58 protein-coding genes and 2 riboswitches (2 of these 60 cut by a window edge) are annotated in these 57,671 nt (G+C 43.1%); of the genes, 23 read left to right on the top strand and 35 right to left on the bottom strand.

Going from position 1 to position 57,671, the window contains the following annotated elements; all coding sequences use genetic code 11:
• Together gltB and BTO28_RS04025 are read left to right on the top strand one after the other, a co-directional pair.
• Positions 1-3,643 carry the 3' portion of a glutamate synthase large subunit gene (gltB, locus tag BTO28_RS04030; protein ID WP_076764252.1) on the top strand. The gene continues 947 nt to the left of window position 1, outside the view, so only the last 3,643 of its 4,590 coding nucleotides appear in the window; the start codon falls outside the window, past its left edge; its stop codon occupies positions 3,641-3,643.
• Between the two features lie 16 nt (positions 3,644-3,659).
• Positions 3,660-5,138 (top strand): glutamate synthase subunit beta, encoded by a 1,479-nt coding sequence (locus BTO28_RS04025; protein ID WP_076764250.1) that lies wholly within the window; start codon positions 3,660-3,662, stop codon positions 5,136-5,138.
• 79 nt (positions 5,139-5,217) lie between these two features.
• Here BTO28_RS04025 and BTO28_RS04020 read toward each other — a convergent pair whose 3' ends face one another.
• Positions 5,218-6,078, bottom strand: coding sequence for a LysR family transcriptional regulator (locus BTO28_RS04020; protein WP_076764249.1), 861 nt, complete (start codon positions 6,076-6,078; stop codon positions 5,218-5,220).
• 109 nt (positions 6,079-6,187) lie between these two features.
• Here BTO28_RS04020 and BTO28_RS04015 point away from each other — a divergent pair, with 109 nt between their 5' ends.
• Positions 6,188-7,192, top strand: a complete 1,005-nt coding sequence (locus tag BTO28_RS04015) for a YeiH family protein (protein ID WP_076764247.1) — start codon at positions 6,188-6,190, stop codon at positions 7,190-7,192.
• A gap of 136 nt (positions 7,193-7,328) precedes the next feature.
• On the opposite strand, the gene argF is transcribed toward BTO28_RS04015, so the two are convergent.
• On the bottom strand, positions 7,329-8,282 hold the full coding sequence (gene argF, locus BTO28_RS04010) for an ornithine carbamoyltransferase (protein ID WP_076764246.1): 954 nt from the start codon (positions 8,280-8,282) through the stop codon (positions 7,329-7,331).
• Between the two features lie 155 nt (positions 8,283-8,437).
• Between argF and BTO28_RS04005 the strand changes: the two genes are divergently transcribed.
• The 10 genes from BTO28_RS04005 to BTO28_RS03960 all read left to right on the top strand — a co-directional run bounded on the left by BTO28_RS04005 (position 8,438) and on the right by BTO28_RS03960 (position 20,125).
• Positions 8,438-8,941: an acyl-CoA thioesterase gene (locus tag BTO28_RS04005; protein WP_076764244.1), complete on the top strand. Its 504-nt coding sequence runs from the start codon at positions 8,438-8,440 to the stop codon at positions 8,939-8,941.
• 194 nt (positions 8,942-9,135) lie between these two features.
• Positions 9,136-10,143, top strand: coding sequence for a rod-share determining protein MreBH (gene mreBH, locus BTO28_RS04000; RefSeq protein ID WP_076764305.1), 1,008 nt, complete (start codon positions 9,136-9,138; stop codon positions 10,141-10,143).
• 157 nt (positions 10,144-10,300) lie between these two features.
• Entirely contained in the window at positions 10,301-10,576 is a 276-nt protein-coding gene (locus tag BTO28_RS03995) for an autorepressor SdpR family transcription factor (RefSeq protein WP_076764243.1), read from the top strand.
• Positions 10,573-11,205 (top strand): SdpI family protein, encoded by a 633-nt coding sequence (locus tag BTO28_RS03990; RefSeq protein WP_076764241.1) that lies wholly within the window; start codon positions 10,573-10,575, stop codon positions 11,203-11,205. Before BTO28_RS03995 ends, BTO28_RS03990 begins: the two co-directional genes overlap by 4 nt.
• 109 nt (positions 11,206-11,314) lie before the next feature.
• A complete protein-coding gene (locus BTO28_RS03985) occupies positions 11,315-11,686 on the top strand; it encodes a GntR family transcriptional regulator (protein WP_076764239.1) in 372 nt (123 codons plus the stop codon).
• Positions 11,683-12,543: an ATP-binding cassette domain-containing protein gene (locus BTO28_RS03980; RefSeq protein ID WP_076764237.1), complete on the top strand. Its 861-nt coding sequence runs from the start codon at positions 11,683-11,685 to the stop codon at positions 12,541-12,543. Before BTO28_RS03985 ends, BTO28_RS03980 begins: the two co-directional genes overlap by 4 nt.
• Complete coding sequence (locus BTO28_RS03975) at positions 12,543-13,238, top strand: hypothetical protein (RefSeq protein WP_144289448.1); 696 nt, start codon at positions 12,543-12,545, stop codon at positions 13,236-13,238. Before BTO28_RS03980 ends, BTO28_RS03975 begins: the two co-directional genes overlap by 1 nt.
• A gap of 73 nt (positions 13,239-13,311) precedes the next feature.
• Positions 13,312-13,417: riboswitch (SAM riboswitch) on the top strand.
• 85 nt (positions 13,418-13,502) lie between these two features.
• Positions 13,503-15,362, top strand: a complete 1,860-nt coding sequence (locus tag BTO28_RS03970) for a bifunctional homocysteine S-methyltransferase/methylenetetrahydrofolate reductase (RefSeq protein WP_076764233.1) — start codon at positions 13,503-13,505, stop codon at positions 15,360-15,362.
• A complete protein-coding gene (gene metH, locus BTO28_RS03965; protein ID WP_076764232.1) occupies positions 15,343-18,786 on the top strand; it encodes a methionine synthase in 3,444 nt (1,147 codons plus the stop codon). The genes BTO28_RS03970 and metH overlap by 20 nt, the downstream gene beginning before the upstream one ends.
• Before the next feature lie 88 nt (positions 18,787-18,874).
• Positions 18,875-20,125, top strand: a complete 1,251-nt coding sequence (locus tag BTO28_RS03960) for an erythromycin esterase family protein (protein WP_076764230.1) — start codon at positions 18,875-18,877, stop codon at positions 20,123-20,125.
• Positions 20,126-20,161: 36 nt separating this feature from the next.
• Here the strand turns inward: BTO28_RS03960 and BTO28_RS17240 are convergent, their stop codons facing one another.
• The 6 genes from BTO28_RS17240 to queF form a co-directional block, all read right to left on the bottom strand.
• On the bottom strand, positions 20,162-20,335 hold the full coding sequence (locus tag BTO28_RS17240; protein ID WP_198936739.1) for a hypothetical protein: 174 nt from the start codon (positions 20,333-20,335) through the stop codon (positions 20,162-20,164).
• Between the two features lie 60 nt (positions 20,336-20,395).
• Positions 20,396-20,881: a carbonic anhydrase gene (locus BTO28_RS03955; protein ID WP_233129818.1), complete on the bottom strand. Its 486-nt coding sequence runs from the start codon at positions 20,879-20,881 to the stop codon at positions 20,396-20,398.
• A gap of 11 nt (positions 20,882-20,892) precedes the next feature.
• Entirely contained in the window at positions 20,893-21,900 is a 1,008-nt protein-coding gene (locus BTO28_RS03950; protein WP_076764227.1) for a sodium-dependent bicarbonate transport family permease, read from the bottom strand.
• A 116-nt stretch (positions 21,901-22,016) separates the two neighbouring features.
• Positions 22,017-22,412, bottom strand: a complete 396-nt coding sequence (locus BTO28_RS03945; protein ID WP_076764225.1) for a DUF2294 domain-containing protein — start codon at positions 22,410-22,412, stop codon at positions 22,017-22,019.
• Between the two features lie 229 nt (positions 22,413-22,641).
• Entirely contained in the window at positions 22,642-23,343 is a 702-nt protein-coding gene (locus BTO28_RS03940) for a nuclease-related domain-containing protein (protein ID WP_233129824.1), read from the bottom strand.
• 356 nt (positions 23,344-23,699) lie between these two features.
• Positions 23,700-24,197: a preQ(1) synthase gene (gene queF / locus BTO28_RS03935; RefSeq protein ID WP_076764222.1), complete on the bottom strand. Its 498-nt coding sequence runs from the start codon at positions 24,195-24,197 to the stop codon at positions 23,700-23,702.
• 76 nt (positions 24,198-24,273) lie between these two features.
• On the opposite strand from queF, the gene BTO28_RS03930 reads away from it, so the two are divergent.
• Both BTO28_RS03930 and BTO28_RS03925 read left to right on the top strand, forming a co-directional pair.
• Complete coding sequence (locus tag BTO28_RS03930) at positions 24,274-24,594, top strand: thioredoxin family protein (protein WP_076764220.1); 321 nt, start codon at positions 24,274-24,276, stop codon at positions 24,592-24,594.
• 142 nt (positions 24,595-24,736) lie between these two features.
• Positions 24,737-25,312, top strand: a complete 576-nt coding sequence (locus BTO28_RS03925; protein ID WP_076764218.1) for a beta-class carbonic anhydrase — start codon at positions 24,737-24,739, stop codon at positions 25,310-25,312.
• Between the two features lie 73 nt (positions 25,313-25,385).
• On the opposite strand, the gene acsA is transcribed toward BTO28_RS03925, so the two are convergent.
• Together acsA and BTO28_RS03915 are read right to left on the bottom strand one after the other, a co-directional pair.
• Entirely contained in the window at positions 25,386-27,104 is a 1,719-nt protein-coding gene (gene acsA / locus BTO28_RS03920; RefSeq protein ID WP_233129817.1) for an acetate--CoA ligase, read from the bottom strand.
• Positions 27,105-27,235: 131 nt separating this feature from the next.
• Positions 27,236-29,272 (bottom strand): catalase, encoded by a 2,037-nt coding sequence (locus BTO28_RS03915; protein ID WP_076764216.1) that lies wholly within the window; start codon positions 29,270-29,272, stop codon positions 27,236-27,238.
• 263 nt (positions 29,273-29,535) lie between these two features.
• Between BTO28_RS03915 and BTO28_RS03910 the strand changes: the two genes are divergently transcribed.
• On the top strand, positions 29,536-30,795 hold the full coding sequence (locus BTO28_RS03910; protein ID WP_076764214.1) for an N-acetylmuramoyl-L-alanine amidase: 1,260 nt from the start codon (positions 29,536-29,538) through the stop codon (positions 30,793-30,795).
• Positions 30,796-30,880: 85 nt separating this feature from the next.
• Here the strand turns inward: BTO28_RS03910 and BTO28_RS03905 are convergent, their stop codons facing one another.
• The 9 genes from BTO28_RS03905 to BTO28_RS03865 all read right to left on the bottom strand — a co-directional run bounded on the left by BTO28_RS03905 (position 30,881) and on the right by BTO28_RS03865 (position 38,992).
• Positions 30,881-32,086, bottom strand: a complete 1,206-nt coding sequence (locus BTO28_RS03905; protein WP_076764213.1) for an NRAMP family divalent metal transporter — start codon at positions 32,084-32,086, stop codon at positions 30,881-30,883.
• Entirely contained in the window at positions 32,083-32,853 is a 771-nt protein-coding gene (locus tag BTO28_RS03900) for a LamB/YcsF family protein (protein WP_076764211.1), read from the bottom strand. Before BTO28_RS03900 ends, BTO28_RS03905 begins: the two co-directional genes overlap by 4 nt.
• Complete coding sequence (locus BTO28_RS03895; RefSeq protein ID WP_076764209.1) at positions 32,850-33,632, bottom strand: IclR family transcriptional regulator; 783 nt, start codon at positions 33,630-33,632, stop codon at positions 32,850-32,852. The genes BTO28_RS03900 and BTO28_RS03895 overlap by 4 nt, the downstream gene beginning before the upstream one ends.
• Positions 33,633-33,736: 104 nt before the next feature.
• On the bottom strand, positions 33,737-34,516 hold the full coding sequence (locus tag BTO28_RS03890) for a putative hydro-lyase (RefSeq protein ID WP_076764207.1): 780 nt from the start codon (positions 34,514-34,516) through the stop codon (positions 33,737-33,739).
• Positions 34,517-34,738: 222 nt separating this feature from the next.
• Positions 34,739-35,188: an acetyl-CoA carboxylase biotin carboxyl carrier protein gene (gene accB, locus BTO28_RS03885; RefSeq protein ID WP_076764205.1), complete on the bottom strand. Its 450-nt coding sequence runs from the start codon at positions 35,186-35,188 to the stop codon at positions 34,739-34,741.
• Positions 35,189-35,210: 22 nt separating this feature from the next.
• A complete protein-coding gene (locus tag BTO28_RS03880) occupies positions 35,211-36,218 on the bottom strand; it encodes a 5-oxoprolinase subunit C family protein (RefSeq protein WP_076764204.1) in 1,008 nt (335 codons plus the stop codon).
• Positions 36,215-36,961: a 5-oxoprolinase subunit PxpB gene (pxpB, locus tag BTO28_RS03875; RefSeq protein ID WP_233129816.1), complete on the bottom strand. Its 747-nt coding sequence runs from the start codon at positions 36,959-36,961 to the stop codon at positions 36,215-36,217. The genes BTO28_RS03880 and pxpB overlap by 4 nt, the downstream gene beginning before the upstream one ends.
• A 184-nt stretch (positions 36,962-37,145) precedes the next feature.
• Positions 37,146-38,357: an MFS transporter gene (locus tag BTO28_RS03870; RefSeq protein ID WP_076764202.1), complete on the bottom strand. Its 1,212-nt coding sequence runs from the start codon at positions 38,355-38,357 to the stop codon at positions 37,146-37,148.
• Positions 38,358-38,734: 377 nt separating this feature from the next.
• On the bottom strand, positions 38,735-38,992 hold the full coding sequence (locus BTO28_RS03865; protein WP_076764200.1) for a YciI family protein: 258 nt from the start codon (positions 38,990-38,992) through the stop codon (positions 38,735-38,737).
• A 206-nt stretch (positions 38,993-39,198) separates the two neighbouring features.
• Here BTO28_RS03865 and cidR point away from each other — a divergent pair, with 206 nt between their 5' ends.
• From cidR to BTO28_RS03845, 4 genes are all read left to right on the top strand, one after another.
• Positions 39,199-40,086, top strand: coding sequence for a cidABC operon transcriptional activator CidR (gene cidR, locus BTO28_RS03860; protein ID WP_076764199.1), 888 nt, complete (start codon positions 39,199-39,201; stop codon positions 40,084-40,086).
• Positions 40,087-40,247: 161 nt separating this feature from the next.
• Positions 40,248-40,778 (top strand): acyl-CoA thioesterase, encoded by a 531-nt coding sequence (locus BTO28_RS03855; protein ID WP_076764197.1) that lies wholly within the window; start codon positions 40,248-40,250, stop codon positions 40,776-40,778.
• Positions 40,779-40,793: 15 nt separating this feature from the next.
• The gene (locus BTO28_RS03850; protein ID WP_076764195.1) at positions 40,794-41,168 is read left to right on the top strand and encodes a hypothetical protein; all 375 of its coding nucleotides are present in this window, start codon (positions 40,794-40,796) and stop codon (positions 41,166-41,168) included.
• 216 nt (positions 41,169-41,384) lie between these two features.
• A complete protein-coding gene (locus BTO28_RS03845; RefSeq protein ID WP_076764193.1) occupies positions 41,385-42,788 on the top strand; it encodes an S-layer homology domain-containing protein in 1,404 nt (467 codons plus the stop codon).
• Positions 42,789-42,957: 169 nt separating this feature from the next.
• Here the strand turns inward: BTO28_RS03845 and BTO28_RS03840 are convergent, their stop codons facing one another.
• Positions 42,958-43,497 carry a DUF1836 domain-containing protein gene (locus BTO28_RS03840; RefSeq protein WP_076764191.1) on the bottom strand — a complete coding sequence of 180 codons (540 nt, stop codon included), beginning with the start codon at positions 43,495-43,497 and terminating at the stop codon, positions 42,958-42,960.
• 141 nt (positions 43,498-43,638) lie between these two features.
• On the opposite strand from BTO28_RS03840, the gene trhA reads away from it, so the two are divergent.
• Positions 43,639-44,286, top strand: coding sequence for a PAQR family membrane homeostasis protein TrhA (gene trhA / locus BTO28_RS03835; protein WP_076764190.1), 648 nt, complete (start codon positions 43,639-43,641; stop codon positions 44,284-44,286).
• A 75-nt stretch (positions 44,287-44,361) separates the two neighbouring features.
• Here trhA and BTO28_RS03830 read toward each other — a convergent pair whose 3' ends face one another.
• From BTO28_RS03830 to BTO28_RS03775, 12 genes are all read right to left on the bottom strand, one after another.
• Positions 44,362-44,808 (bottom strand): DUF6376 family protein, encoded by a 447-nt coding sequence (locus tag BTO28_RS03830; protein WP_076764188.1) that lies wholly within the window; start codon positions 44,806-44,808, stop codon positions 44,362-44,364.
• A 155-nt stretch (positions 44,809-44,963) separates the two neighbouring features.
• On the bottom strand, positions 44,964-45,548 hold the full coding sequence (locus BTO28_RS03825; RefSeq protein WP_076764186.1) for a cob(I)yrinic acid a,c-diamide adenosyltransferase: 585 nt from the start codon (positions 45,546-45,548) through the stop codon (positions 44,964-44,966).
• Between the two features lie 2 nt (positions 45,549-45,550).
• Positions 45,551-45,970, bottom strand: coding sequence for a bifunctional adenosylcobinamide kinase/adenosylcobinamide-phosphate guanylyltransferase (locus BTO28_RS03820; RefSeq protein WP_076764184.1), 420 nt, complete (start codon positions 45,968-45,970; stop codon positions 45,551-45,553).
• Entirely contained in the window at positions 45,922-46,539 is a 618-nt protein-coding gene (locus BTO28_RS03815; RefSeq protein WP_076764302.1) for a histidine phosphatase family protein, read from the bottom strand. Before BTO28_RS03815 ends, BTO28_RS03820 begins: the two co-directional genes overlap by 49 nt.
• Positions 46,497-47,273, bottom strand: a complete 777-nt coding sequence (gene cobS / locus BTO28_RS03810; protein ID WP_076764182.1) for an adenosylcobinamide-GDP ribazoletransferase — start codon at positions 47,271-47,273, stop codon at positions 46,497-46,499. Before cobS ends, BTO28_RS03815 begins: the two co-directional genes overlap by 43 nt.
• On the bottom strand, positions 47,270-48,727 hold the full coding sequence (locus tag BTO28_RS03805) for a cobyric acid synthase (RefSeq protein WP_076764180.1): 1,458 nt from the start codon (positions 48,725-48,727) through the stop codon (positions 47,270-47,272). The genes cobS and BTO28_RS03805 overlap by 4 nt, the downstream gene beginning before the upstream one ends.
• On the bottom strand, positions 48,712-49,269 hold the full coding sequence (locus BTO28_RS03800) for a bifunctional adenosylcobinamide kinase/adenosylcobinamide-phosphate guanylyltransferase (protein ID WP_083711287.1): 558 nt from the start codon (positions 49,267-49,269) through the stop codon (positions 48,712-48,714). The genes BTO28_RS03805 and BTO28_RS03800 overlap by 16 nt, the downstream gene beginning before the upstream one ends.
• Positions 49,251-50,324 carry a threonine-phosphate decarboxylase CobD gene (gene cobD, locus BTO28_RS03795; RefSeq protein WP_076764177.1) on the bottom strand — a complete coding sequence of 358 codons (1,074 nt, stop codon included), beginning with the start codon at positions 50,322-50,324 and terminating at the stop codon, positions 49,251-49,253. Before cobD ends, BTO28_RS03800 begins: the two co-directional genes overlap by 19 nt.
• The gene (gene cbiB, locus BTO28_RS03790) at positions 50,281-51,264 is read right to left on the bottom strand and encodes an adenosylcobinamide-phosphate synthase CbiB (protein WP_076764175.1); all 984 of its coding nucleotides are present in this window, start codon (positions 51,262-51,264) and stop codon (positions 50,281-50,283) included. The genes cobD and cbiB overlap by 44 nt, the downstream gene beginning before the upstream one ends.
• Positions 51,261-52,724, bottom strand: a complete 1,464-nt coding sequence (locus BTO28_RS03785; RefSeq protein ID WP_076764174.1) for an adenosylcobinamide amidohydrolase — start codon at positions 52,722-52,724, stop codon at positions 51,261-51,263. Before BTO28_RS03785 ends, cbiB begins: the two co-directional genes overlap by 4 nt.
• Positions 52,724-53,782, bottom strand: coding sequence for a FecCD family ABC transporter permease (locus BTO28_RS03780; protein WP_076764172.1), 1,059 nt, complete (start codon positions 53,780-53,782; stop codon positions 52,724-52,726). The genes BTO28_RS03785 and BTO28_RS03780 overlap by 1 nt, the downstream gene beginning before the upstream one ends.
• A complete protein-coding gene (locus BTO28_RS03775) occupies positions 53,745-54,704 on the bottom strand; it encodes an ABC transporter substrate-binding protein (RefSeq protein ID WP_076764170.1) in 960 nt (319 codons plus the stop codon). The genes BTO28_RS03780 and BTO28_RS03775 overlap by 38 nt, the downstream gene beginning before the upstream one ends.
• 105 nt (positions 54,705-54,809) lie before the next feature.
• Positions 54,810-54,996: riboswitch (cobalamin riboswitch) on the bottom strand.
• A 134-nt stretch (positions 54,997-55,130) separates the two neighbouring features.
• Between BTO28_RS03775 and BTO28_RS17070 the strand changes: the two genes are divergently transcribed.
• Complete coding sequence (locus BTO28_RS17070) at positions 55,131-55,307, top strand: hypothetical protein (RefSeq protein WP_158068779.1); 177 nt, start codon at positions 55,131-55,133, stop codon at positions 55,305-55,307.
• A 65-nt stretch (positions 55,308-55,372) separates the two neighbouring features.
• Here BTO28_RS17070 and rraA read toward each other — a convergent pair whose 3' ends face one another.
• A complete protein-coding gene (rraA, locus tag BTO28_RS03770) occupies positions 55,373-55,846 on the bottom strand; it encodes a ribonuclease E activity regulator RraA (RefSeq protein ID WP_076764169.1) in 474 nt (157 codons plus the stop codon).
• Positions 55,847-55,959: 113 nt separating this feature from the next.
• Here rraA and BTO28_RS03765 point away from each other — a divergent pair, with 113 nt between their 5' ends.
• Positions 55,960-56,295, top strand: coding sequence for a general stress protein (locus BTO28_RS03765; protein WP_076764167.1), 336 nt, complete (start codon positions 55,960-55,962; stop codon positions 56,293-56,295).
• Here BTO28_RS03765 and pabC read toward each other — a convergent pair.
• Positions 56,264-57,100 (bottom strand): aminodeoxychorismate lyase, encoded by an 837-nt coding sequence (gene pabC / locus BTO28_RS03760; RefSeq protein ID WP_076764166.1) that lies wholly within the window; start codon positions 57,098-57,100, stop codon positions 56,264-56,266. The genes BTO28_RS03765 and pabC overlap by 32 nt on opposite strands.
• On the bottom strand, positions 57,085-57,671 hold the 3' portion of the coding sequence (pabA, locus tag BTO28_RS03755; protein ID WP_076764164.1) for an aminodeoxychorismate/anthranilate synthase component II. 4 nt of this gene lie beyond the right edge of the window; the window shows 587 of its 591 coding nt (coding positions 5-591); its start codon lies beyond the right edge, outside the window; the stop codon is at positions 57,085-57,087. The genes pabC and pabA overlap by 16 nt, the downstream gene beginning before the upstream one ends.

Genomic DNA, 57,671 nt, shown 5'->3' with positions numbered 1-57,671 from the left:
TGCGGCAATGATGCTCATTCCAGAACCTTGGGATCGTGACCCGCATATGGTAGATCCTAAACTCGCTTTCTATGAATATCACAGCTGCTTAATGGAACCATGGGACGGTCCGACATCGATTTCATTTACCGACGGACGAAAGATTGGCACAATCCTGGACCGGAATGGTTTGCGGCCGGCTCGTTATTACATTACTGATGATGACCACATTATCTATTCTTCTGAAGTTGGGACAATCGAAGTTGATGAAAAACGAATCGTGAAAAAAGAAACCGTCAGCGCCGGTGAAATGCTTCTTGTTGATTTAGAAGAGGGACGGATCGTATCGGACGCGGAAATTAAAGAGGAAATTACGACAGCGGAACCATACCGCGACTGGCTAAATGAAAATTTAACCCATATTTCAGATCTGGATGAAACAATCGGATCAACGGAGCATTATGGAGAGGAAGAAATTCTGAATCTTCAGAAAAATTTTGGTTATACGTACGACGAACTAGCAAAACAAATTGCACCGATGGCCATTGAAAAAATTGATCCAATCGGCTCGATGGGCTACGATGCACCGCTTGCTGTTTTATCGGAACGCCCACAGCTTTTATACAACTACTTTAAACAGCTGTTTGCACAGGTAACAAACCCGCCGATTGATGCCATTCGTGAAGAAAATGTCACATCGATGATGACACTTCTCGGCAGTGAGGGAAATATTCTGGCGCCTTCTGCAGAAAACAGCCGGCGCATTCGGCTGGAAACACCTATTCTCGGCGAAAAAGAATGGCGTAAAATTGCGTTTAATAAACAGGACGCATTTAAAACGAAAACACTTTCTCTTTTATTTGACATTAAACAAAAAAACGCTCTTTCTCAGACGATGGCACAACTGTTTAAGGAAGCAGACACCGCCATTGACAACGGTGCTTCCATTATTATTTTGTCCGATCGAGGTGTGACAAACAAAAAAGCAGCTGTTCCAGCTTTGCTTTCCGTGAGCGGACTGCATCATCATTTAATTAGGACAGGACGCCGGACAAATGTAAGCATCATTCTTGATACAGCGGAAGCACGAGATGTTCACCAGTTTTGCTGCCTGATTGGCTACGGAGCAGATGCGATATATCCGTATTTAGCCATCGCTTCGATCCGTGCGATGATTTCTGATGGGACAATTACTGACTTGTCTGTAGAAGAAGCAGAGAAAAATTACTCTTACGCAGCAACAAGCGGGATTATTAAAGTTATGGCAAAAATGGGGATTTCAACTGTTCAAAGCTACCGTGGCGCGCAAATTTTTGAAGCTGTTGGAATCGGCCATGATGTAGTAGAAACATATTTTACAGGCACTACAACAGCACTTGGCGGCATTACACTTGATGTTATTTTAAAAGAAACGCTGCTCCGTCACCATGATGCATTTGGAAAAAGCGAGTTTCATGATACGACGCTCGATTCAAGTGGTGAATTCCAGTGGAGACGGACAGGGGAAAAGCATGCGTTCAACCCAAAAACGATTCATATGCTTCAGCATGCAGCAAGAACGAATAACTACGAGCTTTATAAAGAGTTTTCTGAAATGGCAAATGAAGAAAATATAATGTTCCTTCGCGGCCTGTTAGATCTTGATTACACAGTGCGTCCATCTATTCCTCTCGAAGAAGTGGAACCGCTGGAGGAGATTTTCAAGCGATTTAAATCAGGTGCCATGTCATACGGCTCAATTAGTAAAGAGGCACACGAAGCTTTGGCAATTGCATTAAACCGGCTCGGAGGTAAAAGCAACAGCGGTGAAGGCGGAGAAGATCCTTCCCGTTATCGCCCGGATGAAAATGGAGATATTCGAAGCAGTGCGATTAAACAAGTAGCTTCAGGCCGCTTCGGGGTGACAAGTGAATATTTAAATACTGCAACTGAAATCCAAATTAAAATGGCTCAGGGAGCGAAACCGGGCGAAGGCGGCCATCTGCCAGGTAAAAAAGTATATCCATGGATAGCGGAAACACGCGGATCAACGCCTGGAGTGGGGTTAATTTCCCCTCCTCCTCACCATGATATTTATTCAATTGAAGACTTGGCACAGCTCATTTATGACTTAAAGAATGCAAATCAAGATGCACGGATTAACGTAAAACTAGTCGCAAAATCTGGGGTCGGCACCATTGCTGCAGGTGTCGCAAAAGGTCTTGCCGATGTCATACTCGTCAGCGGTTATGAAGGCGGAACAGGCGCATCACCGAAAACAAGCATTAAACATGCCGGCATCCCATGGGAAATTGGCCTTGCAGAAACACATCAAACACTCCTTATGAACGGTTTGCGTGAAAAGGTAACGCTTGAAACAGATGGGAAATTAATGAACGGCCGCGATGTGGTCCTAGCCGCTCTCCTTGGTGCGGAAGAATTCGGTTTTGCAACCGCGCCACTCGTCATACTCGGGTGCGTCATGATGCGTGTCTGCCATATGGACACTTGTCCGGTCGGCGTCGCAACACAAAATCCAGAGCTTCGCAAAAAGTTTACAGGCGAGCCCGAGCACGTCGTCAACTATTTAACATTTGTTGCACGTGAAATTCGCGAAATTATGGCAGAACTCGGCTTCCGGACAATCGATGAAATGATCGGTCAAAAGCAAGTTTTGAAGCCGCATGCCCGTAAAGAACTTCACTGGAAAGCAAAGTATCTCGATCTGTTCCCTCTTTTATACATGACACCGTTAAAACAGGGGCAAAAACAGTATAAAACGAAGGATCAGGATTATAAATTGGAGCGTACCATTGACCGCCGTCTTCTTTTAGATGCAATACGCCCCGCATTAGAGAATAGACAGGTGGTTTCGGGCGAATTTGACATCATTAATACGGACCGTGCCGCTGGAACCATTACTGGTTCAGCTGTTACGACCGCTTACGGTGCTGAAGGTCTTCCGGAAAACACCGTTCAGTTCACATTTAACGGATCTGCCGGTCAAAGCTTCGGAGCTTTCCTTCCAAAAGGCTTGACGTTTACTGTGAATGGGGATGCAAATGACTATTTCGGCAAAGGGCTGTCTGGCGGACGTCTGGTCGTTCGTCCACATGAAGACGCCAATCTCGTGCCTCATGAACATGCCATATGCGGAAATGTAAACTTATACGGAGCAACGAACGGTGAGGCCTTTATTAACGGGCGTGCTGGTACACGTTTTGCAGTCCGAAACAGCGGTGCAAATATTGTTGTCGAAGGAATTACAGATCATGGATGCGAGTACATGACTGGCGGTCGTGTCGTTATTCTCGGTGAAACAGGGCGGAACTTCGCAGCTGGAATGTCCGGCGGGATTGCCTATTTATACGCCCCTGATCGGGAAAAACAGGAACGACGCATAAACCGTGAAATGGTTTTGACAGAATCACTTGATAGTCTGCAGGAGGAGTCTGAAGTAAGAGCACTTCTAACCAGCCACGTACAATGGACAGGAAGCCCTCTCGCCTCTTCTATTTTAAAAAATTGGGCAACTGAAAAAGTTCACTTTATCCGTGTGATCCCTCACGAATATAAAGAAATGATGAGATCGATTGCTTATTATGAACAACAAGGGTTAAATCTGTCAGAAGCAAAATACGAGGCATTTAAAGTGAAAGAAGTGCCTGTCGTTGAAAACGTGTAAGAAAGGAGAATGAATGATGGGGAAAGCAACCGGCTTTATCGAATACGAACGAAAAACAGCTCCCGGACGAAATCCGGCTGACCGTGTAAAAGACTGGAAAGAATACACGACTGTACTTCCCGAAAAAGAATTAAGCATCCAAGGAGCACGCTGCATGGACTGCGGGACTCCCTTCTGCCATACCGGCCAGATGATAGGAGGAACACCGTCCGGCTGTCCGCTTTACAATCTCATTCCAGAATGGAACGATCTTGTTTACCGCGGCCGCTGGAAAGAAGCGCTTGACCGGCTCGTAAAAACAAACAATTTTCCTGAATTTACAGGCCGCGTCTGCCCGGCTCCGTGTGAAGGCTCTTGTACGGTAGCAATCAGCGACCCGGCGGTAGCAATTAAATCCATCGAAAAATCGATTATTGATAAAGGATTTGAAGAAGGCTGGATCGTACCGAACCCGCCTAAACGGCGCAGCGGAAAACGGGTTGCCGTTGTTGGATCAGGACCTGCCGGACTGGCGGCTGCTGATCAATTAAATAAAGCCGGTCATCTCGTTACTGTTTTTGAACGTGATGATCGCATTGGCGGTCTATTAATGTACGGAATTCCTTCTATGAAACTTGAAAAAGAATCGGTTGAACGACGTGTCAATCTTTTAAAGAACGAAGGAATTGAATTTATTGTCAATACGACAATCGGAAAAGATATTACAAAGGAACAGCTAAAAGAGGAGTACGACGCCGTTATCTTATGTGCAGGTGCGCAGACCCATCGTGATATCATGATTGAAGGACGTGATGCTGACGGCATTCACCTCGCGATGGAATACTTGACAAAAAGCATTAAAGGTCTTCTCGATCAAACAGATGAAAATGTTATTTCGGCAGAAGGCAAAAACGTCATTGTCATCGGCGGCGGTGACACAGGAGCCGACTGTGTCGCAACAGCTATTCGTCAAGGCGCAAAAAGCGTCGTACAGTTTGGTAAACATGAACAGCAGCCTGAAGTACGCCAGGGCAGCAACCCATGGCCACAATTTCCGAATACATTCACCCTTGATTATGCGTATGCTGAAGCAGCAGCAATATACGGTGAAGACCCTCGTGAATACTTAATTTCAACGAAGAGATTTGTCGCAGATGAAAACGGCAAGTTAAAAGAGCTCCATACCGTCCGCATGGAAAAAACATACCATGAAGATGGAGGCTACACACTAACGGAAATTCCAGGAAGTGAAGAAGTGTGGTCTGTTGAACTTGTGTTAGTTGCAATTGGTTTCAGCGGAACTGACATGCCGCTTGCTTCTCACTTTGGCGTCGACACGACGGCACGTAATACCGTAAAAGCAAAGTACGGTAAATACAACACGAACGAAGAAGGCATTTTCGCTGCCGGTGATATGCGCCGCGGACAAAGTCTTGTTGTCTGGGCGATTCATGAAGGACGCGAAGCAGCCCGTGAAACAGACCGCTTTTTAATGGGCGAAACGAAACTGCCTTAATAAAAAACATGGCCCCGCTTCCTTTACGCAGCGGGGTTTTTCCTTTGTTATTTCGAGTATCTTTCAAAAGGCTTATTCATTAGTCTCTTCGCAAAAACTGTATAAACGTTTCTGATGTTTTTGTCATAAACGGGGCATCATGAATAATCGCATAAAAATTCCGCTCATAATACAAGCTGCCGCCTCCGACAATTTTCAGCTTCTCAAGTTCCAATTCATTGCGAATCGTCCACTCTGATAAGAGCGCAACACCAAGCCCTGCTTCCACCGCTTCTTTAATAATTTGAGTGCTGCCAAACTCCAATGTTTTAGCCGGTCTAATATTGTTCTTAGCAGCAAACCAATCAAATGCTTCGCGTGTACCGGACCCCTGCTCACGGACGATCCACGTTTCTTCATTTAAATGGATGGGCTTGTCAAGTTGCTCTTTCTTGCCTTTAATCACATACATACGGTCAGTAGCGATTTTTTCAGCAATTAATTTATCGGATGGAACGGTTCCTTCCACCACTCCTAGATCGATTTCATTATGAATCACTTTTTCAGCAATTTCATGGGTATTTCCAATTGATATATGTGGATCCACTGATGGAAATTTTTCAAGAAAGTCCGCGACTATATGCGGCAAAATATATTCACCGAATGAGTAACTTGCCCCAACAGAAAGCTTCCCTTGCACTTCACCAGTCAAATCCTCTACAGCCTGCTTCATCCTATCATTTAACGTTGAAATTTCGCCGCCATAGTAGGCAACAAGACTTCCAGCTTTCGTCAGACGTATCTTTTTGTTCGTGCGGTCTATGAGTTTTATTCCCAGCTCGTCTTCCAGTGATTTTACATACTGACTAACCGCCGGCTGTGTGATAAACAGCTCTTCAGCGGCCCGTGAAAAGTTCATATGCTTTACAACTGTTAAAAAAACTTTAAGTTTTTGCTCCATTTTCGCCCACCATCATAAGTGATTGCTTATTATTTGAATAATAATCATTAATTATCTTTTTCTCTTCTTATATTTTACCATGAAAGGAAGAGAAAAGGGGCGGATCATCATGAAAGAAGCAGTCTTAACTTTAACGAAACCTCAAAAAAACACCTTATTTAGCGGCATCTTGTTTACCGCAATAATCGCAGGTATTTCATATATAGGGGCAAAGCTACCGGTAATCGGCTATGCGGGACCGCTTGCGCTGTCAATTTTGATTGCAGTATTTTTTCGTAATTCTATTGGCTATCCCGAACAATGGCGTTTCGGAATTTCGTTTACCGGTAAAATCATTTTACGTGTTGCCATTGTCCTTTACGGTATACGGTTAAATTTTGCAGTCATTGCTTCAGAAGGGCTTCCGCTCCTGCTTCAAGCAGCGGGTTCCGTTTTGTTTGCCACGGTCGCAATGGTGCTCGCGGGCCGCTGGCTGAGGATTGAACTTAAGCTTGCCCTATTACTCGGGGCCGGTACTGGCATATGCGGTGCCGCAGCCATTGCAGCAGCAGCTCCGATTATTCGAGCAAAAGAAGAAGATACCGCACTGTCGGTTGGAATGATTGCCTTTCTCGGGACTATATTTGCCCTTTTATATCCGGCTGTGTCTCCAATAATCGATTTAACGTCTGAAGAGTATGGCTACTGGACCGGCTTTACGCTTCATGAAATCGCCCATGCAGCACTAGCCGGTGCCGCAGGAGGAAACGCTGCATTGGATGCGGCATTAATATCAAAATTAAGCCGCGTCCTTCTTTTATTTCCTTTTTGCCTCATTCTGCTACTATTGACCAAAAAGAAAAATAGTACGAAGTCACCCGTACAGTTCCCTTATTTTTTAATTGGATTTTTACTAGTGTCCTTGATTGGTACACTTGGAACTGAAAAAGGAGTTTTGTCAGAGCACGAAACGAATGCCATTGCATCTGCAGGCACGTTCTTAATGGGGATGGCGATGAGTGCACTCGGCATGTCCGTTGACCTTCAAAAAATAAAAAAACGCGCAGCAAAACCGCTTGCTGCACTACTCATTGTTTCCCTATTATTAAGCACGCTCACACTTTTCTTCATATAAAAAAGCATTCAGCGTCCTCCTATGACGTCTGAATGCTTGAATGTTTTTTAAAGGGATCAGCCATTCTTCAATAACGGCTGAAATTAAGTAATGTATAGCGTCCAGCTGTTCTCCAATAACGGCTGAACAAGGTTTCTTATTTTTTCATTAAGCTGTATAAAACCGCTTTTTGTGCATGCATCCGGTTTTCAGCCTGCTGGAACACGACAGATGCTTCTCCATCCATCACGCCGGCAGACACTTCCTCACCACGGTGAGCCGGCAGACAATGCATAAATTTGCAGTCTTTGTTCGCCACAGCAAGCAATGTCTCATTTACTTGATACGATTCAAATGCTTTCAAGCGCAGCGCAGACTCCTCTTCCTGCCCCATACTCGTCCAGACGTCCGTATAGATAAAATCTGCACCTTTAACTGCTTCAAGCGGATCTTCTGTAAACGCCAGGACAGCACCTGTTTCAGCTGCGATTTTTTTTGATTTCGCAATGACATCCGAATCTGCTTCATAGCCTTTTGGTGCACATAATGTGAAATCCATTCCCATCATGACCGAGCCGATCATAAGCGAATGTGCTACATTATTGCCATCGCCAATATAAACCATCTTATTTCCTTTAAAGCCGCTTTTGTGCTCGTAAACGGTTAGCAAATCAGCAAGTGCCTGGCACGGATGATATAAGTCCGTTAAACCGTTAACAACAGGAATTGAGGCTGCATCCGCCAGTGTTTCGATGCGGTCATGACCGTGTGTACGGATCATGATGCCATCGAGGTAGCCTGATAGCACTTTCCCTGTATCTTCAATCGTTTCTCCGCGTCCGATCTGCAAATTTTCTGAGCTTAAAAACATGCCGTGTCCGCCTAATTGAAGAATAGCTGTTTCGAATGAGACGCGTGTTCTTGTTGAACTTTTTTCAAAAATCATGCCAAGGATTTGTCCCTTTAACGTATCCATATATGATTCTTTATTCTTTTTCATATCGTCAGCAAGCAAAACCAGCGCCTGCACTTCTTCTATACTGAAGTCGAGAAGTTTCAGGAAATCTTTCCCTTTCAGGTCAAGCTCCTTCAATTGTTCCTTCGCTATCATGAAAGTCACCCCGACGTGTCGTCACCTTTGTTATATTTATATTTATACACTATAAAGAATGAAAATACAACCACTTTTTTAACATTTATGTTGAAAATCTTTATGACACCGTTTTCATGATGTATACTAATTTGTGGAAGGAATAAGGTGATAAAATGAAAGAAACCAAACGAATGCAAGATACGATTGCCGTAAAGTCAGCCCAAGTGTTTCCGCCAGATACTAATTATTACGGTACTCTTTTTGGCGGAAAATTAATGGCTCATATTGATGATGTCGCTTCTATTTCAGCAACGCGGTTTGCCCGTAATCCGACCGTGACCGCCTCAACTGATTCTGTTGATTTTATACGCCCGATAAAGGTTGGTGACACGGTAACGCTCAAAGCAATGGTCACTTATACAGGACACTCCAGCATGGAAGTGTTTGTCCGTGTGACATCCGAAAATCTTATAACCGGTGATGAAGAAGTCGCAGCGATCGCGTTTCTTACATTTGTGGCGCTCAATAAAAATGGAAGCCCTGTCGAAGTAGCCAGTGTATTACCTGAATCAGAAGAAGAAAAGTGGCTTTTTGACACAGCACCAGCACGTGCAGCGTACCGGAAAACGAGAAAAGACCATAGTAAAGAACTAGCTTTTTTCTTTAAAAAAATGTGACAATAGACCCCGATTGTTCATGACAAAATTTAAATTTCCGTAACAACAGCTGCCCTTTTTGTTGAAAGAGCGGCTTTTTTCTTTGTCATAGCTGTAACATTTGATTGTTCATCTTTTTGTCCCATGTACACCCGTTCTTCTTCTTATTTATACTGAACGAAGGCAAAAAAACGCCGTTTGGAGGAATGGAAATGATGTTTGGACAAGCAGAGATTGGAATCGACCTGGGAACAGCAAATTTGCTCGTTTACAGTAAGGATAAAGGGATTATTTTAAACGAACCTTCTGTTGTTGCCCTTGATTTAAATACAAAAAAAGTATTAGCCGTCGGATCGGATGCGAAAGAAATGATCGGGAAAACACCGGGACAAATCGCAGCCGTACGTCCGATGAAAGACGGGGTGATTGCAGACTTTGATATCACATCAGAAATGTTAAAAGAGCTAATGAAAAAAGCGGGAAAAGCGGCCGGATTCGCCATACGCAAACCAACTGTTGTAGTCTGCACGCCATCGGGCGCAACAGGTGTGGAACGCCGTGCCATTCAAGATGCGATCAAATCAAGCGGAGCAAAAACGGTTCATTTAATCGAAGAACCTGTAGCAGCAGCGATTGGAGCTGACTTGCCTGTTGAAGAACCGATTGCGAATTTAATCGTTGATATTGGCGGCGGAACAACAGAAGTAGCCATTATTTCATATGGCGGTGTCGTATCATGTAATTCAATTCGCCTCGCAGGGGACAAATTAGATGAAGACATTGTGCAGTATATTCGGAAAGAATACAATTTGCTCATTGGCGAAAGAACAGCTGAAAATATAAAAATGGAGATCGGATACGCACCGATAGAACATGCAGAGATGAAAATGGATGTGCGCGGACGTGATCTCGTCACTGGACTGCCGAAAACCGTCGTTGTCAGCTCCTATGAAATTCAGCATGCCCTCCGCGAATCGTTGATGGCGATTTTAGAAACGATCCGTGTCACACTCGAATCATCACCTCCTGAACTGAGCGGAGATATCGTTGACCGCGGTGTTGTGATAAGCGGAGGCGGCTCCCTTTTAAATGGCATTCAAGAATGGCTGGCTGAAGAAATCATTGTACCGGTTCACCTTGCACCAAACCCTCTTGAATCCGTAGCAATCGGCACTGGACGATCGCTTCATGTGCTAAAAAAATTACAAAAAGTCACATCTTAATCAGCCAGGCTGCGAATCTTCTGTTCGTAGCCTTTTTATATTTCCACAAGATATAATGCTCACTAAAAATCACCGCTGCTTTTTCATCTTGAATATTCTTCCTTCCTCATTTATAATTTAGATAATTAGGTAAACATCTAAATAAAGGATGATCAATATGTCTCAAACACTTGTTTTCAAAGCTCTCTCCGATCCGACAAGACTCAGCATTATCGATTTGTTAAAAGAACGTGACCGGACAGCAGGCGATATCGCGGACCAATTCAATATGACAAAACCCAGCATTTCACATCATTTGAATACACTGCAGAGTGCCGGTCTTGTTCTGTCGGAACGAAATGGACAGCACATTATTTACTCATTAAACACGACCGTTTTTCAGGACGTTGTGAAATGGATGATGGACATATCACGAAAGGAGAATGAATCATGAAAGAATATCGTTATTTTTGGATGGTCTTAACCGCTGCTGTTATTGCCAGTCTGGCTGCACTTCCTTATCTGCCAGATCAAATTGCTACTCACTGGGGGCCGGACGGAACAGTCGACGGGTATTCCTCCAAATGGCTTGGTGCCTTTTTCGGTCCAGGCATGCTGCTGTTTATTTGCACCATTCTCATACTGGCACCGAAGATTGACCCCCGCCGGCAAAACTATGACAAATTCAAAGGCAGCTACAAAATTATTATGTATGCCACTGTAACACTGGTCGGTATTGTTCATGCCTTGCTGCTTTTAAACGGACTCGGTTACACCGTAGAAATGGATATCGCTGTTTCACTGCTAATTGGACTCTTATTTATTATTATTGGAAACTTCATGCCCCGCATTCGCCCTAGTTACATGATTGGGCTGCGGACGCCGTGGACGATTGCGGATGAACACATCTGGATGAAAACGCATCGGACCGGAGGCTTCTTATTTATCCTTGCCGGTGTTATTTTCATCCTAACGATGTTTTTCCCGTCAATGATTCGGTTAAGTATTTTTATTATCGTCATTCTTGCAATCGTTCTTATTCCGACTGTTCAATCTTATCTTCTATACAAAAAAGCACATTAACTTTCTCCGCAGAAACTATTCTGCGGTTTTTTTATTGACAAAAACAAGAAATGGCATTACGGTTAATTACATAAGTAACTAACCAATTAACAAGATAGGGGGTTATCCATTGGGCGCAAAATTGGACGACTCAAAACCGATTTTCATTCAAATTGCTGAAGAAGTTGAAAGCGGCATTTTAGATGATACATTTCCTGAAGGCAGCCGCGTTCCATCCACAAATGAATTCGCGGCCCATTATCAGATCAATCCGGCGACAGCAGCTAAAGGTATTAATCTTCTCGTTGATGAAGGCATTTTATATAAGAAAAGAGGGATTGGCATGTTCGTGTCAGAAGGAGCGAAAAAACAGGTAACAGACAAACGAAAAACACAGTTTTACGAATCTTTTATCGTACCGCTTATGAATGAAGCAGCCAAACTGGATATTTCCCCTGTGGAGCTTGAAACGATGATAAAAAAAGGAGGCCGCGAGTCATGAACGTACAATTTGATCACGTGACAAAAACATTCGGGGCGCACATGGCATTAAATCGTTTATCCTTTACGATGAAAGGTCCAAAAATTGTTGGTATGCTCGGTCGAAACGGCGCCGGAAAAACAACGGCCCTAAATATGATCGCCGGCTGCATTTTCCCGAATGATGGTTCTATCGATGTGAACGGGTATCCACCAGCGACAAAACAAAGCAGCGTCTGTCTTATTAATGAAAGCGGGAACTTCAATAAAGAATTCACGGTAAAAGATACAGTAAAGTCCGCTTCCCTCTTCTATCCGAATTGGGATCAAAAACGGGCGGATGAGCTGATCAGCCTTTTCCAATTGAAACGTTCAAAAAAAGTGAAAAGCCTTTCGAAAGGCATGGAATCTGCACTTGGCATTATCGTCGGACTCGCCAGCTATTCACCCGTGACCATTTTTGATGAACCGTACATCGGACTCGATGCCGCCTTTCGCAGCCGCTTTTATGACTTGCTAATTGAAGAATTTGAACGTGAGCCGCGCTTGTTCATTTTATCAACCCACTTAATTGATGAAGCGGCAAAATTGTTTGAAGAAATATTCATTATTCACGACGGTTCCCTAATTCTCCATAAAGATGCCGAAACATTACGCGAAGAGAGCTTTTCTGTTACTGGAGCCAAAAAGGATGTGATGGAATTAAATGGAAAATCACCGCTTCACCGGAAAGAATTCGCTGGACGAACAACAGCCTATGTATTTGGGCCTGAATGGAATCGTCATGAAGCAGAACTGCACCTTCTTGAAACCAGCGCTATTCCGATACAAGAATTAATGGTTCATTTAACCAATTCTCATACAGGGGGGAGAAAATGATGAGCAATATAAAAGCAGTTCTATACTATGAATTTATCGGATTGAAAAAGGCAGTCAGCGGATTCTGGATCATACTAGGCGTTATGATGATTCTATCCATTCTTCTCTCCTTCTCGATGTCCGATGGTGTAGTATATATGAGCGGCACATCCTTAGCATTGGCTCTTTACATGATCGTTACTGGCTTTATCACGGTGAAAGTCAGCCTGCCGTATTGCATTCGGCGCGGTGCCACACGCAATCAATTTTTAGCCGGCATCGGTCTTTCATTTTTCCTCACATCGATGGTAATGGCGGCCATCCACACAATTTTTCTCGAACTCGGGACATTTGCAGGGAATCTGCTCAATGTGAAAAAAATCCATTTTTTCCGGGCATCAGATTTAATCAGTGAAACGCCTTCCATCTTTGCATCAACCGTCATCGACATGTTTCTCTTTTTCTTTTGTCTTGCCGCTGCATTTTTTATTGGTGCAATTTTTTTCCGATTCGCCCGTAAAGCTGGATACACTTTTCTTGCGATTTCACCCCTTTTCTTTTTACCAAATATTCAAGAAAAACTGATAGAGTTAACGAGAAGTTTAGTAAACGGACCTGAATTTGCAAATTTCTTCATCATTTTTATTATCGGTATTGTTTGCTTTGCCGCAACATGGCCGGTCATTCGCAATTTGTCGATTCACCCGTCTTCATAATGAAATTGTTCTTGACGGAACGGCGTTATAACGTTATGATATTTTTAATTATTCATACAATTCAATAACCTAATTCTTATCAAGAGAAGCCGAGGGTACTGGCCCATAGACGCTTCAGCAACCAGCCGGATGGTCAGGTGCTAAATCCAGCAGACGACTCAACGTCTGGAAGATGAGAAGGAATGGACAACACATACATGTTGAAAAAGCCTTCTTGCTTCTGGAAGGCTTTTTTTATTTAAAAATTGAGAGGACGGCTGTTCAATGACATTACTTAACAGGCTGAAAACCGATGTGCTAACCGCTGACGGAGCGATGGGTACACTTTTATATTCATATGGCATTGACTTTTGCTATGAAGAATTAAATACGGAAAAGCCGGAAATTATTGAAAAAATTCATAAAGACTACATTGATGCAGGTGCCGATATTATTCAAACCAATACGTACGGTGCCAATTCGATTAAACTTGCCCGTTATGGAATGGAAAATAGGACGAATGAATTGAATAAGGCTGCTGTTGAAATTGCGAAAAAAGCGGCAGCACCAGGCGGACAATTTGTACTCGGAACAATCGGCGGCATTCGCGGCATCCGTAAAAGCAGCGCAACAATGAATGATATTCTTTCCTCTGTTCGTGAGCAGGCCGAAAGTCTTCTAGCCGGCAACCCGGATGGCCTTTTACTAGAAACCTATTATGACTTTGAAGAGCTGTCCTCTTCTATCCAGCTTTTGCGTGAAATGAGCGATGTGCCGGTTATTGCGCAAGTATCAATGCATGAGCCCGGTGTTCTTCAAAATGGGCTGTCATTAAATGAAGCTTTACACCGGCTTGAAGGAATTGGCGCAGATATTGTCGGTGTGAACTGCCGTCTTGGCCCGTACCATACAATTCAAGCGTTTGAAGACGTCACATTGCCGGAAAAAGCGTTTTTATCCGCTTACCCAAATGCGAGCTTGCTGGATGTGGAAGACGGCCGAATTGTTTATGAATCAGAAGCGGATTACTTTGGACGGGCTGCCGTGCATTTACGCAATGAAGGTGTTCGCTTAATCGGCGGCTGCTGCGGTACAACGCCGAAACATATTGAAGCAGCGAAAAAGCGGCTCGCCGGCCTCCCTCCTTTAACAGAGAAAAATGTAAAAATAAAAAAACCAATTGTTATCCAGGAAGCTTCTCCTATGACAGACGTATCGATCTGTGAAAAAGCAAAAACAGAACGGACTGTGATCGTGGAACTGGATACACCAAAAACGCTTCTGACAGAAAAATTTATTGAAGGCGCGAAAAAATTATACGATGCTGGTGTTGATGCCGTGACAATGGCAGACAATTCGCTCGCTTCGCCACGTGTCAGCAATATGGCGATGGGCGCGACGTTGAAAATGAAGCACGACGTCCGTTCACTCGTCCACATTACATGCCGCGACCGTAACTTAATCGGGCTGCAATCTCATTTAATGGGGCTTGACTCACTTGGTTTACATGACGTGCTTGCGATTACAGGCGACCCGACCAAAGTCGGTGATTTTCCAGGCGCAACAAGTGTTTATGATGTTTCAAGCCTTGAGTTGATTCAGCTCATTAAGCAATTAAATGAAGGCATTTCTTTCTCGGGAAAACCGCTTAAAAAGAAAGCCAATTTTTCAGTTGCGGCAGCGTTTAATCCGAATGTACGGGTATTGGACCGCGCTGTAAAACGAATGGAGAAAAAAATTGAATGCGGCGCGGATTACTTCATTACACAGCCTGTATTTACGAAGGAAAAAATCATTGAAGTACATGAAGCGACAAAACATTTACCGACACCTGTTTTTATCGGTATCATGCCGCTTACAACGATGCGCAATGCCGAATTTTTGCATAATGAGGTGCCTGGCATTAAATTATCAGATGAAACGCTGGAACGTATGCGTGCATGCGGTGATGATAAAGAATCATCTGCAAAAGAAGGCGTCCAAATTGCGAAAGAACTGCTCGATACAGCGGCGGAATTATTTAACGGACTGTACATTATTACACCGTTTTTACGCCACGATATGTCTACTGAATTAATTCACTATATTAATGAACTGGATGCACAGAAAGAAAGTGGGGCCCTTCATGACTACTCATCAAATTGAGAAAGAACTGCAAAAGAGAATACTCCTGATCGACGGTGCAATGGGAACGATGCTGCAGGCAGCAGACTTAACACCCGATGATTTCGGCGGTGAAGATTACGACGGCTGTAATGAAAACTTAAATTTAACACGTCCTGACGTTCTTGAACGCATTCACCGTGAATATTTAGAAGCGGGTGCGGACATTATCGCGACAAACACATTCGGCGGGACACCAGTCGTTCTCGATGAATACGATCTCGGTCATAAAGCGTACGAAATTAACCTGCGGGCTGTGCAGATTGCCCGCAAGGCAGTGGATGAATTTTCTACTCCCGAGTGGCCTCGATTCGTAGCTGGCGCGATCGGGCCAACGACAAAAACACTCTCCGTTACAGGCGGGATTACATTTGACGAGCTCGTCGATAACTTTGAACTGCAAGCGAAGGCACTGATCGAAGGCGGGTCCGACATCATTTTAATGGAAACAAGCCAGGATATGCTTAATGTGAAAGCCGGCACACTCGGTATTCGGCGTGCATTTGACGCGGCGGGAAAAGAACTGCCGGTCATGATTTCCGGAACGATTGAACCAATGGGGACAACACTTGCGGGACAAAATATCGAGGCGTTCTATATTTCCATTGAACACATTAAGCCGCTCTCTGTCGGTTTAAACTGTGCCACAGGCCCAGAATTTATGACGGATCATATACGCTCTCTCTCCGATCTCGCAACAAGTTATGTAAGCTGTTATCCAAACGCAGGACTGCCGGATGAAGAAGGAAATTATCATGAATCACCAGATTCTCTTGCACAAAAGCTGGAAGCATTCGCAGATAAAGGATGGCTGAATATTGTTGGCGGCTGCTGCGGCACGACACCCGAGCATATTCGCGTGATGCGGGAAGCAGTCAAAGACAAAGCACCACGTACATCGCCTGAAAACCCGCACGGTCATGCAGTTTCCGGTATTGAACCGCTCTTATATGACGATTCCATGCGTCCTCTTTTCATCGGAGAGCGGACAAACGTGATCGGTTCCCGTAAATTTAAACGCCTGATCGTGGAAGGAAAATTTGAAGAAGCGGCTGAAATTGCCCGAGCACAAGTAAAAGGCGGCGCGCACGTAATTGATATTTGTCTTGCCAATCCGGACCGTGAAGAGCTTGACGATATGACGGAATTTATGAAAGAAGTCGTCAAAAAAGTAAAAGTCCCTCTCGTCATTGACTCGACCGATGAAAAAGTCATTGAAGAAGCGCTGAAATTTTCACAGGGGAAAGCGATCATCAATTCGATTAACCTGGAAGACGGCGAAGAGCGGTTCGATGCGGTTATGCCGCTTGTCAAACAGTACGGGGCATCGGTCGTTGTTGGGACAATTGACGAAACCGGTATGGCCGTTACACGCGAACGGAAGCTAGAAATCGCCATCCGTTCTCATGATCTTTTAGTCGAAAAATGGGGTCTTGCACCGGAGGACATTATCTTTGATCCACTCGTCTTCCCTGTCGGCACCGGGGACGAGCAATATATCGGTTCTGCTGTTGAAACAATTGAAGGCATTCGTTTAATTAAAGAAAGGCTCCCAAAATGCTTAACCGTTCTCGGAGTGAGTAACGTGTCATTCGGCCTCCCTCCTGTCGGCCGTGAAGTGTTGAATGCCGTGTACTTGTATCATTGTACACAAGCCGGACTTGATTACGCGATCGTAAATACAGAGAAACTGGAACGGTATGCATCGATTCCAGAAGAAGAAATTAAACTCGCGAACGACCTGCTGTTCACAACAACAGACGAAACGCTTGCAGTATTTACCGATTTTTACCGTGACAAGAAAAAAGAGAAAAAAGAAGAAGATATACCGAAAACAGTTCCTGAACGGTTAAGCTATTATGTCGTGGAAGGAACGAAAGAAGGCCTTCTCCCTGATCTCGAGAAAGCCCGAGAGATGTATGACGATCCGCTCGATATCATTAATGGTCCGCTTATGGAAGGAATGGCGGAAGTCGGCCGTTTGTTTAATGACAACCAGCTGATCGTAGCGGAAGTATTGCAAAGTGCGGAAGTCATGAAAGCATCCGTTGCCTACCTTGAACAGTTCATGGAGAAAAAAGAAGACGATACCGGTAAGGGAAAAGTCATCCTGGCGACCGTTAAAGGCGACGTTCATGATATCGGAAAAAACCTTGTCGATATTATTTTAAGCAACAACGGGTTTAAAGTCGTGGATGTCGGCATTAAAGTAACACCGCAAACATTAATCGACGTCATTCGGAAAGAAAAACCGGACATGGTCGGGTTATCCGGCCTTCTTGTAAAATCCGCCCAGCAAATGGTGCTAACAGCGCAGGACTTCAAATCTGCTGATATCAATGTACCCATTCTCGTTGGAGGCGCTGCATTGTCACGGCGCTTTACCGAAACGAAAATTTCACCGGAATATGAAGGACCTGTTTTATATGCAAAAGATGCAATGGACGGGCTCGATATTGCAAACCGCCTGCAAAATGAAGAGCAAAAAGTGAAGCTCTTGCAGGAACTTGAAGCAAAAAAAGAAAAACGAAAAGAAATTGAAGCGTATCGTGATGAACGGAAAGAACAGGCTGTTGCAGTTGCGCCAAAACCGGTAAAAACCGTTCGTTCAGATGTCCCGGTGTTTGTACCGCGCGACACACGCCGACGCGTTTTGCCTGATTACTCCATTTCTCATTTGAAGCCGTATGTAAATATGCAGACGCTGATCGGCCATCATCTCGGATTAAAAGGCAATATAAAAAACTTGCTCGCTGAAAAAGACGATCGTGCTATACAGCTTCATGAAACCGTGACAGGCTTTTTAAACGACGGCGGGTTAAAAACAGCGGCTGTGTATCAATTTTTCCCGGCTCAGTCAGAAGGTGATGATGTCATTATTTATGACCCGGCTGACTCGAAAACGGAAATTGAACGGTTCACCTTCCCGCGCCAGACAAAAGAACCGTTCCTCTGCCTCGCTGATTATTTAAAATCAGCTGACAGCGGTGAAATGGATTATGTCGGATTCTTTGTTGTCACAGCAGGGTTCGGTGTTCGAGATGCTGCATTGAAGCTTCGTGAACAAGGAAAATTCCTCGACAGCCATGCCATACAGTCAACTGCTCTTGAGCTTGCGGAAGGATTTGCGGAACGTATTCACCAGGAAATGCGTGATCAGTGGGGCTTCCCTGATCCAGTTGATTTTACTATGCGTGAACGATTCGCGGCTAAATATCAAGGACAGCGTTTTTCATTTGGCTATCCGGCTTGTCCTAACCTTGAAGACCAGGAAAAATTATTTGGTCTTCTGAAACCGGAAGAAATCGGTGTACGATTAACTGAAGGCTTTATGATGGAGCCGGAAGCATCCGTATCCGCCATTGTTTTCGCTCATCCAGATGCACGTTATTTTAATGTAGAATAATGAGAGAAATCCCGCCATACGGCGGGATTTTTTCTTGTTACATTATGCGGTTTACCGGGAATACTGAGTAAAAACGAGGGGTGACAACATGATTAGAACGAGCCGTTATGTGGAACATATTCAGAACCACGCTGTCCCGTTTACTGACACAGCAGATTTAGAACCGTTAATTAAAGCAGCCAGCAACGCGAAATTTGTCCTGCTTGGGGAAGCTTCTCACGGCACATCCGAGTTTTACACAACCCGTACAGAGATGACAAAAAAGCTGATAGAAGAACATGGCTTTTCGTTTGTCGCTGTTGAAGGCGATTGGCCCTCATGCTTCGAAATCAATCGCTACATTAAAGGACACGCACCCGAGTATAAAAACGCAGCAGAAGCATTGCGCTCCTTTAACCGCTGGCCTGCCTGGATGTGGGCAAATGAAGAAGTTGTCCACCTAATTGACTGGCTGCATGCCTATAATCACAATCAGAATAAGAAAGCCGGCTTTTATGGTTTGGATGTATATAGTTTATGGGAATCAATGGAGGAAGTGATTCGGTACCTGGAAAAAATAAAGTCTCCGGATGTCGAAAAGGCGAAGCGTGCATTTGAATGCTTTGAACCATTCCACCGCCAGGCAGAGATGTATGGTATTTCATCGGCGATTTATGGTGAAAGCTGCATGAAAGACATACTGCACCTTCTACAGACGATCCATCAAAACAAAAAAACGTATAAAGGCGAACCAGAGGCTTCCCTTAATATGCAGGTAAATGCGCTCGTGGCAAGCAATGCGGAATCTTATTATCATGAAATGGTTATCAACGGAAATGAATCATGGAATATTCGGGACCGTCACATGGTCGAAGCCCTTCATCATATTGAAAATGAGCATGGCAAAGAAGTAAAAGGCATCATCTGGGAACATAATACTCATATTGGAGATGCGCGAGCGACAGATATGGCTGACGATGGAATGGTGAATGTCGGGCAGCTCACACGAGAAATTTACGGGAAGGAAAAAATCTTTTCCGTTGGATTTGGCACCCATCATGGAACTGTCATTGCCGCTAAAAAATGGGGAGACCCATTGGAGGAAATGAACGTACCAGTGGCGATGAATGGAAGCTGGGAAGATCTTGTCCACCAGGCAGGCGCTTTTGATAAGTACATGATGTTCACGGATGAAAACAGGGATTTATTCCGGGAAACCATCGGCCACCGTGCCATTGGGGTCGTGTATAACCCTGAAATGGAGCGTTACGGCAATTACGTTCCTTCCCGATTATCCGATCGATATGATGCGTTTATACACATAGATGAAACAAGAGCCTTATCGCCTATTCTCTTTTAAAAAAATCGAGCAGAGGATATTCCTCTGCTCGATTCATTAAACACCCATTTTTCTGCGTGAATTGCTTACTTTTTTCGTCTGCTGGCTCTTCATTTTTTTCGTTGACGTATCAAAACTCCCATTTCCTTTGCCGCCTGCCGCCTGTGCTTTTTTCTCTTCAAGCTTTTTCATCATTGCTTCCTGCAATGTCATTTTCTTTTTTTCAGTCATGCTTATTCCTCCTGTTTATCTGGTATCACAATCATAACTCATCACGAGGAAATCCGCCATTCATTCAACAGCCTCCCATTCACCTGTTTCTGCATTGACGATAAACCCATGAACAGATAACGTTTTTGGAAGCAATGGGTGGCTTTTAATTAACTCGACATTTTCCGTTATAATCTGTTTCACATCTTGCTTTCCTGCCAGCCAGCTCGATAGATTGTTCCCAGCGACATCAATATACTCAATTGTTTCGATCGTTTTATTTGAAATTCCGGCATCCTTGATTTTCGAAACAATCTCATCCCCGTCAACCTTATGTTCTTTACTATCCTTCTCTCCGATAAGATAAATCTCTTTAATATTTTCAGCGTACACCGCCATCATCATATTCCTGACCGTACAATCGTATGGATTTGTTATGATCGTTCCAAAACTTGTTGCAATGAGCAGCTCTTCCTCTTTTTTATTCGTTATTTCCGGAAAGAGTGGAAGTAATTTTTTGTTTAATCCTGTGATAACTAACGCTTTTTTCTCGTTTGTTTTCTGCATCATTATCCCTCCTATTGAATCCATTGAGCCATTTCATAATAAATAGGTATACCGATAATTAAGTTGAATGGGAACGTGACCCCTAAAGCTACACCCAAATAAACAGATGGATTCGCCTCCGGGACAGATGCTTTTAATGCTGCCGGAGCCGCGATATAAGAGGCACTTCCCGCTAACACTCCTAATAATGTGACACCGCCTAGCGACAGTCCTGCCAAGTGCCCTGTCAAAACTCCTAAACCTCCAAATAATATAGGAGTCAATACGCCAAAAAGAAGCAATTTTAAGCCATGTTTTTTTACTTCCGGCAAACGTTGGCCTGCCGTAATCCCCATGCTCAGCAAGAAAAGAATCAACACACTGCTATATAAGTCCATAAACAGCGGTTTCACCATTGGGACAGCTCGTTCCCCAAGAATCAACCCGATTACCAAACTGCCTAACAGCAGCAAAACACTCTTCCCAAACAGGCTCTCTCTTATGACCTCTTTGTCAATGAGGCTTGCTGGTTTGGAAATAATACCTGTATTTCGCATTGAAAGGGCAGATTCATCCTTTTTCTTCTCAATGATCTTTAATAACAATAAAGAAACTAAGATAGCCGGGCTTTCCATAAGCACAACGAGGGCATTCATAAACCCTTCATAAGATACGCCATTCTTTTCAATAAACGAGATGGCAGCTCCATATGTAACAATGCTGACAGAACCAAAGGTGGCAGCCAGCCCAATCGAGTTTTTAAGATCCATTTTCATGAGACGCGTGATCAAAAGCGTCAACACTGGAATGGCAATCCCTAAAAAGAGTGCGCCTATAATGGGTTGAATGACGGATTCAATGGAATAATGTGATAACTCAATCCCGCCTTTTATTCCAATCGCAATTAAAAGATAAATACTTAACGCTTCACTTAACCCGCTTGGGAATTTTAAATCTGATTTAACTAAAGCCGCTATAATCCCTAACACAAAAAATAACACGACGGGTGACAACAAATTTTGTACAATAATGTCTGACATGTTCTTTCCTCCTCAATACTCTTTTCCACAAAAAAACCGGCAATTCCAGAATAAATGGGCTATTGCCCTTTCATTCTTAAAACTGCCGGTTTACCTTCAACGAACCAGATGGTTTTTTAAAGATCTCCCTTAATTTCATCTATTCTCTCTTGCATCGTTTTCTCAATATCATTAAATAATTTAAACACCATCACCCGTTCGCCGGTAAGCGTGCTTATATCCGTGTGAAAGCTTTTCACTTTCCCCCCTGTTATACTGAAGATAATGTCCTTCAGCCCTTCCAGACCTGATTCAATCAAATCCGATCGCAGCCTTTTGATCGATATCGCTCCCTCTTTTGTTTCACAAAGGGCATATTCAGCAGGTGTCAAAATACCGCGTAATGTGACGATAATCATATCACGTAAAATATCCGTCTTAACGGATACGGAACCACGCCCAAGAAAGTCTTTTTCCCATCGCGTTAACGCCTTGCTGATTTCGGACTCAATTGCCCCTTTCGATTTATTCATAAACATCCCTCCTTAACAAAAAAATCGGTATATTCCCCATCTAGTCGCCTAGGCAAGAAATATACCGATTTATCTTTTACTTATCTTCTAATAGTGTAGAGATTGCTTTTTCACACAGTCAATATTGTTATTAACAGTATGCTAAAGCCTCTAGTCAATTTAGAAGGTAATATAAAAATCTCTCGGTTAAATAATATTATTAACACTTTAACTTGTACTAAACATGATGTCAATGTTTTTTCTGATGTTCGTAACAATAAACATTTCCATTAAACCTCTCTTTATTTGATAAACAAAAAGATTCTACCTTTTGGGAAACAGACTTTCCACATGTCACACATTTTGCCGATGTGTTTGTCAAGTTGTTAATTGATTTCTTGCCATTGTTTTCAGCTTTTACTATTTCTATATGATTCTTTCTAATATTAGAATCCTTAATATTTTCTTTTTGAAGTTTATTGTACATATTTAGTATTTCACCTTCAGAAAATACTGCTGTTTTTTTCTGAAGTTTTAACACATTTAGCTTTCTTGTAATAAATTCTGTTAACTCTATATCGTAAACAATTAGATCATTAGACTGTATCTCCCTGAGCTCTGAATTCACTTTAAATTTACATCGTTTTGTAAAAGATATCATCGATACAAAGTTAGAGTTTTCTACGGAGTTCAAAGATGATCGTATTGCTTCTATGTGTCCGTAATTTTGGATAAAGGGATTTAACATTGGGAATTTTCCATTCACAGACCACTGTTTTCTAGTTCTGTCTCCATAGATTATTCCAGAATAATTTTTTGTTTCAATTACAAAAACAGCAAATGGAGAAAAAATAATATGATCTATTTGTGAGTAACCTGACTTTGATTTGTTGTTTACCAACAATAAATCACTAAGATATTTACATGTTTTAGGTAGTTGATCGAGTTGAATATTAATTTTATATTCTCCTAATTCACCTATCCGTGTTGGTGCAACTTTGGCTTTCTCTTTGTTAGCTTTAGGTTTTAACTTAGGAGCTGCATATCTTTTTTTTGTTTCTTGCCAAGAAATTTAAAAATCATCTTCTGTACTCCCCTTTTGCTAGAGCATTATTAAGAACTAGTACCGTTTAATAAATTTTATATATCAAATAAGTCCATCTCTTTTATGAAATAATAGAAAAATTATACCAAATAAATGAGGAATCGATCTATGTTTCTAAAAGCCTCCCTTGAAATTGATTAAAACAAAAAAAGATGCCTTATTAGGACATCTCTTTTCTATGCAGATTTCCTGCGAACTGGCTCTTACCGGTTATCCACCGTCTCCGGATACAAGTCATGGTTCATCATCCGGTACTCCGCCATTTTCTCGTATTTTGTGCCAGGCTTCCCGTAGTTTGTGTACGGATCGATGGAAATCCCGCCACGAGGCGTGAATTTGCCCCATACTTCAATGTAGCGTGGGTCCATCAGTTCCACAAGGTCATTTAGGATAATGTTCATGCAGTCCTCATGAAAATCACCGTGGTTGCGGAAGCTGAATAAGTACAGCTTCAGCGACTTGCTTTCGACCATTTTCACATCGGGAATGTAGCTGATGTAGATGGTCGCAAAATCCGGCTGTCCTGTCATCGGGCAGAGTGATGTGAATTCCGGGCAGTTAAATTTTACAAAATAATCGCGGTTTTGATGTTTGTTGTCAAATGTCTCAAGGACAGATGGATCGTAGTCAAATATATACTTCGTTCCTTGATTGCCAAGCAGTGTAATGTCTTTAAGTTCGTCTTTGTTTCGTCCAGCCATGCCGGAACCTCCTTAAAATCCAATTTCTTTTCATTATAGCAGACAGACTTTACAATGAGAAAAAGGAGTGAGACAAATGGAGGCCATCACCTCATACGCGGAATTTTCTGACGTTATTTCTTCAAACGAAGCGGTATTGCTCTATGTTTCAAGTCCTGGCTGTTCGGTATGCCATGCTCTTTTACCGCAGGTGGAGACACTTTTGGAGGATTTTCCTTCTGTTACTTCCGTTTATGCCAACACAGGAATAGCGCCTGATATTGCCGGGCAGCTAACTGTTTTTTCAGTGCCGGCGATTCTTTTTTTTATTCAAGGAAAAGAAGTATTCCGCGTGGCACGCTTCGTTCCGATAGGCGGTTTGAGAGAACGCATCACAAGTTCTTTAAAAATGATCTGACAACAATGATTACATGCCGGGTTTTACCTGAACAGAAGCCCCAGCAAGACACTCCAATGTTTACCAACACCTTAAAAAGGGTTTGACAACAAATTATAAAATGATCCACAATAATAATAGTTCGAAAGGAGAGAATAATCTCGTGACATTATTAACTGATATTTTATCATTTAACAAAACGTTTGTAGAAAATAAGGAATTCGAAAAATTTGCAACAGGTAAATTTCCGGATAAGCGAGTTGTTATTTTAACATGCATGGATACACGTCTTGTAGAACTTGTAACAGAAGCGATGAACTTTAAAAACGGCGACGTGAAAATTGTCCGTAATGCCGGCGCGATCGTGAACCATCCATTCGGTTCGATTATGAGAAGCCTGCTCGTTGCTGTCTATCAGCTTCAAGCAGATGAAGTCTTGATTGTCGGACACCACGACTGCGGCATGAGCTCGCTTTCCAGCGGTGCGATGTTTGATGCAATGAAAAAACGCGGTGTGCAGGAGGAAGTTATCGATACACTTCGCCACGCAGGCATTGATGTTGATCAATGGCTCGAAGGTTTCAGCAGCGTGGAAGAAAGCGTCACACATAGCGTAAACTTGGTGAAAACACATCCATTAATGGTGCCGGATATTCCTGTACATGGACTTGTTATTGACCCTGCTACAGGGAAACTTGACCTCGTTGTCGATGGATATAAGAAAGCGGCGGCCCTTTAAGACTGATTCTTTAACTCATTTCATACAACAATAAAAAGGAAATCCTGTTAGCTCAACAGGATTTCCTTTTTGTTTACTCTTCCATAGTGGACAAATCACCAGCAGGAAGCCCGAGCTCCCAGGCTTTCAGTACTCGGCGCATAATTTTGCCTGATCTTGTTTTCGGTATCGAATCACGCACCTCAAACATTTTTGGTGCTGCATGAGCGGCGAGCTTCGTTTTTACGTGCTGGCGAATTTCTTCTAAAAGCTCATCACTTTCCACATTGCCCGGGCGCAGTGTAATAAATGCTTTAATCACTTCACCACGCACCGGGTCCGGCACTCCAATAACACCTGCTTCCGCTACTGCTGGATGCTCAACGAGTTTGCTTTCGACTTCAAACGGTCCAACACGTTCACCTGATGTGTTTATGACATCATCAACGCGTCCTTCGAACCAGTAATAACCGTCTTCATCCTTATACGCAGAATCACCTGTAATAAACCATCCGTTTAAAAAGTAGCTCTCATATTTTTCATCATTATTCCAGATTTTCCTCATCATCGCCGGCCATGTTGGTTTGATGGCAAGGTTGCCCATCCGGTTAGGCGGAAGTTCTTCACCCTGGTCCGAAATAATCGCCATTTCGATGCCTGGCAGCGGTTTGCCCATTGAGCCGGGACGGATGGTATTACAGCGAAAGTTCGCACAAACAGAAGATCCAGTTTCTGTCATCCACCAGTTATCATGAATACGCATATTGAGCGCTTCTGCTCCCCAGCGGATTACTTCTGGATTGAGCGGTTCTCCCGCTGACAAGACGTGACGAAGCTTCGATAAGTCGTATTGATTTGGCAGTTCATTTCCGGATGCCATCAATAGACGAAACGCTGTCGGTGCGCTGAACCAGACGGTTACCCCGTATTTTTGAAGCGTCTCGAACCAGTCTTCCGCTTTGAACCGGCCACCTCGCAATACATTCGTAACACCGTTCAGCCATGGCGACCACATACCGCCTGATGTTCCAGTCACCCAGCCTGGATCAGCCGTGCACCAATAAACGTCATCCTCATGCAAATCATATGTCCACTTTCCCGCTAAATATTGGTGAACCATCGCATCATGCACTTGCAATACGCCTTTTGGCTTACCCGTTGAACCAGAAGTATAATGAAGGACCATCCCATCTTCCCGATCTACCCACTCCATCACATAATCTGCTGAGTGACTCATCAGTTCCTCGTATGGAATAAGATGCTCTCCTGTTGCTTCTGCATCTCCAACAAGAATGATCTTCTCCAGTTCCGGCAGCTCGTCAAAAGGAATGCGTGACAATAATTGCGGTGTTGTGACAACTGCTTTCGCGCCGCTGTCTTCCAATCGGTCTTTCACCGCTTCTTCCATAAATGCTTCAAACAAAGGCCCTGCAATCGCACCAATTCTAATGATGCCCAGCATCGCAAAGTAAAGCTCAGGGCTGCGCGGCATAAAAATAAAGACGCGGTCACCCTTTTCAACACCGATTTTCTTTAACCCATTTGCAAACCGGCATGATTTTTCTTTCATTTCTTCATATGTATAGCGTTCATCACGAAGGCCGTCTGTAAAATAAAGCGCCACTTTATCCGCTTTTCCCTCTTCTACATGACGATCAATCGCTTCATGTACCATGTTTACATTGCCTGTGTTATACCACGTAAAATATTCAGAAACTTTCCCCCAATCCGCTTCTGAAACCGCTTTCTCGTAGTCGTGTAAATTAACAGCTTGCGGCAATGCCTCCATCTCAGTTCCAAATACAACAGCCATTTTAAACCCCTCCTTGTTGTATAACAGACAACCTCAGTATATCACAGTTCCTAGAGGAATGGACATAGAATACTAGGAAGAAAAGTAAAAATCCCAAAAATGAGCCGCGGCGAACCGCGGCTCTGCTATAGTTACACTAGCCGATTCCAGTGACGGTGCTCAGCGAGTGCGTTAAGAAATGTATCGGCAAAGTCTTTTGAAGGACTCGCTTCAGACACAACGCCCGAATCCGCATTTAAATCAGCTAGTAAATCTACGCCGTCATGAGAGGCACCCACTGTTTTATAATGGCTATATGCTTCCTGAAGAAAAGCGATGGCTTGCTTCTTCGCTTTAATATCTTCGCTTAATCCGCCCGCTGCATACACGGCGTCAAACAAGACAGAATCGGCAGTTAAAAATGTATGCATTACTTCAATCTCTGTCCCATCATCACCTTTTATCATCCCTTGTTTGCTGCTTATGATTTCAGGGCGAGTACCCGCTTTTTCAAATTCCTTTATAAGACTGCTGACATCTTTGCCATGAAAGCCATTCCCAACAAGAACCGCAATTTTACTTGTTTTTGCCCCTTTTACTTTATTTTTTTCTATACTCACAGCAGGTGACTCTTTTGATACCGTAGATTCTGCAATATCCTTTGGAGGATTCACACCTGCTGCTTCCGCTACTCTTGTTGCAAGCAGCATATCAATGTTGCCGATTACATTCACAGACTGCTGCCTAATATCTTTGCTTTTTACTTTTCCAAGTTCGAAACTAAACGCTTCGATAATATGTTCTTTTTCCACATCCGTCATACTGTTCCAGAACATCTTCGGCTGAGAAAAGTGATCTTTAAAGCTGTCACTGCGGCGCTGTACTTTCCTGCCTTCCACTTTTTCCTGATAGTGTACGTATCCGCCTTCTTCCTCGGTTGCTGGAGCAGGCGTATTATGATCGATTGAGTTTTTATGGTAGCTAACCGGTCCCTGATTGATGGTCATTCTTCCATACCCGTCACGCTGGTTATTATGGAACGGGCAGACAGGCCGGTTAATCGGCAGTTCATGGAAGTTCGGTCCACCAAGACGAATTAATTGCGTATCAGTGTAAGAGAACAAACGCCCCTGCAAGAGCGGGTCATTGGAAAAGTCGATTCCCGGCACAACGTGTCCTGGGTGGAAAGCGGCTTGCTCTGTTTCCGCAAATACGTTATCCACATTGCGGTTTAGCGTCATTTTTCCAATAATTTCCACCGGTACATCCTCTTCCGGCCACAATTTTGTCGCATCTAAAATATCAAAGTCAAATGAAAATTCATCTTCTTCATTTATCATTTGAACGCCAAGCTCGTATTCAGGGTAGTCACCCATTTCGATTGCTTCCCACAGGTCACGGCGATGGAAATCTGGATCTTTTCCGGCAATTTTCTGGGCTTCATCCCATACAAGTGATTTCACACCGAGAACTGGCTTCCAATGAAATTTTACAAATCGTGCTTTTCCCTGTTCATTGATAAAGCGGAATGTATGAACGCCAAATCCTTCCATCATCCGGTAGCTTCGAGGAATTGCGCGGTCCGACATGTTCCACATCACCATATGTGCGGACTCCGTGTTATTCGAAAAGAAATCCCAGAACGTATCATGTGCAGTCGCCGCCTGGGGCATTTCGTTATGCGGTTCCGGTTTAAATGAATGGACAAGATCAGGAAACTTAATCGCATCTTGAATAAAAAAGACCGGGATATTATTTCCGACTAAATCATAGTTACCTTCCTCTGTATAAAACTTTGTCGCAAAGCCGCGCGCGTCGCGTACGGAGTCTCCTGATCCACGCGAGCCTGCTACTGTAGAAAAACGAACAAATACAGGCGTTTTGACAGAAGGGTCTTGTAAAAAGCCTGCCTTTGTATATTCTTTCATAGATTCATATACTTCAAAATAACCATGCGCTGCAAAGCCTCTAGCATGAACAATACGCTCTGGAATTCGCTCGTGGTCAAAATGGGTCATTTTTTCACGAAAATGAAAATCTTCCATTAATGTTGGACCGCGTTCACCTGCTTTAAGCGAATGCTCGTCTTCAGACACACGAACTCCCTGATTAGTCGTCAGTTTTTCTCCTTTATTGTTTACTCGAAACTGCTCTAATTGTTTGTCCTTGCTATTTTCATTAATTGCCATTGTTTTACCCCTCTCTTAATCATAAACAAATAGAATGTAAATGAATCCCTTCATGTTACATACCACCCTCTAATAGGTATCAAACCCCTTATCTGGAATAATTATCAGATAAATTTTATTATATGAAAAAACCATTTCTAGAACAGAACAAATTGTCAATTTATTCAGACCATTTTCTTAATGAAAGAATCATCATTTATGCGGATGTACACAAAAATATCAAGTGGTAAAATATAGCTGAAATTCCTTATAGGCGGTGTTTTATGGACAAAAAGATTTTATTATCTATCATTTTATTTATCTCCATTTTTATGAAAGAGGCGTCTACTAACGCAGAAACAAATGTTATTCGAATTGGTGTGGACAATGCAAATGTACGCAGTGAACCTTCGATGACAGCTAGTGTCATAGGAAGCGCTAACCGAAACGAACAATTCCACGTGTTGAAAGAACAGTATGATTGGTATCAAGTTCAGCTTTCTGGGGGAAAAAAGGGGTGGATTGCGGGCCACATTGTCACCGAGGATGCTCCGTCAATGAGCACTTCTGCGAGTCAAACAGGGATCATTACAGCTGACCGAGTGAACGTTAGAAACGACCCTTCCTTATCGGCTTCTATTATCGGTACAGCGTACAGTGGAGATCAAGTCGGCATTATATCCAGAGAAAATGGATGGGTCAACATACGTTTTCAAAATGAAACAGCGTGGGTTAGCAGTCAATTTGTCCGCACAAAATCGGCATCAAGCAAATCATCAAAAACGAATTATGTATATATTAAGAACGACGGGACCAATATCCGCACAAGCCCATCCACTTCCTCATCTGTTATTGTTCAGGGTTCTCAAGGAGAACGGTATCCGGTTATAGGACAAGAAGGAGATTGGTACAAAATCAGCTTAGCAAGCGGAAACGAAGCCTATGTCGCCAGCTGGGTCGTATCTTCTACAAATCTAGTGAATCCCTCATCTGGGAATTCCGGCGGCCTGAATGGAAAAGTGATCGTTCTTGACCCTGGCCATGGGGGAAAAGACGGCGGGACGACAGGCAAACAAGGAACCGTTGAAAAAGATGTTACGTTACAAACAGCTGAACGGCTGGCCAACAAACTTCAACAAAAAGGGGCGACGGTTATTTTGACGAGATCGAGTGATCAGTATATACCGCTTCCATCTCGTACGAACCAGGCACATCATTATAATGCGGACGCATTCATCAGCATACATTACGATGGGACTTCCGAATCTAGTGCAAGGGGCTTTACAACATATTATTATCATCACTATCAAAAACAGCTCGCAAACAGCATAAATAATGGATTAGACCATTCATTGTCATCCAAAAACCGCGGAACGAGAAATGGTGACTATTTTGTCATTCGTGAAAACAGCCAGCCGGCTATTTTGGTTGAACTTGGGTATTTGACGAATCCCTATGAGGAATCGTCTATTGTAACAGAATCGTACCAAAACATTGTTACGACCGCTATTTCCAATGGGCTTCAAACATATTTCTCAAAATGAAAAACACAGTCTTAAGCAATCTTTGGAAATCCGCTCCAATAAAAAATCTGCTCCCTTATAAAAGGAGCAGATTTCATACTGTTTATTAGAATAAAGTTGGCAATTGGGTAAATAAAGTATAACCGCCCATAGCAGCCATAAGCAACACAACAATCACGCCAACTGCAGTCATCCAAATCGGATGGCGGTACTCGCCGACAATTGATTTTTTATAGGCAGCAATCAGCATCACACTGAGCGCAATTGGCAAGATCAAGCCGTTTAGTGCGCCGGCTAAAATAAGCATTTTAACAGGCTGTCCGATTGTTGTAAAAATACCTGACGACAATATAATAAATCCAACGATAATAGCTTTATGATATTTTTCTATTGCAGGATGCAATGTGCGGATAAACGAAACGGATGTGTAAGCTGCTCCAACAACAGATGTGATAGCCGCTGCCCACATAACAATACCAAACAAACGATATCCAATGTCACCTGCTGCCAGCTGAAACACCGATGCTGGCGGATTGTCTGGATTAATCGGAAGCCCCTGCGCCACTATGCCAAGAGCAGCAAGGAATAGGAATATGCGCATGATCGATGCGATACCGATCGCAGACACTGAACTCTTTGTTACTTGAGGAACAGATTCAATTCCTTTAATACCTGCATCTAACAGACGGTGACCCCCGGCGAATGTGATGTATCCCCCAACAGTCCCGCCGACAAGCGTGACAATCGCCAGCATATCAATTGTATCCGGCACAAACGTCTTGACAACCGCTTCACCAACTGGAGGATTTGCTTGAAAAACCACGTAAAGTGTCAAAGCAATCATGACAAATCCCATTACTTGAGTAAATTTGTCCATTAGCAAGCCCGCTTCTTTTACAAGAAAGATGGCTACAGCAATAACCGCACTAATGACAGCGCCAGTTACCGGATCAATGCCGAAAATTACGTTAAGACCTAGTCCCGCTCCTCCGATGTTACCTACATTAAATGCAATCCCGCCAAGAACAATAAGCAAGGCAATAAAATAGCCTAAACCAGGAAAGACAAGGTTAGCAATATCTTGTGCCCGCTTTTCCGCAACAACCAAAATTCGCCAAATATTCGTCTGTGCACCTATATCAAGTAAAATGGAAACTAAAATAACAAAACCAAAACTAGCAGCAAGCTTTTCTGTAAAGACGGTCGTCTGCGTTAAAAACCCCGGTCCAATCGCTGAAGTTGCCATTAAGAATGCGGCGCCCAGCAATATACTCCAATTGGACTTTTCTTTTTGAAGCTGATTTTCTTTCATACTGTTTCCTCCTTTTCAACTGTTGTAATGTGAATCCCTTCTTCTTGAAGCCTTGTACGAATTAATTGCGCAAATGAAAGTGCATGAGCACCATCCCCATGAATACAAATCGTATCAGCATTTATAGAAATATCAGTGCCGTCAGTTGCTCTTACTTTGTTCTCTTTCACCATACGGACAACTTGCGCTGCTGCTTCCTCATTATTTGTAATTAACGCATTTGGTAAACGGCGTGACGTTAACATTCCATCAGGCGCATACGTCCGGTCTGCAAATACTTCATTTGCTGTTGTCAGCCCCGCGTTTTTCCCTGCTTTAATTAACTCACTGCCTGCAAGACCATATAAAATAAGTCCCGGATTCACATCCGCGACAGCAGAAGCAATCGCACGGGATAAATCCGCACGAGATGAAGCCATATTATAAAGCGCACCATGCGGTTTCACGTGGTGAAGAGCTGCTCCTTCTGCTTTTGCAAAAGCAGCAAGGGCACCAATTTGGTATACGACCATCGCATACACCTCATCTGGCGAAAGTGCCATATCACGTCGTCCAAACCCTGATAAATCCGCAAAACCGGGATGGGCGCCGATCGCCACACCGTTTTTTGCGGCGAGATGAACGGTCCGCTTCATTACATCTGGGTCACCTGCATGAAAACCGCACGCAATATTTGCCGACGTAATATACGGCATCATTTCTTCATCGCGTCCGATCGTGTATGCACCAAAGCTTTCACCCATATCGCAATTTAAATCTATTTTCATGTTCTCACCTCTCTATTTTCTAACAAGTTATCTTCTGGCTGACCAAGTTTTGTAGAAATGTGGAAGGCTGCACCCGTTAATTTTTCTATCATGGCCTGCACATGTACTTCGTCCCGAAAACGGACTTCAGGACCAACCAAACTAATCCCGGCAACTACATCGCCTTTATGGTTAAAAATAGGAGCCGCAATGGCTGACGAATGATTTTCCAGTTCTGAATGACTAACCGACCAGCCTGCTTCTCTTGTTTCTTCTATCAATCGACGCAAATCGTTTTTATCATTCGGTGTTCCTTTTGCGTAAGGTACTATTTTAAAGGAGTCAATTAAGCGTTCCCGCTCTTCATGTTCTGTAAACGACAACAAAATTCGCGGACATGCGCCGCCGTAAAGAGGAGCGCGGCGGCCGATTTGCGTATAGACCCGCACGCGTTCCTGCGTATCAACTTTTTCAATATACACCGCTTCATCGCCATCACGTATAACAAGATTGACCGCTTCTCCTGTCTCTTTCCGAAGCTTCTTCATGTAGGGAAGCGCAATCGTGCGTACATCGAGCCGCTCTGCGACTAAATTACCTAGTGTCAAAAAAATTAAGCCGAGACGGTATGCTCCCTCTTTGTCTTTTTCCAAAAAACCGAGCTCCAACAGCGATTCTGCCATCCGATAAGCTGACGTTTTGGGCAGCTCCGTCTTCTCCATAATTTGAAGTAATGTTAACTTTTCTTCGTTAAAAAAGAGACGGAGGATTTCCATTGATTTTAATACTGTTTTATTCATCTATTGCCCACTCCCTATTCCGACACCCGGAATAATAATTCGAATGATCGTTTTGTTCCATTATATGAAACTGGGATTCACGAGACAATCGATTTATGAATCACTTACAAAACAGAATACTGGCTGTCTTTCATATCGGTAATAAACATACAGCCTGGAGCATGGGTAATCATCAGCTCTGGTTTACTCGACATAGCAATCGATTGTGGTGTCACGCCGCACGCCCAAAATACCGGTGTCTCTCCATCCTTAACGGTTACGGCATCCCCAAAGTCTGGTTTTGACACGTCTTCGATACCGATTTGTTTCGGCTGGCCAATATGGACTGGTGAACCATGAACAGATGGGAAGCGTGATGTGACCTCGACAGCGCGTACGACGTTTTGCGCTTGAAACGGACGCATACTGACAACCATATTTCCATGAAACACGCCCGCCGGTTCGCATGCAATGTTCGTAATATACATCGGCACGTTGCGTTCTTCTTCAATATGTCGAATCTTGAGTCCGTTATCCATTAACGCATGCTCAAAGGTGAAGCTGCATCCGATTAAAAACGAAACGAAATCATCCTGCCAATACGATTGTAAATCCGTCACTTCTTCCACCAGTTCACCGTGACGGTAAATACGGTACTTTGGCACATCGTAACGCAAGTCAGCACCAGGAGCCGTCAATTTTGGAACAGGCGATCCGGCATCCGTCACTTCAAGAAGCGGGCATGGTTTCGGGTTGCGCTGGCAAAACAATAAAAAATCGTATGCCTGTGCTTTTGGTAAAATAACAAGGTTCGCCTGTGTGTAACCTGTCGCAAGTCCTGCTGTCGGCCCCGTCCATTTGTTTTCCCTAATTTCCTGTCGAATTGCTGTTAAAGATTTCCCCATTCTGTTCACACTCCTATTTTTTCGTTAATAACGATCTCATCTGTCTCTAAATTTTCGTATTCACATGATCATTTAGAAAATACTCATTATCCATTAGACTGAGATAAAACGGAACAGTTGTTGTAACCTGTAATGAAAAGTTCTTCGAGTGCACTTTGGTTCTCTTTGTTGATCCAGCATTTTACCGCCAAGCTATAACATTTTTAAACATTTGTCTCTTTCTTACTGGCTCTTCTTTACGACAAATAATGGCTGTCCGTATTCAACAATATCTCCGTCTTTTACTAAAATCTCAACAATTTCTCCGTCTACTTCTGACTGTACTTCATTAAACAGCTTCATCGCTTCCAATACACAGACGACCTCGCCTGCTTTAACACTCGCACCCACGTTAACGAAAGGTTCTTCTTCCGGGCTAGAACTTGCGTAAAATGTTCCTACCATCGGTGAAACAATATGATCAGCATTGTTCTCCTTTTTCTCCGCCGGCTTTTCTATTTTCTGTACAATATCAGGAACGGGAACGATGACTGATTCATTTTGATCAGTTTGCTGAACACCCACTGTTTTTTCAAGCTTAATCTTCATACCTTCATATTCAAATGTGAAGACATTCACCGATGATCGATCAATGATGTTCACCATTTCCTGCAATTCACTCATTTTTAGCATGCTTTGTTTCTCCCTGCAATTTTTATAATGACCATTTTTTTAAAGAAAGACCGGTTTTTATTTCCTCTATATCTTGTTCCCGTTTTAAATAAAGCCGTTCGCTTTCTTCACGCGTAATCTCTTTAAAACGTATTTTTTCACCAGGTTTTAACTGTGCGACAACCGGTAAATCAACCGATGAAATTTGTGCAATTCTTGGATACCCGCCTGTCGTCTGCCGGTCCGCCAGCAATATAATTGGATTTCCATCCTTTGGCACTTGGATGGTCCCTTCCGCTACTGCTTCCGAAAGAAGTTCAAAAGGCTGTTCCAGCTGTAATTCCGGTCCAGACAGCCGGTAACCCATTCGATCGGACTGAGGCGTAATTTGAAATTCCTGTTCAAAAAATTGCTCCCTGCTTGATGAAGAAAATTTATCAAATTCCATTCCTTTTATAACACGAATAACCCGTTCGCTTGTATTCATAACATGGCCGGCTGGAACATACCATTCGACAGATCCAAACGAGCGGTTTTTCAAATTTTGTTTTAAGCGGGCAAACAAAGGGGCAGAGGCTTTTGTTTTTTCTTGAAATGGAAGCACATCTCCAGCCTGTAACGAGCGGCCTTTAAATCCGCCGATTCCACCTCGTAAATATGTACTTTTACTTTCCATAATTTGTGGAATATCGAAACCACCTGCTACAGTCACATAAGCACGGCATCCTGATTGACTTGCAGTGAACTGAAGAATACTCCCTTTTTTAATAAGAACCGGTCTCCATAAAGGAACCGCTTCTCCCTCTATTTTTGGAGATAAATTCCCTCCGGTAATGGCAATTAACGAATCTTCTTCGAACTGCAATGAAGTACCCATCAGTGTAACTTCAATCGCGGCTTCTCCTTCTTGATTGCCGATTAATAAATTAGCAATGCGCAATGCATATGAATCCATTGCACCACTTACAATAACACCATATTTTTGAAACCCATACCTGCCTAAATCTTGAATGCTGGCAAGCAATCCAGGGCGAATGACCTTTATGCTCATTGCGTCGTCTCCTGATATTTTTCATATTCATCCACCGTTATCGGCACAAACTTCACCACATCACCGGAAGCAAGAAGACTTGGTGGATTATGTTCCGGCTGAAAAAGAGCAGCCGGTGTTCGGCCAATCAACTGCCACCCACCCGGGGTTGAAATCGGGTAAACGCCGGTTTGATTTCCCGCAATTCCGACACTCCCAACAGGTATTGAGACACGTGGAGATGATCGGCGAGGCGTTGCAATTTTTTCTGAAAGCCCCCCTAAGTAAGGGAAACCAGGTGCAAATCCTATCATATAAACGAGGTATTCGCCACTAGAATGAATCTTGATTACTTCCTCGATTGACATATGATTTTCATCAGCCACAAACTGTAGATCCGGGCCGTATTCACCCCCATAACAAACCGGGATCTCCACAATACGCGGATTCTCTTCCTGGTCTTCAACAAGCTCTTTCACTATTTCTTCCATCATGAAACTAACAATGTCAAAAGGTGATTTATTTTTCCCTGTATCATAGGATCGTTTTACAATTAACGGATTGTAAAAAACCGTTACACTTGCAAACGCTGGTACACATTCAATAAATCCCTTAAACGAATGATGCTGAAGCTTCAATGTTAACGCTTTCACTTTTCTATGTACAACCGAATTTATGTCCGTCCCAAATTTAACCACAACCGCCGAGTCTCCGAGCGGTTTCATTTCAATCTTATTTTCGGTCAGTCCCATTCTTTGAATCATTCTTTGTCACCACCTTTAGTTCCGATATTCGGAACCGGTATTCTTCATTTTGGAATATAAGAGTTATTATAATTATCAGAAAAACTAAATGCAAGAAAAATTTCTGTGAATAAAAAAAAGGACCGCCACAAAAGTATTCTTTTCGAGGCAGTTCCTTTTTATACATGATTTACATTAACGTATTTTACTGGACACGATGCTCCTTATTCTTCGGAATAACTTTTCCATATCTGTAATAAACAAATGCAGCCGACACTAGACCGATTACTGCCAGAAAGGCGTCAAATATAAAAATGATCGCAATATTTCCAGTTTCTGATAACATGCCAGTTACAAGTGGCATCACGATCGATGCAAGACCCGCAGCTGTTGCCACGATGCCTGTAACCGTCCCCTTCTTCTGCCAGAACAGCTCAGTCATGATTGTGATAGCAAGCTGGAAAACCCCCGCGGTGGAAAACCCAATAAAGAAGGCCATCACAATGGCAACATTCGGTACTTTCACAGTCAAAATCGTTGTGATTGCTATAAATGTGATAATCGGATATATCACAATAACCGTTACCGACCGCACAAGCTTTTTTAGTAAAACAGACAAAGACAACACTGAAACCAGTGCACCGATGCTGTAATAACTGAGCAGCTTAACCGAACTGTCAGCTGCCATTCCCAGTACTTCTTCTCCGTAACTCGGCAGCCATATTTGTGCGACTGTAAAAAGACCAGTTGACGTAAAACCAATGATTACAAGTGCAATTCCTTCCCGAGAAAATTTCGGCTCCGATAAAAATTTCGACTCGCCGGCATTTTCCGCTTCTTGACTGGCGACAATGGCTTTATGATCCGGAAATGAGATGGTCGTTAAAAACAGCATATTTATGAAAAAGATTGCCGCGGGAACGAAGAATGCATAGCCATAAAAGGCATCTTGATTAGCGAAAAACAAAATCATAAATGGCAATAGCGCCGCACCGATTGACATAAATGCTTTCACGAGGACGCTTGCAGATCCGGATGATTTCGGGAAAATTTCAATCAATCCCGGATAGGAACCGGCGTCCATCGCTGAATTGGCCACCCCGGCAAGAAGAGCGAACATAAAAGCAACCTGGTACACAGGAGACAAAGGAATACCAACAAGAAAGATCCCCATTGCAAGTGCTGCAAAAATCACAAGCGGTTTCCGCCCGAATTTATCCGACAAATGACCGGATAGGGCATATGTAAGCAGTTTTCCAATGCCGATTGCGGAAATGATGTAACTGATCCCAGCTTTATCAGTATCCCACTGTTCCGACAATGCCGCCATATTCGACGACAACATAATATTGACCATACCCAGTAAAAAATAGTTAACATATATACCAGAAGCTGATTTTAAGTATGGATTTCGAATAACAATAACCTCCTTTCTTTAAACATTTTCCCATTATAACAAAAAAACGCAGAAGATAGTTTTTTTTGATAACAGCAGTTTTGTAAATAGAATAGACCCATTGTTTTCTTTCCCACCTAAATGTGTATTGCTTGTTTAATCACTTTAAAAATGGCGGAGTGCAAGTGGGGTGCACTGAGAATGGTGGAGAGCGGTCGAGAATCATCCTTATTATAGTAACATTGGTAAAACACACAATTTTGTGTAATATTGAAACGGCAAAGCAGCATACAATGCTGTACATCCGGATAAACCGTGTTGTTAAGATAATACTAGTAGCAGTTTGCAATTCGCTAATGATCATAAAAAATGCCTGACAGGTGTCAGGCACTTCGTTTTTAATTCTTTTTCCACTCTTTTAGTTCGAGCCGGCGTACGTTATTGCTCACAATTGGATCATTTTCGGCAAGCGTTAATGCTTCCTCATATGAATCTGCTACGTATACTACAAGACCACCCGAATCATCACCAAACGGACCTCTTGCAAACACTTTTCCTTCTTCTTCGAGCTTCTCCAAATATTCAACGTGGAGAGGGCGTATTTCTTTATTTTTCTCAAGGTCAATCATATGCAGCAGTGCAGCATAATAAGCCATCATTTCTTCCCCCGTTCATCAATATGCATGGTTTACAGAATACTCTGTTATTGTATCAGAAAGAACTGAATATTTACATAAAGATAACCGTTGTTATCTTTTCGTTTAATAGAATATTATTTTCCAGAATGAATCTCCTTCTTCATTGTCCATAAATCTTTTGAATGTACTATAATAGTCGTAATCAATTGTTAGCAGGTGAACGAATGGATATTAAGCATTTGCAATATTTTATTGAAGTAACGAATTTCAACAGCTTCTCAAAAGCAGCGGATCACTTATTTATTACACAGCCGACCATCAGCAAAATGATAAAAAACCTCGAGAACGAGCTTGGTATTGAATTGTTTGACCGGTCCCATAAAAAGCTTATGCTGACGGATGCAGGACGTGTCTTGCTGGAGCAGGCAAAGCTTGTAGATCAGGCATTTTACAACTTAGAAACAGAACTTGATAATTTGCTGGAATTAAAAACGGGGCACATCCGAATAGGTCTCCCCCCTATTTTTGATGCCCATTTTTTCTTGCAGATTATTGGATTATTTCACGAAAAATATCCCGGTATCACCTTTCAGCTTGTTGAAGATGGATCAAAAAAAATTGAAGAAGCGGTAGAACAGAATGAGCTCGATGTCGGTGTGGTTGTTCTCCCCACTCGATACGAAGTGTTTGACCACTTTTCCTTTATGGAAGAAGATTTAATGCTTATTCTCCCTAAATTCCATCAGCTGGCTGATCGAGAAGAAATTAACTTGGGTGAACTCTCATCAGAATCTTTTATTTTATTTAACAAAGATTTCGCTCTAAATGATCGGATTATTTCTTTGTGCAACGAGGCGGGGTTTCAGCCGCATGTCATTTCTGAAAGTTCGCAATGGTCGTTTATTGAGGAAATGGTTGCGTCAAAACTTGGCATCTCTCTTTTACCTGAAAGCATTTGCCGGCATCTTGATGATCAAGTTCGTGCCGTTAAGGTCATCAATCCATCTGTAAACTGGAACTTGGCGATTATTTGGCGAAAAAATCAATACCTTTCCTATGCAGCCAAAGAATGGCTTCATTTTACAAAAGTGCAGTTTACGAAACGCGACTAATCTCTTTAAGAACATTAGTCACGTTTTATTTGCCTGCTATTCAAATTTGGAAGCATTTACATAGATGAAACCTATACAACAAATGAAAAAGAACTATTTTACTTCCTTATCAATCGGGCGTACACTAACAGCGTATTCCACTTTGGAAGGAAGTAAAAGAAATGAACGCACCTAGAACAGCTATTAAAACTAGAGAAAGCCGCATCGTGCATACGGATCAAGTATTATCATGCGATTTAAATAATTACCAAACATTATTCGGCGGAGTGCTGATGAAAAAAATTGACAGTGTTGCCAGTCTCTCAGCAAGACGCCATGCCCGTGTGAAAGAATGTGTAACAGCTTCAACAGACTCAATTGATTTTCTCGATGCCATTCGGGAAAGTGATTCCCTTTGCCTTGAATCATTCGTGACATACACAGGCCGTACTTCGATGGAAATTTTCTGCAAGGTCATTGCTGAGGATATCATTTCCGGAAACCGCCGCATCGCTGCAACTGCTTTTTTGACATTTGTCGCGCTTGATGAAAACAAACGCCCTGTTGAAGTGCCTGGCGTTATTCCAGAAACAGAGGAAGAACAGTTTTTATATGACTCGGCGAAGGATCGTGCAGAAATGCGGAAATTAAGAAGAACGAAAAGTAAAGAGCTGGCAGAATATCTCACATTGAAAAAACCATGGGATCGATAAAAGGAGGAAAAGAAAATGATTGCCACATTATGCAGTCTTGATGAGTTGAAAAAAGCCAAAAATGCACTTGACCAACTGGAACAATCTTATCCGGCCCTTTTTGAAAAAATGGTACATGTCATAAATTTAACACGGGCACTGCAATTAAAATATCAATTTATGGGAAGCTTAATTATGGATGAAGACCCGTCCGACTGCCTTCCGAATCTCACTCAAGGTTCTGTCCTTCGTTTATATAAAAAAGAAGTAGAGACATTGAAAAATGACCCGGATTCAAATGTGATAAAGAATACATTCGCTGCATTCAAAGACACAGGATATGCAAAACTCAGCCTTCTCGCACTCGGAAGACCTGCGGAATCACTCGTTGGTTCATCTAGTGTAAAATAATAAAAAGAGCTAAATCTTCTACGATTTAGCTCTTTTTATATATATACCGTTTTATAGATATACAGGCTTTCTAGTTTACACAGGCTTCAATTCCATTTTTTTCTTATTCGGGGTTATTTTGTAGTGATTTTGTCGAAATTTCATTTAAATAGTTCTATTTACTCATTTGATTAAACCAAATTCATTTTACAATGAATGCATATGGAGGTGCTTTTTATGAAAAAAATTAAAAACAAAAAATTTGGTGCTACACTTTTGTCGTCAGTTCTTTTGTTTAGTGCAGTCAGCCCAGTTCTCGCGGATGATCGTGACGGGGAGATAGTAGAATTCTCGGATACGAAAAAAATTGGTTCGTTTTCAGAAAATATTGGCCGTATGAAAGTGAAAGGTGTTTTTCAAGGGAATGACGATGGAACATTTAACCCGTATGCTCCCGTTACACGCATTCAGTCGGTCATCACGGCTGTACGTTTGCTCGGTTTGGAAGATCAAGCTGAAGTGAAGAAGAATGTGAAGCTTCCGTTTAAAGATGCTAGTTCATTTAATGCACGTGTACACGGTTATCTTGCGGTCGCACTCGAACAAGGATTAATTGATTCAAGCACTCAAAACTTTTTGCCAAATAAACCAGCTGATCGACTCTGGGTTTCTTCACTTCTAGTTCGCACACTCGGACTCGAAGATGAAGCAGCATTAGCAAAAGGTGAAACACTTGACTTTAAAGACGCCAATAAGATCCCAGCTTCAGTAAAAGGCGATGTATTTGTCGCAAATGAATATGGGGTTTTCTCCGGAAACAACGACGGGTTATTCCTTCCTAATGAACCGATCAAACGCGTCCATATGGCCGCAGTGTTAGACCGGACATATGATCAGCTTCTTGAGGAAAATGGAGCGGCAACTATTAAAGGTGTTGTAACGAATGTTTCCAAAACTGATGGAACCATCACAGTGAAAACATTTACCGGTGAATCGGTAACAGTCAACGTACCAGCTGATGTTCTCGTGCAATTCCACAACCGCTTTATGGCAATGGATCAAGTGTTAGCAGGTGACAACATAGAACTTAACGTTGAAAATAATGTCGTAGTAGATGCAGCTATTTTTCAAAAACCAGCACAAACAGAATCCGAAAATGGAATACAAAAGATTGAAATTGAGTTAGAACTGAAAGATGGCTCTGAAATTGAACTAGAATTCGAAAGTAAACGTGGTAAAGTAAAAGCCGAAGTGAAAACAGACGGTAAAAAAGCAAAGGGCGATGCAGCCATTGCACAAATCGAACAATATTTGACCGAGTGGAATTTAACACCGGATATGACAGAAGAAGAAATCAAAACGATCATTCTGTCTTCTTTTACAGAGGAAGCGCCGGCTGAGATTGAAATTGAACTCAAATTCTCAAATGGAACAAAGCTTGAATTGGAAAAAGAAGATGATGATGACAAAGATGAAGATCGGGATGAGGACGACCGTGATGATGGCGGCAAAAACGATGATCGGGATGATGATGACCGCAATGATGGAAACAAAAACAATCGTGGTAATGACGACCGCACTGGCGATGTTAAAAACGACAACCCCAGTGAAGTCCCAAATCCTGGTACACAACTAAAATAAAATAAAAAAGTAGAGGCTGTCCATCGAGCAAGAATCTTGCTCTCAGGGAAGCCTCTACTTTTTTTAGTATTGGTTAGGACCCATAATAAGTTCAGATTAGGCACTTAAAGCATTCCTTTGAAATCTTTCCCCTCCCTGGCTTCTTCCACTTCGTCTCTTCATTTTTATGTTATTTCGAAGTAAGTTGATCGACAAGTTTCTCAGCTGTTTTACGGTACATGTTGCTCATATGAACGAGAGAAAGAATTAGTAAAACATGTTCCAGCTCTTTTGTATCCGCTTTAATGTCCGTCATTCGGCTCGTAACATCTTCTTTAAAATGAGTGACATTATCTGCTGCGATGCCAAGATATTGGCTATAAAAAGAATCAATGTCGATCTCGTCAATTTTTTCATTAATCCCATCAAGCGTTGTTTTTATGTCGCTGATCGAAAGCGTTCCTTTCAACTGATAAATAAGGCTGATAACTAATAAGTGCTCTTTTGTGTACTTTTTTTGTTTTATCGGAAATAGCATTTTTCCTTTTGCATAGTTGTTAATCATTGTTTTCGTCAGCACTTTTTCATCTTCGTTTCGAGTCGAACGGTTAAATGTATGTTCAAATAATTGAATCACCTGATCCATGTACAGGTCAATATTCGGTATGTCATCCGGTGTGAGCTGGTTTTCAAGATGCAGTTCATTTAATAGATCTGTTAATTTTTCCATATTTACACCTTCAATTATTATATTTGGACTAATTTTATTATAGGTGAATATCGAAATTGTGTAAAACTTGACTATGTAATAAAACAAATATATCATGTTATGTAGTATTAAAAACTACTTATTGTTATGGAGGTATCCACAATGAACGTTTCTATTCGAGAACCGATCAATGCACTTACTCATTTAGCAGGGGCCGTTTTATCCATTGCTGCACTTATTGCAATGGTAATCAAAGCTGCAATCACCCTGCATTCTGTCATTGCGGTCTCAGCCGTCGCGATTTTTGGTGTAAGCTTAATTTTGTTATACACTGCATCGGCGGCTTATCATTCCGTTATAGCGAAAGATTCGGTTATTGCTTTTTTTAGACGGCTTGACCACTCAATGATCTTTGTTTTAATTGCCGGCTCCTATACGCCATTTTGTTTAATAAGCTTACATAACGAGGCTGGATGGAGATTGTTTTTTATCGTATCATTTGCCGCAGTGTGTGGAGTTATCTTTAAGATGGTATGGTTCAACTGTCCAAGATGGCTGTCGACGGCACTTTACATTTTAATGGGATGGATGGCGGTCTTTGTATTCTCCCCGCTTGCTTCGACCATGGAAACAACAGGACTTGTTCTACTTGTAGCAGGCGGCGTTTTGTATACAATCGGTGGCATTATATACGGATTAAAACCAAAATGGCTTCAATTTAAAAAGATGGGGTTTCACGAAATTTTTCACATTTTCATTCTTCTCGGCAGCCTGTCACATTTTTTAAGTGTATTTTTCTTTGTGCTTTAACAAGAAAAAGGCAAACTACACTCCTTTATGTGGACAATGTCTGTTTGCCTTTCCCATTTTTTTAACCCGCGTGTCTTACTGGCCGAGGTCTTCAATGTTCTTTTGAAGTTCTTGTAATTCTTCAATGGTTGTAAGTAATTCGGTGTTTTCAAGTAATTCTTCAGGATTAAGCACACCGTTTTCCAGCTTTCCTAAAATATCATTAATACTGCTTTCAAGCTGTCCGCTGTAGTCAAGCAGTTGACCATGAATGTCCTCTGCGACAGCAGGTACTTCCATGTTCTGTATGGCATCAATATCCTGCTGCATGTTTTCAAGCTGTGACTGAAGATCCTCGACTATATCCGGGTTGGAAGCTGCGTCCTCCAAAAGCGCTGGAACATCACTTGCAAATTGCTGTGTTTCATTTAAAAATTCTGTCATATCCGATGCATATGTTAACGTGTTGTTTGCTTCATCAATTAGGCTGCATCCTCCAAGTAAAGCGGTTGATAGGACGATTGCTGCTGTCCATTTCATCATACCTGATCCCTCCATTCGATACATTTTTTCTTCCTTTTCATATTTTCTGCAATCAAAGCATAAAACCCTCCGACCATGTCTGGAGGGTATACGATTTATTCACTTTTAAAGCAGGTTTTCCGGTCAGACATAACAACACACACTGGCATAGATTTTTATTTTTCTTCTTTTCGCTTGCCGCCCCGAAACACTTTCGCACTGCGAACATACTCCACATCTTTCACACCTTCGCGAAAATTAATCACACGGGCAATGGCAAAGAAATAATCTGATAAACGGTTCAAATACTTTAATGTCACAGGATGAATATCATCTTCCCGCCGCATTAATGCCACAACAAGCCGCTCTGCCCGCCGCGTTACTGTACGCGCCAAATGAATGGCCGCCGATCCCTTTGAGCCGCCAGGTAAAATAAACCGCTCAAGTTCAGGTGCTTCTTGAATATATACATCAATTTTCTTTTCCATTTCATCGATAGAATTTTGCTGCAGCTTAAACTCACGCTTTCCATTCACCGTCGCCAAATCCCCGCCGCAGTCGAATAATTCATGCTGAATTTTCTCAAGATCGTCCAAAATATCCTCAAATATTGCCGGATTCAGTTCTGTTACTGCCCTGCCGACAACGGAATTCAATTCATCAACCGTTCCATACGCTTCAACGCGCAGGTCATCTTTTCCGACACGCCCGCCGATAATACTTGTATCGCCTTTATCACCGGTTCTTGTATACAGTCTCATTTCTATTCCTCCTTTATGGTTTGTGCAATTCCATACCAGATTGTATCTACCCGTTCGGAAAACGCTGCGGCATCCTGGAAACACCAGCCCGCCGCATCACGCCACATCCGGTCAAACGCATTCATCGGCACGATTCCTTTCATTATATCAGTCCCGATTAACACTATTGTTCTTTCTTCTTTTTTCCACGACGAAAGTTCCTTTTTAAACAAAGCGTTTGCTTCCAAAGAAGTCTCCGCTTTTTCCAGAAGGATGCGGACATGCCGTTCCATTCCTTCTAATACAACGATGTCTTCTTTAAAAAATGGAATTTGTTCCTTTTCATAAAAGGAATGCCATTGATGTGGTGTTACATCTAGATTGTAAAAGTCCTTTACCCATTGCTTTTTTCCATTGAAGGAACCGCCTGTAACGAAATGCATTTTTCCCCACTCCTCATTGCGGATAGACGTCCGGATAATTCATAACCGCGGCCATTGTCTGACGTCCAATCTGAAAATGATTTTTTTTCTGGTCCAAATATAGAGAGAAGATGACGGATCACCCCGCTATGTGTCACAATAGCTGTACGTTGAATGTGTTGTTCCTCCATTTCTAAAAGAACAGATTGAAATGCTTCTTCGACCCTCTTGGCAAATGAGGAATAGGAATCCCCGCCAGGCGCCTGTACAGTAAACGGATCATTTAACCAATCCTTATAGACAGGCATGTGTTCCAATTCCGTATGGGTTTTCCCTTCCCAATCCCCAAAATGAAACTCCCGGAAACCTTTTCTTTTTTGCGGCGCCTGGTCCCAATAAACAGCGGCTGTTTCCACACATCTTGTCAAGTCGCTTGATACGATCCATTCATAATCGGGAACAGTCATTTTACGCAATGCCTTGAAGCCCTCTTCCGTCACATTTACATCCGTCCAGCCGCAAAACTGTTTTTTCACATTTGCACTTGTTACACCATGGCGAAAGAGACCGACAGCCACAAGATCATCCATAATAGCAACTCCGCTCCTTCCTGCGCCGCGCCATATAAATCACCCGTTGCACCGCCAAATTCTTTTTGCATCCCATGTTTTATAACGAAAAAGTACAAACATGATACACCGAGCATTACCCAAAATAAAGGATAAACGGCATATATACTTCCTGCGATAATAACAAAAACTGTATAAATGAAAGGAAGTGATTTCGAATGGCCTTTTTGAAAGAAAAATGCCAGGCCTTCTTCTTTTGCCGGTGGAACGTATTGCAAAAACAATCCCGTCATAATATGGGCAAAAAAAGGAATGAGAAAAATGAAGAACGCATAATAGCTTCCCGCTGTAACCGTTTCAAAAATAAATAGAAACTTCGCCGCCAGCAGGAGGACAAGTGCCAGCACGCCAAAGGCCCCTGCTCGTGGGTCGCTTAATATGGCAAGCCTGCGTTCTTTATCACGAAAAGAAAAATGCGCGTCTGCCCAGTCCATCAAGCCATCCAGATGAAGACCGCCTGTTAACATAATCGGCAGCAGCCAGACAAAAAAAGCAGCCGCAAGGGGTGAAAACGGCGTCCATTCAAGTAAACTCCAGAATGCACCTGCATAAATAAACCCTTTCACCAGACCGAGTACTGGAAATAAATGAAGGACCGCGCGCAGCTCCGCCTTTTCCATCGGTAATGTTCTATGAAGAGGCAGGACAGTGAAAAATTGAATAATGATACCAGCAGCGTAAATATACGCTTTCATACATGCCCCTCCAATATTTGTTTAAACGCCGTCCAATCAAGAAACCGATCCAGATGTGCCGCGATCAAATCATACGTTTTTGCACGGTTTAAATCTGCTGGCGGACGTCTCGGAAGTCCTTTCATCATGCGGATCCGATTCAGCCAGTCAGCTCTGAATTCGTCGTTATAAAATAAATGATGCAAGTATGTTCCAATAATTTTGTTATCCGTCGATACATAGCCGTCATGATGGTCGGAACATATCATAAACGGTTCACCTTCAACTGTTGTTTCACCGAAATGAATCTCATAACCCGAGAGCGGAATTCCACTTGCGGTCCCTTCTGTCCGGATGACGGTTTTGTTTCTTTTAAAAATCGTATGCGCTGGAATGATGCCCATCCCATCTGCAATTGATGTATTCATACCCGTATCACTTCCGTCCGGATCAGACAGCGTACGTCCCATCAATTGAAACCCTCCGCACAAGCCGGCTACTGCTCCGCCTCTTTTTGCGAAAGATACGATTTTTTTATCAAGCCCTGTTTCTTTTAAAAATGCAAGATCAGAAAACACGCTTTTAGTACCGGGTATGATGACAGCATCCGGCGTACCGAATGTGCCGGCTGACTGTACCCAGCGGACGTTTACATCTTCTTCAAACGCAAACGGTTCCATATCGCTCCCGTTTGATATATATGGCAGGCGGATCACTGCAATGTCGATGGCCGCTCCGTCACGACGTACGTCGCGGATTGACTTTGAATCTTCCCCCTCCAGCGCATGACCGGGAAGAAACGGCACTATCGCTAATACAGGAAGACCAGTGTAGCTCTCAAGCCACTCTTTTCCGTCTTTAAAATAGTTGGGGTCACCGTGAAATCGGTTGACGATGATGCCTTTCACACGTTCCCGCTCATGATCTTCTAACAAAGAAAGCGTACCCGCGATCGATGCAAAGAGTCCGCCCCGGTCAATATCAGCGGTTAAAATTACCGGTACATCCGCCAATTCAGCCGTTTTCATGTTAACGACTTCCCGCTTTTTTAAGTTCATTTCAACAGGGCTTCCGGCACCCTCAATGATCACTGTGTCTCCTAGTTCACTCACTTCCTGCAATCCTTGTTTAATGGCGGATATCGCCCTTTCATAGTAATTGGCTCGATACTCCATTCCCGACATCACTTCTAGCCGTTCGCCGAATAAGACAATTTCAGACGACCCGTTTCCCGATGGTTTCAGCAGCAGTGGATTCATGCACGGCTGTGCCTCTAAACCCGCTGCTTCAGCTTGCAATCCTTGAGCGCGGCCGATTTCTTTTCCGTCTGCTGTTACATATGAATTGTTCGACACATTTTGTGGTTTAAATGGCACAGGCCTGTATCCCTTTTGATAAAGCAATCGGCAAAGTGCCGTCGCGATAAAACTTTTTCCCGCATCAGACGCTGTCCCTTGAATCATGACTCCGTGCATTGAACTGCCCCTTTCTTCACAATGGGTATACCATGTTCCACAAGTATGGCTGTATTGCTTTCTTTCACGATCATTTGATGGATTTGTCCAAGTATTTTCATATAATCAGCTGTCAAATTTGTAGACGGTACTTCAAATGACAGCTCATTTGAAACGGCAATAACAGCGCTTGTTCTTTTAACAAGGTCTAACACGCCGTCCACAATTCGTGTGCCCGCTTCACTCGGTGGTTTGTCTTTCCGAAAGTACTCCCCTGCTAAAAGAGTCGTCAAGCAGTCAATGAGTACGGAGTCATTCGCTCCAGCATGAATGGTTGAAATATCAACAGACTGTTCCACTGTTTTCCATTCGTACCCTGAATTTGCCCGTCGTTCCTGGTGAAACGCAATACGCTCTTCCATTTCTTCATCTGTCCGGGATCCACACGCAACATATACTAGACGGCCTTCTGGATGTTTATGGCGAATCGCAACCTGTTCAGCTAAGCTGCTCTTCCCGCTCCGGACGCCGCCAGAAAGAAAGATTAACATTTGTTTCTCCATTCCTTGAGCGCCTCAATCAGTCTATTATTCTCTTTCTCTCGTTTCACTGCTGACCTCAGCCACTTTCCATCTAGACCTTTGAAATTTTCCGTGTGGCGGAGCACAATACCGCGTTCAAGTAAAAAATGAAGGATCGGTTTTTGATTATCAAGCTGTGGATCTTTCAACAGGTAAAAGTTAACCGCTGACGGCAGAACAAGAAAGCCCAGCTTCTCCAGCAGATCTTTCATTCTTTCCCGTTCCCCCTTTATCATCTCCCTCGTTTTCATGGCATGTGCATGATCGCGGGCGATTTCCTCAGCTACCTGCAAAGCAATCGCATTTACATTCCAATGCGGACGGTACTGCTTTAACTTGCTTATAATGGGTGATGATGATATGACATACCCAATTCGAAGTCCTGCAATGGAATACATTTTCGTCATGGAATGCATGACAGCAAGATGCGGGTATGCAGCAATGTACTTAACAAGCGATTCGTCGCCGAAGAAGTCATAAAAGGCTTCATCAATAACAATCAAGGCGTTTGAATGTCTTGTTTGGTCAAGAAGAGAAACAATGTCCTTTTCATTAAAAGACTGGCCTGTTGGATTGTTTGGCGTACATAAAAAGATGACGCCCGCTTTCTTTGATTGTTCAACAAGTTCGTCGATCGGCAGCTGCCAACTGCTGATAGGGACTGGCACGTATTCAATGGGACAGCCGTATGCCTGACATGCGTCTTCGTATTCGGAAAAAGCCGGTGTACAAATAACTGCATGTTGACCGGCCGTGTATCTTGCGATGAAATGAATGATTTCCGCGGCACCGTTTCCTAACAATACCTGATCATATGCAACATCAAATTTATCTGCTATTGACATCACGGCTTTATACCCGGTCGGATCCGGGTATTCTTCAATTGTATGTAAATAACGTCCCCATTGTTCTTTCAGCCATTCAGGCGGCCCTAGCGGATTTGTGTTGACACTAAAATCAAGAACATGATCCGGTCTGGCTATTCCTGAAGCATTATATAAATGGGAAGGATTCGCTCCGTGTGATGGCAAATTCATAAAAAATCACTCCTGCAAGGAACAAAAGCACGAATAAATACGTAGCACGTTCCATTAGTTTGGCCGATTCGATAATATGTTCGGCGCGCCGCTCTTTGATCGGATCTCCCATCCTGGCCCGGTCAGACACGATTCCTTTGTATGTATTCAGTCCGCCGAGTTCAATTTGTAAAAGACCGGCTACAGCCGCTTCACACCACCCGCTGTTTGGGGAAGGATGTTTCTTTGCATCCCGTTTAACGATACGCCATGCATAGCGGCGTATATCCGCCGGTTTATCCGCTGCTGCAATCAATAAAAGCGCTGTTAGCCGGGCAGGAATAAAATTGACGATATCGTCGAACCTCGCTGATGCTTTCCCAAAAAGTTCATACTTATCATTCCGGTAGCCGACCATTGAATCGCATGTGTTCACCGCACGGTATAAAAGTGCCGCCGGACCTCCGCCAATCATTGCCCAGAAAAGCGGGGCGATCACACCGTCAGATGTATTTTCGGCGACCGTTTCGACGGCGCCGCGTGTAATTTCCCCCTCATCGAGATTGTCTGTATCCCGCCCAACAATCCATGAAAGTTTAAGACGCGCTTCATTCATATCACCATCCATGAGCGGTTTGTATACATCCACTCCCGCTTCCTTTAGGCTGCGCGGCGCAATAGATGCCCAAATCATGATCGCTTCGACAGTGATTACGGCCGCTGGATGAATAAACGAAGCAAGATAAAGAATCGTAATGGAAACCGCCGCTGTAACGATGAGAACGACAAAAAGCATCGCCGTTCCTTTTCCAATTTGATTTGTACCTTTGTTCCAATGCCGGTCTAGAAGTGCAATTAAACTTCCAAACCATTTGACCGGGTGCGGCCAGTTTCGCGGATCACCGATAAGCCGGTCAAGAATAAGTCCAGCGGCAATAGCTATCACATGTGAAATCATCATGGCGCCTTTCTGCGACGTGTTTTTTCGAGTGATTCAGTCACACTTTCATATACCGCCCTCCCAATTGCGATACCGAGCGGTGTAACCGAACCGGCGAATTGCTGGTAGGCGCCTCTTTGTGTAGAGGCGATTAAGATACTGTCAGTTGATGTACCTGTTGCAATCGTTCCGCTTTCCAGATCCATTACGCCTGCATCGGCAAGCGCTTTTGCTTTTGCTTCAGCTGCAGTCATAAGCCCCTGAACGAACGCTTCTTCTGAAAGCTTCCCATTCGCGAAGACCCATATGTTTATTGTGCCTGGCTTGTGCTTCTCTTTCCAGCTTTTTCGCTGTCTGCTCACATCGACCGCATTTCCTACTCCAGCTGTCGCAACGGCAAAAACAGACACATCATCCTGTACAATCCGCTTGTACGCCGCATCTTCCATCATGACCGCTGTCATCATTCCAACCGTTTCATGTAAATCAAAACCTTTTTCTTGAAAATAACAGGAAGCTTCTTTTTCGAAATGATCCATATTGTAGTTTTTATCAACGTGCCGGTTCACAAATGCACTTCGCCATCCCCAGCCGGCGCCAATAACGCCCGAGGATAATACCTTTAATTGTATAGGTGATTTGATTGAGATATAGTCACTGTGCCATTCAATCATGTCTTCCGTAATTTCAATCGAGTTTTCAACGGATGCTGCCGGAAGCAGACTCATTTGCGGTTTCGGAACTTCAGGATGCGGCTGTTTTTGCACGTCTGTGTTGTATACGTCGTGGATATGTTCTTCTTTCATAATATCTGCCGCAGCACCGATTGTGTGCACAGAACCATTTTTCATTAACAAAAGCCGGTCACAATAAAGTGACGCAAGGTTTAAGTCATGGAAAATGGAAATGACCGTCAGTCCATCCGCTGTCATTTTTTTCAATAAATCAAGCAAGTCTTTCTGGAACGATAAATCGAGATGATTGGTAGGCTCATCCAACAGCAATATTTCTGGTTCCTGAGCTAGTGCCTGGGCAAGAAAAACACGCTGCCTCTCCCCTCCGGATAATGCAGACAACGGTTTATACGCAAACGCTAAAGTGCCTGTTTTTTGCAGCGCTCCCAACACCACTTTTTCATCGTCTGCTGTCCATGATTTAAAAAAGCCGCTTTGATGTGCATATCTCCCGAGTGAAACCGTTTCTTTTACACTATAGGCGAAATGGCTGGATGTCATTTGTGGCAAAACAGCCATGACACGTGCCAATTCTTTCGGCGAATAGTCTTGAATCGGCTTTCCTTTAACCAGAATCGTCCCGGATTCAAGCGCAATCAATCCGCTGATCATGTTCATTAGTGTTGTTTTCCCGCTTCCATTCGGACCAAGAACCCCAAAAAGTTCCCCTTTTTTAACAGAAAAGGATACGCCGCGGACAATAAGTCCACTTCCGTATCCTCCTGAAAGCTCTCCTGCTTGAATCATCACGCGACTCCTCCTTTCCGTTTTTTATTAATCAGTATCGCCGCAAATACAGGTGCACCGATTAAAGACGTGATAACGCCAATCGGCAGCTCTGTCGGCGAAATAATCGTCCTGGCTGCAAGATCTGCCAGGATTAAAAATCCTGCCCCGGATATCATCGATAACGGCAATACATGCCGGTGATCAGGGCCTGCGAGAATTCGGACAAAATGCGGGATAACCAGGCCGACAAAGCCGATTGTACCGGACACTGCAACGGCCGCACCTGTTATAACAGAGCCCGCGATTAAGACCACCATCTTTTTTTGCTGAACATTTACACCGAGGTGGCGTGCTTGATCCTCGCCGAACGACATCGCATTCAGTTCAGGCGCCATGTATAGCAAGAGCAGCGTACCAACCATGAAAAAGGGAGCCATTAATTGAATGTACGGCCAGCCGCGCATGGACACGCTGCCAAGCAGCCAGCTAATAATCTGCCGCAGTTCTTCGCCGGTGAGCGCGATCATTAACGAAATGAAAGCACCTAGAAATGAACTAAAAATAATTCCGGTTAAAATAATGGTCTCCACCTTCATCGACCGCTCAATGGCTTGAGCAAAAACCAATACGCAAAAAATAGTGAGGATAGCCGTTAAAACGCTAATGACCGGCAATGTAAATACACCTAAAACAGGAATGGAAATATTGAAAAACAGCACCATGACAGCACCGGCTGAAGCACCCGACGACACGCCAAGTGTATACGGATCCGCCAGAGGATTACGGAGCAGCCCTTGAAACGCTGCTCCCGCAATCGCCAGTGACGCCCCAATCAACCCAGCCAGCACGACACGCGGAAATCGAATTTTCCAGACGATGCTGTCTACTGACGGATCAATATGAGAAAAGTCCGTTCCAAATAAATGATGCGCTATAATCGACGCTATATCACGAAAAGGAATCATAACAGTTCCGACTGAAACACCTAAAAAAAAGGATGCCAGCAAAAATGCGAAACTAAGTAAATAAACTCCTTTTTTATTTAGCAAAAACGTCTGGATAAATGGCTTCGGCAATTTGTTCAGCTCCTTGAACAATGCGCGGTCCCGGGCGGCTTGTGAGATCACCATCCACTTCGAACACTTCATTATTCTGGATCGCCGCTATGTTTTCCCAGCCTTGGCGTTTTAGAACACCCTCGGTGGCATTTTCAACATACCATCCATAATTAAGTAAAATGGTATCCGGATTTTTTTCTATGATGGCTTCTTCTGATACTTTCGGCCATCCTTCTTCTGTATTCATTACATTGTTGGCGCCCACAAGCTCAATCACTTCATTTATAAAAGTGTTTTTGCCAACTGAATAAATTTCAGGGGGACCTGCAATTTCAAAGTACACGTTTTTTACATCTTCTTCTTTAATTTGTGACGCTTTTTCTTCAATAGCTGCGATTCCTTCTTTTACAGTTTCAATATCTTTTTGCGCTTCTTCTTGCGTTCCCGTCGCTTCACTGATCAACTCATAAGACGTATAAATTTGATCTATGCTTTTCGCTTCGGATGATACAAGCACATCAATCCCTGCATCACGTATTTGCGTGATCGCTTTTTCATCAGTTGAAATGTCGGCAAGCACTAAGTCCGGATTAAGACTTAAAACCTTTTCCACATTCAGCTCCATGCCGCCAACACGTTCTTTTTCATTCACTTCTTTTGGATAAGTGTCATTGTCAGTGACTCCGACAATTTGATCGCCCAGGTTCAGTTCAAATGCGATTTCCGTTACGCTCGGCATTAACGTAACAATTCGTTTTGGTGCGGCTTCAATTTCAACTTCCTGCTTGTCTGCACCTGTTACCGTAACAGGAAACGCAGCAGTTTCTTCTTTTGCCGTTTCTGTATTTTCGTCTGTCTTTTTCGAATTGCCTGTTTCTTCTGTTCCGCAGCCTGCTAAAATTACTGCGGTCAATCCTAACGCCAGCCATGATTTTTTCATCTATTGTTCCTCCTTTTTTTCGGAAAATAAAAAACACCTCTACGTGGAAGAGGTGTGTGAAAGACAGTCTGAACCGTCCGTCACACCACCTATCCGCGTAGGTTGTATGGTGCTTTGATCCGGGCAGGTCTCCTGGCTCATGTTCATCACAAAAAAGGCGCCTTCCCGTGCGTTTGCACAGTGGCTAAGTGCCTATTGCTCCCATTTACAGTGGCGGGACCGCGCTGGGTTTTAACCAGCTTCCCTTTTAAGCAACCGACTTCTCGGCTTCACCTGGACTCATTTTTATGAATGTTTTCCGTCATGAAACATTATACATGAAAAGAAAGGACAAAGGATTACTTTCTGAAACTTCAGTTTTTTAGAAATGAACATGTTTATTGTTTACGAAACGTAGAAGATAAGAATTAAAGGGAGGCGTTTACAGTGGGACCATTAACTGTTTTTGCTCTTTTTGTTATGATTCTCTTTGTTGGCTTCTTTCTCGTTTATTTTCTTCGAGGAACACTGGATTCTAGTGACTCACACCGAATCGACAGTTTGCCGGACAATCCTCACGTCTTTTCGGATAAACGTGATCCATTCCCCGATGAAAAACTGTAAATGTACCGACAGTCAACTTCAGGTTTGCGCAGCCGTGTTAATCGGCTGCGCCTGACAAATAGTTATCAAAGTTTTTGTTCCGCTACGACAACCCCATCTTCGTCTGCATAAACATAGTGTCCCGGAACAAATGCCGCATCCCCGAAATTCACAGGGATATCGCGTTCCCCTTCACCTTTTTTAATACTTTTAAAAGGATTACTTCCAAGTGCCAGTACGCCAATGTTTTGTGTTGCGAGTTCCGCTGTATCGCGAACGCAGCCGTTGACAATAATTCCAGCGATTTTTCGCTCTTCTGCAATAGCTCCCAGCAAATCGCCAACGAGTGCACAATTTTTGGATCCACCGCCATCGACAACGAGGACATGACCTTCTGGAATCGTTTTGAGTGATTCTTTTACTAATACATTATCTTCAAACACTTTCACCGTTGAAATCGGCCCTTCAAATTGTTTCTTTCCCCCAAAAGATTTCAATTCCATCCGGCACAACGTCAATTCATCTGCGTAATCATCACATAAATCCGCTGTTTTTACCATGTTTCATCCCCCTTTTCGCTTATTACTTCGACAAACAAAGTCAAATTCCTGTCGGGTTTTCAAAATCAACGTTAAGGGAAAAGAACAGAAAACGACTTAACAGGAGAGATTCCATGAAATATGTTATTGGTTTATTTGACAGTGAAATTGATGCAATTCGAAAAATAGAAGATTTAAAAGTAGAGGGATACGATCCAAGACTTATCACAGCGCTGGCAAAAGATGCGGATGTGTATTTAACCATCCAAAACCGAACTGAAGCAGACGTCGAAACAGCAGGACCGTCGATGAAAGAAAAACTCAAATCGATCTTTTCAGGAGAAAAACCAGTGAAAGATACATTGATTAACTTTGGATTATGTGAAAAAGATGCCGAAAAATATCACGAAGCGATCGCAAAAGAAAAAGTGCTGCTCGTCACAGACGAACAGCCTCCCGGTACCGTGTAAATAACTCATTCACTGCCGCGCCATCTGCACCTGGCAACGGCTTATTTCCGATCTCTGACAACGGCACAATTTCTTGGATTGAATTGGTGACAAACACCTCATCCGCCGATTCCACTACTTCCGGTACATACAATCCTTCTTCTACATTCACACCTGACTCGCCGGCGATTTTCATGACAAACCGGCGTGTCACACCATCTAAAATGCCTGTTTCAACCGATGGTGTATAAAGCGTGTTTTTTTTCATCCAGAAAATGTTGGACACGACCCCCTCTGCCACATATCCGGACTCCGTTAAAAACAATCCTTCCACACCCGGATCATCTCCTGCTTCCCGTTTACCAAAGACATTGTTTAAATAGTGATGGGATTTAAAGCGGCTGCCCCCTTCTGGACTATTGCGCGGTGTTTCAAGCCATTTTCCTCGCTTTACTGCAAGAGATGCCGCCGGACCAAGACTTTTTTGAAAGGCGATGATGTTCGGTTGCGTATAAGGCTTTGTCTGCAAGCCGATGTTTCCTTCACCCGCCGACACGTTCAAACGAATATACGCGTTTTTCCATCCATTTGCCTCTTCTAAAAGGGCAATAATCTGCTTTACTTCCTCGCGCGTGAATTCAAACACGATATTCAGTTTACGCAGACTATTATTCAATCGATCTATGTGTTCATCAAGTAAAAAGAGCTTCCCGTCATAAGTACGAAATGTTTCAAACACACCGATTCCGTATAAAAATCCGTGGTCAAAAGGGGAAATGCGGACTTCTTCATTGCGTATGATTGTGCCATTTACGTACGTGTACATGCTTTGCCTCCATAAGTGGAAATAAAGTTTTGGAGCAATTCCTTCCCGCATTCGGTCATGATCGATTCCGGATGAAATTGAACCGATTCCACATCGAGTTCTTTATGGCGGATCGCCATAATTTCGCCTTCTTCTGTCCACGCAGATACCTCAAAACAGTCCGGCAGCGTTTCCTTCTTAACGATAAGTGAATGGTAGCGCGTTGCACGAAATGGGTTCGGCAATTCTGAAAAAATCGTTTTTCCGTCATGGAAAACAAGCGATGTTTTGCCGTGCATAAGACGTTCAGCACGAATAACATCTCCGCCGAGTGCCTGGGCAATCGACTGCTGGCCAAGGCACACGCCAAAAAGCGGCACCTTTCCAGAAAACGCCTTAACTGCGTCCAGACTAATTCCCGCCTCATCTGGTGTACACGGACCAGGTGAAATCATAATGACATCTGGATTCATGGACGCAATCTCTTCAACCGTCACCTCGTCGTTGCGGCGCACAACAAGTTCATGCCCGAGTTCACCAAGATACTGCACAAGGTTGTAAGTAAATGAATCGTAATTATCAATCATGAAAA

Origin of the sequence: Domibacillus epiphyticus, assembly GCF_001975785.1 — a bacterium.
GTDB lineage: Bacteria > Bacillota > Bacilli > Bacillales > Domibacillaceae > Domibacillus > Domibacillus epiphyticus.
This window is presented reverse-complemented; position numbering and strand designations above follow the sequence as displayed.

Excerpts from the sequence above, each read along its gene's own strand:
- BTO28_RS04025 (WP_076764250.1), top strand. The coding sequence starts at position 3,660 with ATGGGGAAAGCAACCGGCTTTATCGAATACGAACGAAAAACAGCTCCC.
- BTO28_RS04020 (WP_076764249.1), bottom strand. The coding sequence starts at position 6,078 with ATGGAGCAAAAACTTAAAGTTTTTTTAACAGTTGTAAAGCATATGAAC.
- BTO28_RS04015 (WP_076764247.1), top strand. The coding sequence starts at position 6,188 with ATGAAAGAAGCAGTCTTAACTTTAACGAAACCTCAAAAAAACACCTTA.
- argF (WP_076764246.1), bottom strand. The coding sequence starts at position 8,282 with ATGATAGCGAAGGAACAATTGAAGGAGCTTGACCTGAAAGGGAAAGAT.
- BTO28_RS04005 (WP_076764244.1), top strand. The coding sequence starts at position 8,438 with ATGAAAGAAACCAAACGAATGCAAGATACGATTGCCGTAAAGTCAGCC.
- mreBH (WP_076764305.1), top strand. The coding sequence starts at position 9,136 with ATGTTTGGACAAGCAGAGATTGGAATCGACCTGGGAACAGCAAATTTG.
- BTO28_RS03995 (WP_076764243.1), top strand. The coding sequence starts at position 10,301 with ATGTCTCAAACACTTGTTTTCAAAGCTCTCTCCGATCCGACAAGACTC.
- BTO28_RS03990 (WP_076764241.1), top strand. The coding sequence starts at position 10,573 with ATGAAAGAATATCGTTATTTTTGGATGGTCTTAACCGCTGCTGTTATT.
- BTO28_RS03980 (WP_076764237.1), top strand. The coding sequence starts at position 11,683 with ATGAACGTACAATTTGATCACGTGACAAAAACATTCGGGGCGCACATG.
- BTO28_RS03975 (WP_144289448.1), top strand. The coding sequence starts at position 12,543 with ATGAGCAATATAAAAGCAGTTCTATACTATGAATTTATCGGATTGAAA.
- BTO28_RS03970 (WP_076764233.1), top strand. The coding sequence starts at position 13,503 with ATGACATTACTTAACAGGCTGAAAACCGATGTGCTAACCGCTGACGGA.
- metH (WP_076764232.1), top strand. The coding sequence starts at position 15,343 with ATGACTACTCATCAAATTGAGAAAGAACTGCAAAAGAGAATACTCCTG.
- BTO28_RS03960 (WP_076764230.1), top strand. The coding sequence starts at position 18,875 with ATGATTAGAACGAGCCGTTATGTGGAACATATTCAGAACCACGCTGTC.
- BTO28_RS17240 (WP_198936739.1), bottom strand. The coding sequence starts at position 20,335 with ATGACTGAAAAAAAGAAAATGACATTGCAGGAAGCAATGATGAAAAAG.
- BTO28_RS03955 (WP_233129818.1), bottom strand. The coding sequence starts at position 20,881 with ATGCAGAAAACAAACGAGAAAAAAGCGTTAGTTATCACAGGATTAAAC.
- BTO28_RS03950 (WP_076764227.1), bottom strand. The coding sequence starts at position 21,900 with ATGTCAGACATTATTGTACAAAATTTGTTGTCACCCGTCGTGTTATTT.
- BTO28_RS03945 (WP_076764225.1), bottom strand. The coding sequence starts at position 22,412 with ATGAATAAATCGAAAGGGGCAATTGAGTCCGAAATCAGCAAGGCGTTA.
- queF (WP_076764222.1), bottom strand. The coding sequence starts at position 24,197 with ATGGCTGGACGAAACAAAGACGAACTTAAAGACATTACACTGCTTGGC.
- BTO28_RS03930 (WP_076764220.1), top strand. The coding sequence starts at position 24,274 with ATGGAGGCCATCACCTCATACGCGGAATTTTCTGACGTTATTTCTTCA.
- acsA (WP_233129817.1), bottom strand. The coding sequence starts at position 27,104 with ATGGCTGTTGTATTTGGAACTGAGATGGAGGCATTGCCGCAAGCTGTT.
- BTO28_RS03915 (WP_076764216.1), bottom strand. The coding sequence starts at position 29,272 with ATGGCAATTAATGAAAATAGCAAGGACAAACAATTAGAGCAGTTTCGA.
- BTO28_RS03910 (WP_076764214.1), top strand. The coding sequence starts at position 29,536 with ATGGACAAAAAGATTTTATTATCTATCATTTTATTTATCTCCATTTTT.
- BTO28_RS03905 (WP_076764213.1), bottom strand. The coding sequence starts at position 32,086 with ATGAAAGAAAATCAGCTTCAAAAAGAAAAGTCCAATTGGAGTATATTG.
- BTO28_RS03900 (WP_076764211.1), bottom strand. The coding sequence starts at position 32,853 with ATGAAAATAGATTTAAATTGCGATATGGGTGAAAGCTTTGGTGCATAC.
- BTO28_RS03895 (WP_076764209.1), bottom strand. The coding sequence starts at position 33,632 with ATGAATAAAACAGTATTAAAATCAATGGAAATCCTCCGTCTCTTTTTT.
- BTO28_RS03890 (WP_076764207.1), bottom strand. The coding sequence starts at position 34,516 with ATGGGGAAATCTTTAACAGCAATTCGACAGGAAATTAGGGAAAACAAA.
- accB (WP_076764205.1), bottom strand. The coding sequence starts at position 35,188 with ATGCTAAAAATGAGTGAATTGCAGGAAATGGTGAACATCATTGATCGA.
- BTO28_RS03880 (WP_076764204.1), bottom strand. The coding sequence starts at position 36,218 with ATGAGCATAAAGGTCATTCGCCCTGGATTGCTTGCCAGCATTCAAGAT.
- pxpB (WP_233129816.1), bottom strand. The coding sequence starts at position 36,961 with ATGATTCAAAGAATGGGACTGACCGAAAATAAGATTGAAATGAAACCG.
- BTO28_RS03865 (WP_076764200.1), bottom strand. The coding sequence starts at position 38,992 with ATGGCTTATTATGCTGCACTGCTGCATATGATTGACCTTGAGAAAAAT.
- cidR (WP_076764199.1), top strand. The coding sequence starts at position 39,199 with ATGGATATTAAGCATTTGCAATATTTTATTGAAGTAACGAATTTCAAC.
- BTO28_RS03855 (WP_076764197.1), top strand. The coding sequence starts at position 40,248 with ATGAACGCACCTAGAACAGCTATTAAAACTAGAGAAAGCCGCATCGTG.
- BTO28_RS03850 (WP_076764195.1), top strand. The coding sequence starts at position 40,794 with ATGATTGCCACATTATGCAGTCTTGATGAGTTGAAAAAAGCCAAAAAT.
- BTO28_RS03845 (WP_076764193.1), top strand. The coding sequence starts at position 41,385 with ATGAAAAAAATTAAAAACAAAAAATTTGGTGCTACACTTTTGTCGTCA.
- BTO28_RS03840 (WP_076764191.1), bottom strand. The coding sequence starts at position 43,497 with ATGGAAAAATTAACAGATCTATTAAATGAACTGCATCTTGAAAACCAG.
- trhA (WP_076764190.1), top strand. The coding sequence starts at position 43,639 with ATGAACGTTTCTATTCGAGAACCGATCAATGCACTTACTCATTTAGCA.
- BTO28_RS03830 (WP_076764188.1), bottom strand. The coding sequence starts at position 44,808 with ATGATGAAATGGACAGCAGCAATCGTCCTATCAACCGCTTTACTTGGA.
- BTO28_RS03825 (WP_076764186.1), bottom strand. The coding sequence starts at position 45,548 with ATGAGACTGTATACAAGAACCGGTGATAAAGGCGATACAAGTATTATC.
- BTO28_RS03820 (WP_076764184.1), bottom strand. The coding sequence starts at position 45,970 with ATGCATTTCGTTACAGGCGGTTCCTTCAATGGAAAAAAGCAATGGGTA.
- BTO28_RS03815 (WP_076764302.1), bottom strand. The coding sequence starts at position 46,539 with ATGGATGATCTTGTGGCTGTCGGTCTCTTTCGCCATGGTGTAACAAGT.
- cobS (WP_076764182.1), bottom strand. The coding sequence starts at position 47,273 with ATGAAAGCGTATATTTACGCTGCTGGTATCATTATTCAATTTTTCACT.
- BTO28_RS03805 (WP_076764180.1), bottom strand. The coding sequence starts at position 48,727 with ATGCACGGAGTCATGATTCAAGGGACAGCGTCTGATGCGGGAAAAAGT.
- BTO28_RS03800 (WP_083711287.1), bottom strand. The coding sequence starts at position 49,269 with ATGGAGAAACAAATGTTAATCTTTCTTTCTGGCGGCGTCCGGAGCGGG.
- cobD (WP_076764177.1), bottom strand. The coding sequence starts at position 50,324 with ATGAATTTGCCATCACACGGAGCGAATCCTTCCCATTTATATAATGCT.
- cbiB (WP_076764175.1), bottom strand. The coding sequence starts at position 51,264 with ATGATGATTTCACATGTGATAGCTATTGCCGCTGGACTTATTCTTGAC.
- BTO28_RS03785 (WP_076764174.1), bottom strand. The coding sequence starts at position 52,724 with ATGATTCAAGCAGGAGAGCTTTCAGGAGGATACGGAAGTGGACTTATT.
- BTO28_RS03775 (WP_076764170.1), bottom strand. The coding sequence starts at position 54,704 with ATGAAAAAATCATGGCTGGCGTTAGGATTGACCGCAGTAATTTTAGCA.
- rraA (WP_076764169.1), bottom strand. The coding sequence starts at position 55,846 with ATGGTAAAAACAGCGGATTTATGTGATGATTACGCAGATGAATTGACG.
- BTO28_RS03765 (WP_076764167.1), top strand. The coding sequence starts at position 55,960 with ATGAAATATGTTATTGGTTTATTTGACAGTGAAATTGATGCAATTCGA.
- pabC (WP_076764166.1), bottom strand. The coding sequence starts at position 57,100 with ATGTACACGTACGTAAATGGCACAATCATACGCAATGAAGAAGTCCGC.